Below are 57,252 nucleotides of genomic sequence, written 5' to 3' on the forward strand. Positions count from 1 at the left end.
CGAGGTCGCGGCCATCGACGCGGTGGTGGCGCGCGCGGTCGAGCGGGGCGAGGTCGCCGCCGACAACCCCGCGATCGCCTTCGTCGCCCCCTGCTTCATGGGCATGCTCCGCATCGAGCGGATCTTCGAGGAGCGGTTCGCCGAGACCTCGACCATGCACGGCTTCGTGGACGCCGTCCTCCTTCCGGCGCTGCGCGCCGGGAGGTGAGCTCCCGGCCCGTCCGGCACCCTGGAGACATGCGCGCGAGCACCCCCGACGTCCGTGTCCGCCGGATCTACGAGACCCCGTCGCCCGACGACGGCGTTCGCGTCCTCGTCGACCGGCTCTGGCCGCGCGGACTCGCCAAGACGGACGCCCGCATCGACGAGTGGCCCAAGGCCCTGACGCCCTCCACCGAGCTGCGCCGCTGGTACCACGGTCCCGAGGGGGAGTACGCGGAGTTCTGCCGGCGGTACGAGGCCGAGCTCGCCGCCCCCGAGGCCGCGGCGGCCCTCGACCGGCTCCGGGAGCTGGCGGGCCGGGAGACCGTCACGCTCCTCACGGCCGCCAAGGACCCCTCGGTCAGCCACACTTCCGTACTGGAGCGCGAACTCGCCCCGCGGGCGGGGGAGTAGCAGGGTTCACGCGCCGGCGCGGCGCAGGCGCGGTGCCTCCGCCGCCGCGTCGACCTCCGTGCGGGACGCTTCGGTGCGGTCGGCCAACTCCCGCGCCCACGCCACGAGTCCGCCGACGTCGATCCCGTAGGGACTCTCGGACGAGCTCTCGCGAGGACCCTCGTACGGACCCCCGAGGGAGTGCGTGAGCCGCTCCGCTCCCCGGCGCAACAGCCGCGCCCCGCCTTCCCGGTTCCCGCGCGCGGCGTGCGTCAGGCCGACCGCGAGCTGCGCGAGCCCCTGCCACAGATCGCGTTCCGCCTCCGGACCCGACTTCCAGGCGTCCTCGAAGACCTCGTGGGCGTGGAAGGGCATCCCGGCGTCCAGGAGCCGCTGCGCCTCGCGCAGGGACGCGTCGGGCGTGCGCACGACCCCCTCGGGCTGCCGGGGCACGCCCTCCGCCCCGTACGGCAGCGGTCGGCCGAGCCCGTCACGGGGACGCGCGCTCCGCGCCCGGCCCTCGTCGTCGCGATCCCTCGTCGTACCGTTCACCCGCCCATTGTCGCCCCCGGGACGATCAGGAACGGTAAACTTGTCGGCTCGACGTATCCCCGGTTCGCGTGGGTCGCACGGGCCAGGCGGGGCGTCGTGCCCGTAGCTCTTTTGGGGGAGTGAGTCGCCGGTGCCGTCGGAAGCCGAACAGCCGCTGCCCGTGGGGTCGTTCACGGCCCTCGCCCGCCCCGAGCGGGGTGCCCTGCTCGAACGCGGCCCGGAGCTCGCCGCGGCCTTCCACGCCGTCGACGCACTCGTCGCCGCCGCCGCGGCCGGCGGACCCGCCCGGGGCGGCGTCCTCGTCCTCCGGGGCGAGCCGGGCGTCGGCAAGACGGCGCTCCTCGCCGAGATCCACCGCATGGCCCGCGACCGGTGCACGGTCCTGACCGCCCGCGGCGGCGAGATCCTCACCTCGGTCCCCTTCCACGTCACCCGCCAGCTCCTCCAGCCCGCCCTGGACGGCTACGGCCCCGAGGACGTCCACCGCCTCTTCGGCGACCACTTCGCCCTCGTCGCCCCCGCGCTCGGGCTTGCACCGCCGCCCTCGCCGTCGGCCGCGCCCGCCGACCCGCAGGGCGTACGGGACGGACTCGTACGGCTCCTCGACCGCCTCGCGGACGGCCTGCGCGACCGGCCCCCGGTCCTGCTCGTGGACGACGCCCACTGGGTCGACGCCGAGACCCTGACCTGGCTCGACGCCTTCACCCGCACGCGCGGGGACGGCCGGCTGCCGGTCCTGGTCGTCCTGGCCCACCGCCCGCTGCCGACCGAGGCGGGCGACGGACAGGCCGACGGAGCCGAGGGCGACGGACGGGCCGGCGGAGCCGAGGGCGACGGTACGACGCTGCTCACCGGACTGGCCGACCGCGCCCTCCTGACGCTCGGGCTGCACGCCCTCACCTCCGAGGCCACCGCCGAGCTCGCCCGCGAGGCGCTCGGCGCCCACGCGGACGAGCCGTTCTGCCGGGAGCTGTGGACGGTGACCGCCGGCAACCCGTACGAAACGGTCGAACTCCTCGCCAAGGTCCGCGACCGGACGCTCGAACCCGTCGAGGGCACGGCCGACCTCCGGAGCCTCGCCGCGGGCGCCCGCGGCGGCGGCCTCGTGGCGCGCCTCGAAGAGCTCGGCAGCGGCCCGACCCGCCTCGCCTGGGCCGTCGCGGTCCTCGGCGCGGACAGCACGCCGGACCTCCTCCCGAAGCTCACGGGCATGTCCGGTCCGGAACTCGCCGACCACACGGAACGGCTCCGCCGGGCCAGGATCATCACGCCGCCGCCACGGAACGGGGCCGCGACCCCGCACCTGGAGTTCGCGCACCCGCTCATCGCGACCGCCGTCTACGGCTCGGTGCCGTCGGCCGTCCGTACCGCCCTGCACGGGCGCGCCGCCTGGGCGCTCGCCGAAGCGGGACGCGGACCGGCGGCCGCCTCCCGCCACCTCCTCGAAGTGCACCCGGACGACGACGAGGACGTCGTCCGCCGGCTACGGGCCGCCGCCGTCGAGCACCTGGCCGTCGGCGCCCCCGACGCGGCCCGCCGCTGTCTGGAACGGGCCCTCGCCGAGCCGCCCGGCCCCGACACGTACGCCAGGGTCCTGTACGAACTCGGCTGCGCGTCCCTCCTCACCGCACCCGCCTCCACCGTCCTGCACCTGCGCTCCGCGCTCGCCTTGCCCGGCCTCGACGACGCCCTGCGCACCGACGCGACCTACCGGCTCGCGCAGGCCCTCGCCCACAACAACCAACTTCCGGAAGCCGCGCGGGCCGTCGCCGTCGAGTCGGCCCGTACCCCGCCCGGCACCGGCCGCCGCCGCCTCCAGGCGGCCCACTTCATGTACGAGGGGTTCCAGGCCACCGAGGAGGACGGACCCGGCCGCTCCGGCCGCCTGGCCGACCTCACCGCCGCCTTCACCGGCGCCGACAACTCCGAACGAGCCCTCCTCACCGTCCGGGGCTTCGACGCGATGCTCCGCGGCGAACCCGCCGACGAGGTCGTACGCCTCTGCGACAGCGCCCTCGTCGACGGCAGACCGGCGCGGGGCCTCGGCTGGACGGACCCGACCTGGGGCTTCGAGATCCCGGCCCTCACCGGCATCGCGTACGTGTTCGCCGACCGGCCCGACCGGGCCGAGGCCCTCTTCACCGAGGCGGTCCGGGCCTTCGAGATCTCCGGCTGGAGCGGCGCCCACCTCGCCTTCGCGCACACCCTCCTCGGCCTGGTCCACCGACGCCGCGGCGACCTGCCGCGCGCCCAGCACCACCTGGAGGAAGGACTGCGCCTCGCCGACCGGGTCGGCGACGGCCTCCCCGTCCACTGGGACACCGCGTGCCTCCTCGTCGACACCCTCATCGCCCGGGGCCGTACCGCCGAGGCGCGGAGCGTCGCCGACCGGTACGCCTTCGGCCCGCCCTGGCCCGGCGCGATCGTGCTGCCCGACGGCCCCAGCGTCCTCGGCCGGCTGCTGCTCGCCGAAGGCCGTACCGAGGAGGCCGTACACACCCTCGAAGAGGCCGCCGAGGCGCTGACCACCCGCGCCCGCCACCACGTCGTCTGGGCCCCCTGGCCCTTCGACCTGGCCAGGGCCCTCGCCCCCGTCGACCCGGACCGCGCGGCCGGGATCGCCGCCGAGGCCACGGCCCACGCCGAACGCCTCGGCACCCCCACGGCCCTGGGCGAGGCCCTGCGCTGCGCCGCCCTCTTCGCGCCCCCATCGGAGAAGGCGAGCCTCCTCACCCGGGCCGTCACCCACCTCGCCGCCTCCCCGTCCCGCTACGAGGAGGCCCGGGCCCGCGTGGACCTCGCCCACGCCACGGGCTCCCCCGCGGCCCTGGCCCGAGCGGCCACCCTGGCCGCGACCTGCGGCGCAGACGCCCTCGCCGCGGCAGCGGTGACAGCCCGTGCGTCAGCCCACCCCCGCGAGTGAGGTAGTGTTTCTCCTGCACGCCGACGCGGGGGAAAACCCGCGGGGGACGAGCATCGGGACGTGGCGCAGCTTGGTAGCGCACTTGACTGGGGGTCAAGGGGTCGCAGGTTCAAATCCTGTCGTCCCGACTTTTCGAAGTCGCAGGTCAGGGGCCGTTTCAGAGAAATCTGAAACGGCCCCTGACTCGTTTCCGGGGGAAGAAGGGGGCCTCCCCGGTGCGCATGGCACCGGGGAGGCCCCCTTCCTCATTCGCTCGCCATCAGTCGACCGGCGTTCCGTTGGCGTACGTGAAGCGCTTCGGGTAGACGCGCACGACGTTGCCCTCCGCGTTGGTCATCCACCACTCGATGGAGTCCCAGGTGCGGTACTCCATCCGGGTGGCCGCACGGAGTTTGGTCATCTCCCATGCGGTTCCGAAGCCACCCTTCTGGATCGCCTCCCAGTCGCCGGGCGTGATTCCTTCCCCTCGCTGCAGAAGCAGGTTCAGCGCCTCGTCGGCGTCCTTGGCGCCCGCGACACCGTCCAGAGACACCGAGATCTTCACGTGGGGATTGATCACTGCTCGCTCTACTCCCACCGTCCACAGGGCACGAGCGCCCATCCCCATGCTGGCCGGCATTTCGGTGCCGTACACCTTGTTGTTGAACGTGTCCGCGCCGCCGGCGATGGCCTTGGCCAGGTCGTCCGAGTACGGGTTGACTCCGAGGACGATGTGATCGCCGTCCTTGACTATGTCCTTGAGGACCTCCTGGCACTTCTTGATGACGTCTTCGTCGGCCGACGCGGCGGAGAACGACGCGGTGGAGAACGAAGCGGTGGAGAACGACGCGAGCTTGAGGGGCGTGGTGTCCGCGAGCTCGCACGCCTCGCCGACCTTGCGGAAGATCCGGCTGATGATGCCCTGGACGGCGGCCTCGGTCAGACCGATGGTGCGGAGCGCCCGGTAGGCGTCCATGAACCCGACGCCCGTCTTGAGGGCCGCGTCCAGCGCGTACACCGCGGCCTTGCCGGCCCGGAAGAGCGGGCCCGCGACGAACCAGCTGGCCGCCCAGGCGCAGTCGCCCCAACTGCCCGACGCGCCTCCCGGCGTGATCTTCTGGGCGCAGCCGATGAAGTCGCCGAGCAGGATGTCGACCGGGTCGATGTTCGAGTTGAACTCGACCATCGTCAGCGTGTAGCTGAGCTGTTCGGTCGTGGGGTCCGTCACCTCGCGGCCGAGGTAGACGGTGTCCGCCTGCGGGCAGCTGCCGAAGTACGTCTCCGGCGGGGCCACGCACATGAACAGGTCGACGTGCGACCTGTAGGTGACGTCGGCCGTGATCGTGCAGTCCCCGAAGTGGATGATCGGGTTGCAGTTGTCCTTCTTGACGTTCTTCGGCTCGCCGATGTACTCGATGTGGTCGAGGACCGCCCACACCCCGCCGACCCCGGTCGTGACGCCCTGCGAGATCTGCTCGTTGTCGCCGGTCGTCTCGGTGCGGTCGGCGGCGGCCTGGGCCTCCTCCGCCGCGTTCCTGGCACCGGCCGCGGCCGTCTCGGCGGCCGTCGCGTCCTCCTCCGCCTTGGTGGCGGTGGCGCGGGCGCCGGCCGCGTCCTCCTCGGCCTTGGTGGCCACGGCACGGGCGTTGGCGGCGTCCTTCTCCGCCTCGGTCGCCGCCGCGTCCGCCGCCGCCGCGTCGGACTCGGCATGCATCGCCGCCGACCCCGCCGCCATCGCGGCGGTTCCCGCCACCGTGGCGTAGCCGTCGGCACGGCCCGCCGCTGCCTGGGCCTCCTGGGCCTGCTCAGCGGCCTGGGTGGCCGAGGCCTGTGCGCGCTGGTACGCCTTGGCCGCGCGGGACGCGTCCGCAGCAGCGGCCGCGGAGGCCTCCGCCGCGAGCTTCATGTCACCGGCGGCCCGGTCGGCCAGCGCCTTCGCCTCGGCGGACATGTCCTCGGCCTGGTTCGCCGTGGCCGCCGCGGCGGCGGCCTGCTGCTGCGCGATCGTCAGGGACTGCTGGCCGGTCAGCACCGCGAACGCGGCCGAGCTGTCGACCTCTTGGAACGGGCCGCCGAGCGCGATCGCCTCGTTCGCCGGCTTGTTCACCGCGGCCGCGGAGTCACGCGCCGCGAGCGAGGACTGCACCGCCGCGAGCGCCCTGCCCGCGGTGGTCGCGGCCCAGGACGCGGTCTGCGTGGCCTCGGAACGGGCGGCAGCCGCCTCCGTCTTGGCGACCTTGGCCGCCGCCGAGGCCTTCTCCGACTGCTCCTCGGCGCTCTTTGCGTCGGCCGCCGCGTCCTCCGAGGCGTCGATGGCGTCGGCCGCGGCCGCGTGTGCCGCGGCGGCGGAACCGGCCGCGACCCAATAGGACGCCCAGGCGCTGTCGGACGCCGCCCTGGCGCGGGCCGCGGAGCCCTGCGCCTTGGTGGCCGCCTCGCGGGCGTTGGTGGCGGCGGTCGTGGCCGCGTTCGCCGACGCACGCGCGTTGGTGGCCGCCGTGGTCGCCGTGTTCGCGGCGGCCCGGGCATCGGTCGCGGCGGTACGGGAGGCCGTGGCCGCGCCCGTACCCTCGTCGGCGTCGGCCTTGGCCTCCATGGCCGCCGCCTTCGCGTTCAGCGAGTCCCGCCGCTGCTCGGCCTCACGGGCGCCGTCGCGGGCGGCGACCGCGTCGCGCTCCGCCTGCTCGGCGACGGCCCGCTTGGACGAGGCCGTGGTTCCCGCCGCCTCGGCGGAGACCCTGGCGTCGGACGCGATCCGGCCCTGGGCGACGGCGTCGGCCTCGTGGCCGGCCGCCTTGTCCCGCTCGCTCTCGGCGGTGGCCCGGTAGGCCGCCGCGTTGGCGCGCTCCAGTTCGGCGACGGCGCGCTGCTGCTGGGCGTTCGCCGCGGCCTTGCGGGCGTCCTCCTCCTCCGCGAGCGCGGTCTCCTTGGCCTTCTTGGCCTTCTCGGCGTTCGCCGCTGCCGAGGCCGCGTAGGCGTCGGCGCTGTCCGCGGCGGCCTTCGCCTGGGCGGCGGCCTCCTGCGCGGCGATCCGGCGGAACTCGGTGTTCACCGCGTGCGCCTCGGTCTGCGCCAGGGCGAGGAGCGCCTCCGACGTCGACACGGTGGCGTTCGCCGCGTTCAGCGCCGTCTCCGTCGCCTTCGCGGCGGCCGTGGCAGCCGCGCCGGAAGCGCGCGCGACCTGGACCGACTGCTGGGCGTACATCAGGCCACGACCACGCGGGACCTCGGAGGCGTCCGCGATGGCCCAGGCCTGCTGCTGGCCGGTCACCGCGCGCTGCGCGGCGGCGGTGGCGGCGGCGGCCTGGTCCTTGGCGGTGGTGACCAGCGCCTGGACCTTGCCCCGGGCGTTCGCCAGGTCCGCCTTCGCCTTGTCGAAGAGGGCCTGCTCCGGCTTGAAGATGTGGTCCGGGTCCGCCTCCAGAAGGTCGTGCCAGTACTTCTGCCAGCGCAGGATCTGGTCCGCGCGCCACGCCTGGCCGATGGCCTCGATCATCGCCTCGGTGGCGGACCGGGTCGCGGCGGCCGCGTCGGCCTCCGCCTGCATGACGACGGCGCGCGGGGCGGCCTGCCCGGCGTACTCCGTCTCCCACTCGGCCGAGGCCTGCGAGACGACCTGGCTCAGGGCGCTGCGCGGGTCGACCGGGTCCGCGTGGTCACACACGGACCAGGCCTGCTTGAGGTTCTCCACCTCGACGCGGAACCCAGGCGTCCCCTCGACGGGCTTCTTGTCGAGGAAGCCACCGTGCCGCAGGTAGGACGCGACGGTGCTGGCCGTGGTGCCGCCCGCGTGCTGGGTCCTGGTCACACTGGAATCCAGCAGCATGAAGTCCGCGGCGAAGTCGCGCCAGAGGTCCTTGCCGCGGTTCTGCTCGGTGATCTCCCGGGCCCTGGCGACCGCCTCGGGGCTCGCGTTGGTGTGACCGTCCCAGCCGAGCTGTGCGGCGACCTTCGGCTGAGTGGAGAGCGTGAACTCGAGGACGTCGGCGCCGAACCGCGGGGCGTGCAGCGTGATCCCGTCGTCGAACGAGCTCATCGCGTACGGCCTGTTGGCGTCCTCCAGAAGGGCCTCACGTGCCGCGAAGGCGTCCCGGTAGGCGTAACCGGCCCGCCGGTCCTGGTCGTAGGCCTGCCCCAAGGGGAAGAACCCGATCCAGTCGACATCGCCGACGACCGCCTGCAGGTCGTCGTTCGTACCCGTCAGGGCCTCGATGGCCCTGGCCTTCATGCTCGCGCCGCCCGCGTGCAGGGCGACACCCGCGAGGCACCGGTTGAGACGCGGGGTGCCGCGCACGTCACGGATGACGGCCGTCAGCTCGTTGAGCCGGCGCAGCGCGTTGTCGGCGTCGCGGAAGATCGTCCGCATGCCGTCGGAGACCTTCTCGATCGCCTGGGCGAGCGCGGGGATGCGGCCCACGATCACGGCGGACGAGGGGATGTCGACGAGCGCCCAGAGGCAGTCGTCGACGTCCTTCGAGGCCAGGCACTCCTTGACCTTCGCCGGGTCGAGCTGCTCGAAGAGGATCTGCCCGCCGTTCGCGGTCGCCCACTCGACGACGTTCACGGAGACGGCCGCGAGGCCCTTCCGGTAGTCGTCGACACAGGTCTGACCGCAGGCGTCAAGGAGGATCTTCTCCTCGCGCTCACCGAGCGCCGGCCAGTTGGAGGCGCCGCCCTCGATGGGCGTGACGCCCTCGGCGAGCGCCTCCTTGTGCGCCGCCTCGTTCCGCGTCTGCTGCGCCTTCTCCGCCTGTGCGGCGGCTTCCTCGGCGGCCGTGCTGTCGCCGGTGGCGTCGGATGCCTTCGACTCGGCGTCCTGGGCGGCCCGTTCCGACCCGGCCGCCTTGTTCGCGGCCTCCTCGGCGGCCTCGCCCGCCCGCCCGGACTTCTCGTTCGCCTCGGCCGCGCGCCGCTCGGAGTCCGTGGCCTCACGGTCCGCTTCGGCGGCGATGCCGCTCGTCGCCTGCGCGATGAGGCCGGCGCTCACCGCGTCGGCCCCTGCCTGTTCGGCGTGGCCCGTGGCGGCTTCGGAGGCGGCGACGGCGCCCTTCCGCGCCTCGGAGGCCTCGGCCGCGGACGACTGGGCGCGCGTCACGGCCTCGGCCGCGCGCACCGAATCGGTCGCCGCCGCGGCTGCGGCCTCGGCGGCGAGCTTCGCGTCACCCGTGGCCCGGGCGGCGGTCTGCTGTGCGGACTCAGCGGCCTCGGCCGCTTCGGTGGCCTTGGCCTCGGCCGCGGTGGCCTGCTGCTCCGCGATCGTCCTCGACGACTGGCCGACCAGCATCGCGAACGCCGCCGAGGAGTCCTTCTCCTTGTACGGGGAACCGATGGCGAGGACCTCGTCGGCGGCGGCGACCGCGCTCGTGGCGGCGTCTCGGGCAGCGAGTGCCGCCTGGCCGGCCGCATGGGCACGGCCCACCACGACGCCCGCCGACTTCACCGCTTCCGTGGCGTCGCTCTCGGCGGCGGCGGCTTCCTGCCGGGCCTTCCTGGCGAGCCCGTCGGCGTTCTTCGATGCCGTGGCGGCGTTGCCCGCACGGATCGCCGCGTCCTGGGACGCGTCGAGCGCGACGGCCGCGGCGGCGTGCGCGGCGGAGGCCGCGCGGATGGAGGCGTAATGCGCCGACCACGCCTTGCTCGCGTCGGCCTCGGCCCGCGCGGCCGCGCCCTCCGCCGTGGTCGCGGCCGACCGGGCGCTGACGGCGGCGGAGGTGGCCTGGTCCGCGGCGGTCTGCGCGGCGGTCGCGGCCTGTGCGGCCTCGGTGGCGGCCGTACGGGCGGCGGTGGCGGCCGCACGGGTCTCCGCGGCGGCTGCCGTGCCCTCGGCAGCCGCGGCAGCGGTCTCCAGCGCCGCAGCACGGGCCGCCGTGGCCTGCTTCGCCTGCGCCGCGGCGACGGCCTTCTCCCGACCGACCTGGGCGGCCTTCGCCTTCTCGTTCGCGAGCTTCCGCTTCGTCGCCGCCTCGGTGGCGGCGGTCCCGGCGGCCGTGTCGGAGCTCTTGGCCGAGGTCTGCTCGGCCGCGGCCCGCTCCTCGGCCTCCTGCGCCTTGGCGCGCTCGGTCGCGGCCTTCGCTCGGGCGGCGACGGCCGCGACCTGCTCCGTCTGGGCCTTGGCCCGCTCGGTCGCGGCGGAGCCGGCGGCGGCCTTGGCCTTGTCGCGCTTGTCCTCGGCCGTCGTACGGGCGGCCTTGGCGGTCCGCGCGCTCTCGGCGGCGGCCGTGGCGTTGGCCTCGGCGCTGTCGGCGGCGGCCTTCGCCTGCGCGGCGGCCTCCTGAGCCGCCACCCGCCTGAACTCGGCGCCGACCGCGTGCGACTCGGTCTGTGCCTTGGCGAGCAGCGCGTCACTGGTGGCGACGGACGCGTTGGCCGCGGCGAGCGCGGTCTCGGTCGCCTTCGCGGCGGCCGTGGCGGCGGCCGCGGAAGCGCGGGCGACCTGCACGGACTGCTGGGCGTACATCAGACCGCGGCCACGCGGCACATGGGTCGTGTCAGCGACGGCCCAGGCCTCCTGCTGCGCGGTCACGGCCGTCTGCGCGGCGGTGGCCGCCGTGCCCGCGTGGGCCTGTGCCGACGTGACGAGGGCGGCGATGTTCGAGCGGTAGCGCGCGAGGTCGGCGTCGGCCTTGTCGTAGAAGACCTGGTCGGGCTTCACGAAGATCGTGTTCGGGTCCTGGGCGAGCTTGTCCGTCCAGTACTTGCGCCAGGTCAGGATCTGGTCGACCGCCCATGCCTGGCCGATGGCCTCGATCATGTCGTCGGTGGCCTCGCGGGTCGCCGCGGCGGCATCCGCGTCCGCCCGCATGATCTTCGCGCGCTGGCCGGCCTGGCCGGCGTACTCCAGCTCCCACTCGACCATGGCGGTCATCACGGGCTCGTTGAGCACGCGGCGGGGGTCGAACGGGTTCTGGCTGTCGCAGGCGGACCAGGCCTGCTTCTGGTCCTCGACCTCGACGCGGTATTCGGCGGAGTCCTTGAGGGGTGCCAGGGCCGGGAAACCGCCGCGCTTCAGGTAGGAGGCGATGTCGGTGGCGGTCGTCCCGTACGCGTAGCCCCTGACGTTGACCTGGTCGTCCGAGAGCATCCAGCCCGACGCCATGTCGTGGAAGGCGTCCGTGCCCTCGTTCTCCTTGGCCACCTGCTTGGCCTTGGCTATCGCCTCCGGGCTGGCGACGCTGTGCTCGTCCGAGCCCAGATTCGACATCCTGGCCTGGGTCTCGAGGGTGAAGTGCGTGACATCGGCGCCGAACGCCGGCGCGTGCCACTCCATGTCGTCGCTCTCCCACGCCGACCGGACGTAGGGGTCATTGGTGCTCTGTAGCGCGAAGCGCCGGTCCGAGACCATCTCGCTGTACGCCTGGGCGGCGCGGCCGTCCTCGCCGAAAGCCTGGCCGAGCGGCCCGTACCCGATCGTGTCCGCGCTGATGACGGTCGCGCGGAGCTCCTCCTGCGTGCCGGTCAACCCCTGGATGGCGCGTGCCTTCTGCAGGGGACCGCCGTAGTGCAGCGCCTCGGCGGCCAGACAGCGGTCGACCCGCCGTTGGTAGCCGACGCTGCTGCGGAACCAGCCGGTGTCCTCCTCCGGCACCGTGTCGGCCGCCGCCGGTACGGCCTGCACCAGGCCGGTCAGTACGGCCGAGGCGGTGAGGAGGGCTGTGGCGCTGGTGGTCCGGGCCACCAGGCTTCTGAAGCGATGTCTGCGTCTGCCGACGCCTCGAACCCATGACACTTCTCTGTCTGCCGATCTCTGCGAATGTTCGGCAGCATCGGGCATGAGGGTCACGGGCCGCATGGAGCATCCGGGCAGGGCAACGCCTGCGTGCTCGGCCCCTCCCCCACGAGACGCGGCTGCCGCTTACGCCGCGACGATGCCACGGCAGGTTCCGCGCGTGAAGATCAAAGAAACTCCGCGAACGCTGCCTTAGACCTCACTGACGAACAAAGTGATCGAATCCTTGATCATCTCTTTGCTGCCGCAGGGGCTGAGGTCTTCGACGTCCGTGTGGTGGTGTCCCGGGCCACCGGCGGCGCGGAACTCGTCCAGGGAGAGGACGACGAGGTCGAGCTCCGGGGTGCGGTGCCCGGTGAACCGGGTGAGGTCCGTCGTCGCGTCATCGGCGAGTACGACGTACAGATCGAGGTCGGAGTGCTCGGTGGTCATGCCCTCGTGAGCCCGGGAGCCCTTGAGGACGAGGCCGACGACAGCGGCGTCGGCAGTGGCGAGGTCGACGAACGCGTCATACGTCATGGGGTTTCGCGTGGTCATTGCGCTGTCTCCGGCGTGGGGTTACGGCAGGCAAGCCGGGCGCCCCGGCCGGTTGTTCAGACGAAGGCGGGAGCGGGAGCGCGAGCCGGCAGGTACGGGGCGATGTTGCGCCAGGCGCGCTCGATGTATTCCTCCTTCTCGCCGACCGGGGCGACATAGTGCAGCGCGCTTTCGGCGGCGTCGGTGTCCCGGAGGCGGGCGATGATCCAGGCGGCGAGGTAGGGCGAAGCCAGGCAGCCGCCGGCAGTGGCGATGTTGTCCTTGGCGTAGAAGGGCTGGTTCAGCACCTCGACGCCGGCGGCGACGACCCAGGGCTTGGTGGTCAGGTCGGTGCAGGCGGGGATGTCGTCGAGCAGGCCGAGCCTGGACAGTACGAGCGCGCCGGAGCACTGCGCCGCGATGAGCTGGCGCGAGGGGTCCAGGCGGCGAAGGACGTCCATGATCGCCGAGTCCTCGACGACCTCCCGGGTGGCGATGCCGCTGCCGACGATGACGGCGTCCGCGGCACAGGCCTCCTCAAGGGTGGACATCTGCTCGATGACCACGCCGTTCATCGACGTCACCTTGGGGCCGGGGGTGGCGATGGTGACGCGCCAGTCGTCGGACTTGATGCGGTTGAGCACGCCGAGCGCGATCAGGGAGTCGAGTTCGTTGTAGCCCTCGAAGGTGAGGATGGCGATGTGCACGGCGGCTGTCCTTCCGGCTGGGGGGTGGGGGCTGGGGGGGGATGGATGGGTGGGTGCGTGAGTGGGGACGGTAGGGGCCCGCGAACAGGACAGTCAAAGAATTGTCATGCATACAATCCGCGCATGGCAGCCCCGCGGTACAAGACGCTCGTCGACGCGCTCGCATCCGACATCCGGAGCGGGCGGCTCGCCGCCGGCGTGCGGCTGCCGACACACCGCGGGCTCGCCGCCCGTGAGGGCATCGCCGTGGTGACCGCGACGCGGGTGTACGCCGAGCTGGAAACGATGGGGCTGGTGAGCCGGGAACAGGGCCGCGGCACGTTCGTGCGTGACGTCGCGGTGCCCTCAGGACACGGCATCGATCAGCAGGTCGTCGCCACCGGCGCGGTCGACCTCAACTTCAACTATCCGTCACTGCCCGGGCAGGCAGACCTCCTTCGGCAGGCCCTGCGAGAACTGTCCACCTCCGGTGATCTCGACACGCTCCTGCGCTACCAGCCACATGCGGGGCGGCCCCAGGACAGGGCTTCGATCGCACGGCACCTGAGGCGTCGAGGAATCACCGCCGACGCGGAGCGGATCCTCGTCGTCAACGGTGCGCAGCACGGCCTGGCCGCCACCGTCATGGCCGTGCTCAACGCCGGCGACGTCGTCGCGGTCGACACCCTCACCTACCCGGGGTTCAAGGTGCTCGCGCATGCCTTCCACCTCGACCTGGCGCCCGTCCCCTCGACCGCCGCCGGGCCGGACCTCGATGCCCTCGAGAAGCTGTGCGCGACCCGCCCCGTGCGCGCGATCTACACCATGCCCACCCTGCACAACCCGCTGGGCTGGGTCATGCCGGCAACCGACCGGAACCGCCTGATCGAGATCGCTCGACGGCACGGGTCGCTCGTCATCGAAGACGCCTCCTACGCCTACCTGGTCGAGGACCCGCCGGCGCCGCTGGTCGCCACCGCCCCGGACATCACCGTCTACGTCTCGGGACTGTCCAAGAGCATCGCCACCGGCCTCCGGGTCGGCTTCGTCGTCGCCCCGCCGCCCGTGGTGCCGCTGCTCGAACGCGCGATCCGGGCGACGACCTGGAACACCCCGGCGCTCACCACCGCGATCGCCTGCAGATGGCTCGACGACGGCACGGTGGATCACCTGGAGGCGCAGAAGCGCGACGACGCCAAGGCCCGCCAGACGCTGGCCGGACGAGAGCTGGCAGGTCTCCCTCTCATCGCCCACCCCTCGTCCTATTTCACCTGGCTGCCGCTGCCCGAGGACGCGCGTGCCGATCGCCTGACCGCCACCCTCGCGCGTCGGCACATCTCGGTATCCACAGCGGAGCCGTTCTCCACCTCGATGCACACACCGCAGGCCATCCGCCTCGCTCTGGGCTCGACCGATCTGGACAGCCTCCGGTCGACGCTGCGGACGGTGCGGCACGTCGTCGTCGAGGACGCCGGCGCCTGACGCCGTCGGTCGCTACGCGGTCTCTTCCTTCGACCATTCCGGCGTGCGGAACGTCCCGCCGCCGTACATCGGGAGCCGCACCGACTCGCCGTACCGGGCGAGCTGGCTCCACGGGCGATTCATTCCGGAGGAGCCGTAGCGGCGTACGCGAGTGACGGCGTCGAGGTCGAGGACGTCGACGAGGATCTCCTCGCCTCCTCCTGCCTGCTGACGGATGATCCCTTCGGGGTCGACGACGACGCTTCCTCCGAGTCCGGTGGGGTCGGAGGCGTTGATGTTGACGACGTAGACCTGGTTGGTCCAGGCGTTGGCGCGGGCGCAGACGAGTTCCATCTCGCGGTCGCGGGTGGGGGTCAGGGTGGGCTGGATGATGATCTCCGCTCCGAGCCAGGCGAGCTGGCGGGCGGTCTCCGGGAAGGAGCCGTCGTAGCAGATGGCCAGGCCCACCCGGCCGACGCCGGGGATGTCGAAGACGGTGAACTCGTGCCCCGGCGCGGTCTTCTCGTACGGCTGCCAGGGGAAGACCTTGCGGTAGCGGGCGACCGTCTCGCCCTCGGGTGAGACGGCGATGGCGGTGTTGTGGATGCGCCCGTCCTCGGCCTGCTCGTAGAGGCTTCCCGGGATCAGCCACAGCCCGGTCTCCACGGCGAGGGCGCAGATCCGGTCGGTGAGCGGGCCCGGGATCGTGACGGCCGCCCGTTCCATCCAGTCGTCGGCGCTCGGCTGGAGCAGGGCGCCTTCGGCCGCGAGCAGCAGTTCGGGGACGACGACGAGCTGGACGTGGGGGAACGTCGCCCGCACGGCCCGGACCTGGTCGGCGAACCGCTGCCAGCTCGCTTCGAGGTCGTGGGGTACGGGGGTGGTCTGGATTGCGGCGATGGAGAGCGTGCGCATGGGGTGTCAGTCCTCGGTGAGGGTGGGTTCGGCGACCGTGGTGCGGCCGTCGCGGAAGAAGCGGGGGAAACGGGTGCGGGCGACGAGCAGGGCCAGGGCTCCGGCGGCGATGGAGCCGGCGCCGAGGAGGAAGACGCCGCCGACGCCGTGGAAGGAGGTGTTGCCGTAGGCCGGGTCGTACATGTCGTGGGCGCTGCGGGCGAAGGCGGCCAGCATCGTCAGGCCGCCGAGCAGGGGCAGGATCCCGCGCAGCAGGAGGTCGCGCGGGGAGTCGAGGAGACGTCTGCGGAAGTACCAGACGCAGGCCAGCGCGGTGGTGCCGTAGTAGCAGGCGATGAGCAGTCCGATGCAGAGGATGGCGTCGCCGAGGAAGCGGTCGGAAGCGAGGGTGAGCAGGACGAGCAGGCAGGCCGCCGCCGCGCCGAAGAAGAGGGTTCCGAAGGCGGGGGTGCGGTGGTGGGGGTGGATGCGGGCGAAGGCGCGGGGCAGGGCGCCATGGGCGGCCATGGACAGGGTGCCGCGGGAGGAGCCGACGAGGCAGGTGAGCAGGGCCGCGGTGGCCGAGACGCAGACGGCCAGTTCCATCACCTTGGCCGGCGCCGTGCCGAGTACGGGCGGGGCGAGGGTGGCCAGGATGTCGGCGGCGTTGTCGGGGTTGCCCAGCCCGGTGCCGGTGGCGCCCGTGCCGGCGAAGGCGATCGCCGCGAAGGCGGTGAACAGGTAGGTCCCCAGCAGTACGAGGGTGGAGATGACGGCGGCTTGGCCGGCGACGCGGTCTCCGTCACGGGTCTCTTCGTTCGCGGTGATCAGCGCGTCCCAGCCCCAGTAGATGAACAGGCACAGCAGGACGGCCTCGGCGAACGAGCCGAGATCGGGGAACGCGAAGGGGTCGAGCCACGCCGGAGACGGGGTGGCGGCGCCGTCGCGGGCGAGGGCCGCGGCGCCGAAGCCGAGCAGGGCGACCAGTTGGAGTCCGAGCAGCACGTACTGGACGGCGGCCGCGAGATGCAGTCCCCGGTAGGCGACCGAGGTGACCGCGGCCAGCAGTACGACGGCGGTGATCGTCACGGCGGCGCTGCTGGAGGCGAGGGAGTGCAGGCCGAGCAGGTGGAGCAGGTAGGTGGCGCCGACCTGGGACAGGGCCGTCATCGCGATGAGGGTGGCGATCTGGACCACCCAGCCTCCGGTGAGCCAGCCGGCCGTCGGCCCGAAAGCGCGGGTGGTCCACACGAACGTGGTGCCGCAGTCCGGCATCTCGCGATTGAGCTCGCGGAAGGCGAAGGCGGTGAGCAGGATCGGGACGAAGCCCAGCAGCAGGGCGGCCGGGGCGAGGTCGCCGACGATCAGGGTCACGAAGCCGAGGGTGACGGCGATGCTGTAGGCCGGGGCGACGGAGGACAGCCCGAGGGTGACGGCGGCGAGCAGGCCCACCGAGCCGCCCCGCAGCCCCTTGCCCGCCGGGACGGGCTCGGGCCCGAGCCCGGTTCTCGCCTCGGCGTCGGTCGGGTTGGGCATGGTGCCTCCGTAGGGCCGCAGGTTTGTTAAACGCAGATTTAAGACTTGGCTCACTGGCCCGTCAATAGCTGCGGAGCTATTGTTAAATCCGCATGTAACCGAAGAGGTGAGAGGACCGACCGACGTGGCGCCACGGAAGGGCATCGGCAAGGAGGCCCGTCGGGCCGAGCTCGGCAAGGCGGTGGAACGCGCGCTGGTGGCGCGCGGCCTGGAGGGCCTGCGCCTGCGCGACATCGCGGAGGCGGCCGGTGTCACACCCGCCGCCGTGCTCTACTACGGAGACCTGGACGCCCTCGTCCACGACACGTACCAGCGGGCGATCGAGCGCTACAGCCAAGAACGCGAGCAGACCGCGAACCGCTTCGACGACGCCCGCGACAAGCTCAAGGCCTGCATCGACCAGGGCGTCGCCGGCGGACCCGACGACGCGCTCACCCGACTGCTCTTCGAGTACTGGCCCCGTTGCCTGCGCGACGCCAGGGCCGCCGCGCTCGACAGCGCGCTGACGGAACGCCAGATCGCCGTGTACTCGGCCATCCTGGTACTCGGACAGGCGCAAGGTCATTTCGCCCTTCAGGACCCGCCCCGTCTGCTCGCCGCCAGCTTCGTCGCGATGGAGGACGGCTACCAGATGGAGATCCTCGCCGGCCGACGCACCCGGACCGAAGTGATCACCGCCCTGCACGCCTACGCGCGTGCCGTCACGGGCCACGATCCGGCCGACCGCCCGTGACAATCCGCGCGGTCGAGTGTCGTCTCCTGTCTGCCGGGCCGGGCGCCCAAAACGATGCGCAACCGCTGCGTCTTGAGCCGGAGGCTCCGTTCGCCGGAGCCTGAGGGGGAAAGAGCACCCGCCCGTACACCGGGCGGGACCAGAACCCCACCCGGCGAGGCCTGCGGCGGTGCCGCCGCCGACTTCTCGCGGGCGCCGTGGACGTGCCCGGGGAACCCGTACCCATCCGGACGGCCGACGGCACCGAACCACTCATGGGGAGGCTCCGCACGGCAGGGCCGCGGGCGCCCCGTGACGCGAAGGAGGACGGATGAACCGGCGAAGCATCGCGGTCGTCGGGGCGGGAGTGGCCGGCCTGACAGCCGCTCATGTGCTGTCGCGGACCTGCGACGTGGTGCTCTACGAGGCGGACGCCCGCCTCGGCGGGCACGCCCACACCCACGAGCTGCCGACCCGGGAAGGCGGCACCGTGCGCGTGGACACCGGCTTCATCGTCCACAACGAGCGCACCTACCCGCACCTGCTGCGGCTCTTCCACGAACTCGGCGTCGCCACCCAGGACGCCGAGATGAGCATGTCCGTCCGGTGCGACGGCTGCGGCCTCGCGTACGCGGGAGCTCGCGGCCCGCGTGGTCTGCTCGGCGGCGGCAACCTGCGCCGCGGCCGCCATCTGCGGATGCTCGCCGACGTACCGCGCTTCCACCGGGCGGCCCGCCGGCTGCTCGCGTCCGGGGACGACGACCGGACCTTCGGCTCGTTCCTCGAACGCGGCGGGTTCTCGCCGTACTTCGTCGGTCACTTCGCCGTCCCGCTCGTGTCCGCCGTCTGGTCCTGCGCGCCGGACACCGCGCTGCTGTACCCGGCGGCGTACCTCTTCCGGTTCCTCGACCACCACGGGTTGCTCTCCACCACCGGCTCGCCGCGGTGGCGGACGGTCACGGGAGGCTCCGGCGCCTACGTGGAGAAGGTGGCCAAGGGACTCGCGGCCGTCCGCACCGCCACCCCGGTCCGCGCGATCCGACGCGGCACGGACCAGGTGCGCGTGACCACCGACGACGGGGAGTCCGAGGTCCACGCGGCCGTCGTCGTCGCCGTCCACCCCGACCAGGCGCTGCGGATGCTCGCCGACGCCACCCCCGACGAGCGCCGGGTCCTCGGCGCGTTCACCTACTCCCGCAACCCCACGGTGCTGCACCGGGACAGCACCGTGCTGCCGGCCGCGCCCCATGCCCGCGCCTCGTGGAACTACTGGCTCCCCTCCTGCGACGCGCGCCCCGAGGCCGTCAAGGTCAGCTACGACATGAACCGGCTCCAGCGCCTCCCGGTGGACGAGCCGCACATCGTGACCCTCAACCCGGACGGCCGCGTCGACGAGCGCACGGTGCTCGCCCGCATGGTGTACGAGCACCCGGTCTACACCCCCCGCTCCGTCGCCGCCCAGCGCGAACTGCCGGGCCTCGCCACGTCCGTGACCGCCTTCGCCGGCGCCTATCACGGCTGGGGATTCCACGAGGACGGGTGCCGCTCCGGAGTCGAGGCGGCCCGGGCCCTGGGGGTGACCTGGTGACCGACCGTGCCGCACCCGCCACCTCCGCCATACCGGCCGCACCCGTCTCACCCGTGCCGGCCGATCTGCCCGCGCTCTACCCCTGCGAGGTCGCCCACACCCGCGTCGGGCCGGTGCGCCACACCCTGCGGCAGCGCACGTACCTGTGGCTCGTCGACCTCGACGCCCTGCCCCGGCTGCCCCGCCTCCTGCGGCCGCTGGCCCGCTTCGACGCCCGTGACCACTTCGGCGGGCGGGCCCCCACCCTCCGCGCCGGCCTCGACGCCTACCTCGCCTCCCACGGCGTGCGGAACGCCGACGGACGGGTGCTGATGCTCGCCCACGCGCGCGTGCTCGGCCACGTCTTCAACCCGCTCACCCTGTACTGGTGCCACGACCGGACCGGCGGCCCCGTCTGCGTCGTCGCCGAAGTCCACAACACCTACGGCGGCCGGCACTGCTACCTCCTGCGGCCCGACGCCGCCGGACTCGCCGACGTCGCCAAGGACTTCTACGTCTCCCCGTTCCTCGACGTCGAAGGCTCCTACCGGATGCGCCTCCCGCTCCCCGGCGAGCGCCTCGACCTCACCGTCCAACTGCGGCACGGCGACGGGAGCCGGCCGCTGACCGCCACGGTCCGCGGCCGTCGCCGCCCGGCCGACGCGCGCGGCCTGCTCAAGGCGGCGCTGCGACACCCGTGGTCCACCGCCGCCGTCAGCGCCGGCATCCGGTGGCACGGGATCCGCCTGTACCTCAAGGGACTTCCCGTCCGTCCCCGTCCCGTCCCGCCCACCCGAGAAGGCATGCTGTGACCGTCTCCGTCCCGTCGGCCGTCCCCCTCGTCGCGGCGTCCGGCCGTCCGCCCGTCGACCCGGAGCGCTGGCCCGACGTCGCCCGTCTCCCGCGCGCCTCGGGCCTGCGCACGGCCATCGCCCGGCGCGTCCTCGCCCGCGCCTTCGCCCGGCTGCCGCTGCGGACAGGTCCCGGAGGCCCGCCCGGCTCCGTTCCCCGTCCCACCACCGGCGAGGCCGGCCCGCCCACCCTGACCCTGAACGACCCGGCCGCCTTCCACCGGCGGATCGGTGCCGACGGGCTGATCGGCTTCGGTGAGTCGTACATGGCCGGCGAGTGGGACAGCGACGACCTCGTGGGCCTCCTCACCGTGCTCGCCGCCCACGTCGACGACCTCGTACCGGCGCCGCTGCACCGGCTCCGGGGCGCCTGGGTGCGCCGCCGCCCGGCCCGCGACCGCAACACCCTCGACGGCGCGCGCGACAACATCCACCGCCACTACGACCTGTCGAACGACCTGTTCGCCCGCTTCCTCGACCCGAGCATGACCTACTCCTCGGCCGTGTTCGACACCCTCCCCGCCACACCGGGGGAGTTCACCCCGGCCCAGCACCGCAAGATCGACCGCCTGCTCGACCTGGCCGGGGTCGGCCCGGGGACCCGACTCCTGGAGATCGGCACCGGCTGGGGCGAACTCGCCGTACGTGCCGCCTCGCGAGGCGCCGACGTCCTGACCGTCACGCTCTCCGAGGAGCAGCGCGCGCTCGCCCTGCGCCGGATCGCCGACGCCGGGGTGGCACACCGCGTGAGCGTCGAACTGCTCGACTACCGGCAGGTCCAGGGCCGTTACGACGCGGTGGTCAGCGTCGAGATGATCGAGGCGGTCGGCGCCGAGTACTGGCCCACCTACTTCGCCACCCTGCGCCGCCTGCTCGCGCCCGGCGGGGCCGTCGCCCTCCAGGCCATCACCATGCCGCACGAACGGATGCTCCGCACCGCCCGGACGCACACCTGGATCAGCAAGTACGTCTTCCCCGGCGGCCTCATCCCGTCACGGGACGCCCTCGCCCGCGAGAGCACGGCCGCCGGCCTCGGCATCACCCACGACACCGGCTTCGGCGCGCACTACGCCGAGACGCTCCGGCTCTGGCGGGAGGCGTTCGTCCAGGAGTCGGCGGCGGTCGGAGCACTCGGCTTCGACCGGGTCTTCCACCGCATGTGGGAGCTGTACCTGGCCTACTCGGAGGCGGGCTTCCGCGCCCACTACCTCGACGTCCGCCAGCTCCGGCTCGTCGCCACGGATTCCCCCGGGGCGACCCGATGACCGCGTCGGCACTGGCGGTCAATCTCGCCGCGTCGGCCGGTGCGGCCCTCGCGGTGATGCTGGTGACCTTCGTGATCGCCTCGGTGAAGGGCGTCCACCGGATCGTCGACGTCGCCTGGGGCCTCGCGTTCGCCGCGGTCGCCGTCGTCACCTGGGTGCTGTCCGCCGGGTACGGGGACGACGGCCGGCGGCTCGTCGTCGCCCTCGCCACCTGCCTGTGGGGGCTGCGACTCGCGTTCCACATCGCCCGCAGGGGCCGCGGCCACGGCGAGGACCCCCGCTACGCGAAGATGCTGGCCCGGGCACCCGGCAACCCGGCGTTCTACGCACTGCGCAAGGTCTATCTGCTCCAGGGCGCGCTGGTCTGGCTCGTCTCCCTGCCCGTCCAGGCGGCGTCGTACCTCCCTGAAGGCGTGGACCCCCTGCTCGTCCTCGGCGTCGTCCTCTGGGCGGCGGGCCTCGCCTTCGAAGCGGTGGGAGACCATCAACTCGCCCGCTTCAAGGCCGACCCCGCGCATCAGGGGCGGATCATGGACCGGGGGCTGTGGAGCTGGACCCGGCACCCCAACTACTTCGGCGACTTCCTGGTCTGGTGGGGGCTCTACCTGACAGCCTGCGCAAGCCGGCAGACGGCTCTCCTCAGCCTGGTGTCGCCCCTGGTGATGAGCGCACTGCTCATCTGGGGGAGCGGCAAGCGGCTGCTGGAGGCCCACATGGCGCACCGGCCCGGTTACGCCGCCTACGCCGCCCGCACGAGCGGCTTCCTGCCTCGACCGCCACGCCGGCGCACGCGGACCGAGGCCCGATGAGGGCCGCCGCCTCCGCCGCCCGCGCGCCCGGCCCGCGACCGAGCCCGACGGGAACGGCCCCCCACGGCCTCAGCCGACAGGGTTCCGGTCGCCGGAGGGCGCGGCGGTGCAGCGGCGGGTCAGGATGTCGAGGGCTTCGCGCAGCCCGGCGGGCCTCAGCATGCCCGGTGCGACCGGGCGGCCGGCCCAGCCGGGGCCCGCAAGGAGTACGAGGGGATGGGTCCGGGCGCCCCTGACGCCGAACGAGGTGTCGGCCACGTGCCGGGCCAGAGCGTGGCCGGCGGTCGAGCGGGACTGCGACCAGAGGACCACGGCCGTCGGGCCCAGCCGTCGCACCGCCGCGTCCAGAGCCTCGGCCGGTACCGCCGCACCGAACATGCGGGCCGGCAGGCCTTGTTCGGCGAGGCCGGCGGCCAGGGCCTCCAGCGCGAGGGTGTGCTGCTCGCCCGGGACGCAGGCGAGCAGCACCGGTGTCGTGTAGCCCGGATACGACCGGGCGGAGCCCGCCAACTGCCGCAGAGTCGTGGAGATGTGCCAGGACATGAGGTGCTCGACCTCGACGTACCGGTCGCCCGACGACTCCCACTTGCGTCCGACGGCGTGCAGGGTGGGCACGAGCACCTCTTCCCACGAGGTGACGAGCCCGTGTGTCGCGACCAACTCGCGCAGCAGCGTGTCCATGGTGGGGCTGTCGAGGCGTACGGCTGCCCGGGCCAGTCCCCGGAACTCCCGGTGGACCTCGCCCAGAGGCAGCCCGTTGCCGGATCCGGGGGCCCGTGCCGGCACGGAGGCGCCGGGCGGCGCGGACGACGGCGCGGGCCGCTGTCCGGCGTGGGCCCTGGCCACCCGGGCCGCCTCGGCCGGTGGCATGCCCGATGTGGTGAGCCGGCACATCTCCTCAAGGACGGCGATGTCCGTCGGCGACCAGCGCCGATGCCGACCGTTCTCCCGGACCGCCGGACCGATCCCGTAGCGCTGATCCCACGATCGCAGCGTGGTGGGGGAGACCCCCAGGCGTCGGGCCACGGTCCCCGTCGTGACCCCGACCCCGTGTGTCAGGTCGGTCATGCATCCATGGTACGACGCACGAACGACGCGAGTGCGGCGTCATCAGACCGGAGGACTCTCTGAGCACCCGTACGAGGTAACCGCTCCACAGTGCTGTCGTTGACACGGGCATGCAGTCGCACGCACGCCTTCCGGACACCGGCATATCCCCCACCGTGTCCACCCGCGCTACCCGCCCCACCCGCAACGACGCCGAGGCCGCCCTCGTCGAGCACTACCCGCAGCTCGTCCGGCTCGCCCACCTGATCCTCCCGCCCTCCCTCGGGAGGCACCGCCGCCTGCTCACCGCGCACGCCCTCGCGCAGAAGTCCTTCTCGGCGGCGGCCCCTTCACGCTCGGGCCCGGCCCCCGACCCGACGGTTCCCGCGCAGCGCGGAGAGCCGGACCCGGTCCTCGCCTGGCTGCGGCAACGCGTCGTGTCCGCCGCCCTGCGTGCGGCGGCCCACCCCCTCCGGTCCCGCGGCCGGCACCCGCTCCCCGCCGTCCTCGGGCTGAGGCTCTTCCCACGGGCCGGTGCCGACGGCGAAGTCGCGCTGGAATCCGCACTGGCCGCCGCGACCCCGGAGGTGCGGGCCGCCTTCGCCCTGCGCGTCCTCGAAGGACTGGGCGCGCAACCCACCGCCCGCCTTCTCGCCGCCGAGGGCGTCACCGCGCCGGACGACGCCGTCCGCGCCGCCGATCGCCTCCGCGCCGACCTCGGCCCCGTTGCCGAACTGCTGCTTAACGGCGTCGAGTTCGACCCGTGCACCGTGCAGGCGCGTCCGACGGACCTGCTGCGCCGCCGGCACCGTGCGCGCCTCGCCGGCCTCGCCGCCGTCGCCGTGCTGCTCGCCGCGTCCACCGTCGCCGTGCTCACCCCGCGGCCGGAGCCGGCGGCACCCGTACCGCCGTCCGTCACGGCCCTCGCCGCCGCGTCCGCCCGCGCGTCCGACCCCGGGCTCCTGCTCCGTACCTCCGGGGAGCTGTGGGCCGACACCGGGCGCGTCGACTTCACCGCGTGGCCCGCCCGCGGGGGGCGGACCGGCGACACGGCCCTGCTGTCCCGCGCGCTCGACGCCTGGGCGCGGGGCACCGGCGACCCGGCCGGGGTCCGGGTGATCGTCACGCCGGGAACGCCGACGACGCCACCCGCCGCCCCCGCCCGACTCCTCTTCGCCGGAACGGTCGACGACTCGGCCGTCGTCCTCCTCCACGACGGCGGCCGGCTCGTCCGGTACGCCGAGCCGCTCGCGGGCCGGGGCCGAGCGCTCCTCGAACTCGCCCGGGCCGACGAAGCGGATGTGACCTCCGGCGCGGCCGTGGCGGTCGGCAGGACGCCGGAGGGCGCGCGGTTCCTGCTCGCCCCCTGGATCGACGAGAGCGCGGTGCGCGACCTCCTGAGGCCCGAGGTGCCGGCCCGGCGGCTGGCCGTCTCCGGGGACGGCGTCACCGACCCCGTACCGAAGGCGTCGGGCGACTGCCGGCGCGTTCCGGCGCTCCAGGTGCGGTCGTCCACCCGGATCGTCGAGGACCACTCCTTCCTGCTGGCGGACCTCGGCGAGCCCGGCCCCGTGCACCTGACGTGGACCCCGGCGCCGGGGACCGGAGCTCCCGCGCGCCAGCCGCGCGAGGCGACGTCGGCGGCGGGGCTCGCCGCTTGGGCCCGGTCGGCGTGCGCGCTGCCGGGTCTTTCGGGGACGGGCGTACGGGCCGTGAACCGGTGGGAGTTCGCCCAGCAGACCCTGCCGGAGCGGGCCGGACGCGCCACCTGGACGTGCACCCGCGCGGAAGGCTGGGACGGGCGCGCCCGTGTGGCGGTGACTTGGGAGGGTCCGGACGCGCGTACCCGGCCGACGCCGGTACGGGTGCCGGGCCGGACACCCGCGGACACGGCGGCGTGCAGCCGCTTCGGCCAGCACATGCTGGCGGGGACGTACTGGACGGCACCGTCGGGGACGCGCTGGTTCCTCGCCGCCGGCAGCCGTGCCCTGACCGCGGTCACCGCCCGGGGACCCGTCTCCGCCACCGCACGAGGACAGGTCCTGGCCGTCCGGGCGAACGCGGCCGGACAGGTCCGGCTGACGGGCACGGTGCCCGGCTCCGCCGACCTTCACGGCTGGGGGGAGAACGAGCGGGAATCCGGCGGTTCTTGAGGCGGGCACGTTGGCCGGAAAGACGGCGGGCATGAGGGCCGCCGTCGCGCGGGCACTCGCCCGACGTGTCCGCGGGACCGCGAGTCCGGCGGCCAGCGGGGCCGTGACGGCGGACCGCGACGGCGGATCCCGGCGGGCCGCTCATGCGAAGGTGAGGACGTCCGAGGCGGGCCTGCGAGGGGTGGCCCGGCCTTCGGGGCCGTAGCCCAGGCGGATCACCATGTGGACGAAGCCGACCGCCGAGTCGGGATCGCGTGCTTCGGTACGGAGTTCCGGCCATTCGAGAGGCTGAGACATGAGCGAGGTGGCGAGTCCGTCGAGGGTGGCTTGGAGCAGGACCCTCTGCATGGCCTGGCCGGCCTTCAGCCACGCCTCCGGGGTGTCCTCGGCCGTCCCGAGCAGCGCGATCTGCGGCCTCTTCTCGAAGCGCGCCGACGACCGGCCGGGTACCTGCTGCCGGGCGCCGAAGTCCCTGACCGGGGAGGTCACGTCGTACTGCCGCGGGCCGAAGGCGTACGAGGGGATGCCCTCGGTGTCGGGCCCTTCCCCCGCCGCACCCGTGCGGGTCCAGGCGGTGATCTCCGCGCGTACCGCCTCGTCCGCCGCCTCGAACAGTTCGGAGACGTGGACGAGATGCAGGACGGCGTCCGTGTGCCACGCCCCCGGGACGATCAGCCGGCAGCCCTCGAGCACGGCCGCGGCACAGAGCCCGTCGATGACCTCGGAGGGCACGCGCTCCTCGGTGTAGGGGAACCGGCTGGTGTGCCGGCGAGCCAGAGCCGCATGGAGCGTGCCCAGATCGTCGTCCCCGCCGTCTGCGTCGTCGGGGTCGTCGAAACGTACGTCGGCGAGCCGCCAGGGGTCGCCGGGGGAGGGCAGCAGCCGGACCACCGGGCGCAGACCCCGGTGGACGGCGGAGACCCGCAGGCCGAACAGCGCGGCACCGCACCCGATGTGGAGGGACCGATGGTCGGGGTCCTGGCGCGGCATGCCGCGCGAGGGGTCGCCGTACAGCTCGATGGTGTCGGTGTCCGTTCGGTGGACGAACCTCCAGGGCTGGGCGTTGTGCATCGACGGGGCCGTGACGGCGTCCTCGATCAGCGAGGTCACGAGCGGCCTGGGCAGCGCGGTGGTGGACACGGGTCGTCCTGTCTGTGCGTGGGGTATCACGGGGAGTAGTCGTAGGCCGTCGGCGTGGACGGGGCGAGGCGCGTGTCGTCCTCACGGACGGACAGCCGGTCCGCGACGGCGACGACGCCGTCCACGCGCTCGGCCAGCCGCAGCAGCACCACGGCCCGGCTCCGCCGCCGGACCCGGCCGGTGAGGGTCACGACACCGTCCAGGACGTGCACGTCCACCGCGTCCTCCGGCAGTCCCATGGCATCCACGAGGACGTCGACCCGTATGCGGTGCCGAATCTCCGGGTCCGGGCGGAGGAAGACACAGAGCAGATCGCGGCGGGTCACGATGCCCACCAGCCGTTCCTCCTCGTCGACCACGGGAAGGCGTTCCACCCCGCGGCGCACCATCAGCCGGGCGGCGTCCGCCACCGGCTCCTCGGCGTGCACCGTGACGGCCGGTACCGTCATCAGATCCCGGGCGACGAGGGCCCGGCGGGCCAGGAGATCGCTCTCGGAGACGACTCCGACCACATGATCGTCCTCGTCCACGACGGGCAGCCCGCTGATGCCGTGCTCGGCGAGCAGCTTCGCCAGCTCCTTGAACGACGTGTCCGGGAGGGCCGTGACCACGTCGTCGGTCATCAGGCCACCGACCTTCTGGTGCTTCATCGCGTGCCTCCCGCTCCGGCCGTCGACGGTGGACCAACCCCCGTGTCACCACCGTCCACCGCCCGGCGGGCGTCCGCGAGGGGCCGAACGGTCCACCGTCGGGCCCGACCGGGCCTCGGCCGGGTGCCTCGCCGCCACCGAGGGGACCTTTGGCCCCACCTGTTTCCCCAGGAGGCCCTCCGGCCTCCCAGGGGGCAGGTGCGAGAGTGGAAGCAGCGCTCATGGACCCGACGAGGAGGAACCATGGCCGGAACGACGGGCCCGGGCCCTCAGGGCCTCGGAAGGGTCGCCGTCGGTGTCGACGGTTCACCGTCCGCGCAGGCGGCGGCGATGTGGGCCGCGGATGAGGCGGCGCTGCGAGGCTCCGGACTCTCCGTGGTCCACGCGACGGACACGGACGCGCCGGCTCGCCTCCTCGTCCCCGCGGACATCGACCGGAGCCGACGGACCGGCCAGGAGATCCTCGACCGCACCGCCGACGCCGTCACCACGCGCCATCCCGACCTGCCGCTCGTCAAGGAACTCGGCAGGGGCTCGCCTGCCGACAGCCTGCGCCACGCCGCCGCACTGAGCGGCACGATCGTGGTCGGACACCGGGGCCTCGGCGGATTCTCCTCACTCATGCTCGGATCGGTCGGCCTCCGTGTCGCGGCCACCGCGACCACACCGGTGGTCGTGGTGCGCGGGCCCGCGGAGTCCGCCGAGCCCGGAGCCGTACTGACAGGGGTCCGGGACGACGCCGACCTCGGCTGCGCCCGGGCGGCGGCCCGCGAAGCCCTGCTCCGAAAGGTGCCCCTGCGGCTCCTGCACGTGTGGAACACGGCCTCTCACCCCGGTACACGGCTGTTGCCGCGCAACGGCGCCCGAGGGAACGCTCAGGAACACGTGCGCGCGCTGACCGATGTCGCCGATCGCCTCCGGGGCGAGTTCCCCGCGCTGACGATCGACATCGAGGGCGACAGGAACACCAGCGTGCCCGGAGCGCTCGTCGAAGCGTCCGGTCAGGCCGACCTCGTCGTCGTCGGCGGCCGACGGGCCCCCGGGTACCTCGGACCGACGCTGGGCCGGACCACGCTCACCCTGCTGCAACACGCCCACTGCCCGGTGATGCTCATCCCCCGGCACGGACCCGGACACGGGACCTCGTGACCGGCACCACGGAGGACCGGCCGCCGCGTGCGCTCGACTTGATCTGCTTGAGCACGTAGCCCGCCGCCCCCGCCGTGATCGCGTCCAGGAGCGCGTCCTCGTCGTCGAACGAGGTCGGCATCAGGCACGCCGGACCGGGCATCCGCGCGCGCAGTTCCCGGCACACGCCGATCCCGTCGCCGTCGGGCAGCCGTACGTCGAGGACGGCGACGTCCGGCCGCAGAGCGGGCCCCCTGGCCAAGGCCTGGTCGGCCGTGGCCGCCTCACCGACCACCTGCATGTCGGGCTCGTCGTCGATCAGATCGCGCAGGCTCCGCCGGACGACCTCGTGATCGTCCACGAGGAAGACCCGCGTGGGTGCGTCGCTTGCCGGCAGATCGGTCATGGCGATCCCTGTGGTCGATGGGCCCGTACAAGCCCTCACAAAGATTGTCTGTCCTCGGTCGCCCCGGCGCGAACGAGCCACGGACGAGACACGGACGAGCCACGGACGAGCCACAGACCAAGGGGCCGTTCCGGAGAGATCCGGAACGGCCCCGTCGAGCTGCTTACTTGGACTGCGTGGAGAGGCTCACTCCGCTGAAGTCCTGCGCGGCGGCGAGGCTGAAGTAGACCCAGCCGGACGGCGGGTTGTCGATCGTCAGGGTCTCGTTGTTGCCGGCGTTCGTGGACTTCGACTGGTAGCTGCCGGTGGTGGCCCAGCTGCCGCCGCCGTAGTACAGGTCGGCGTTGCCGGTGCCGCCGCTGCTGGTGATGGTCAGCTGCTTGGTGCCGGCCGGCAGGTACACGAAGTGGTAGCTGTAGTTGCCGGTGGCGGCAGCGAGGTTGTCCCGGCGGCAGTTCTTGTCGAACTGACGGGGGTCGCTGATGGTGCAGAGCGGGGTGGTCGGGGCGACGACCGAGGCCTCCGGCAGGGGGCCGCAGTCGGCGGTCGCGCAGGTGGTGGCCAGCCAGGTGGCGAAGCCGGCGTCGTAGCTGGTGCCGATGGTCTGCTTCAGGAAGGTGCGGGCACCGTTCCAGTCACCCGTGCGGTACTTGTTGAGGACCGTCTCCATGTCGGCGGGGTGCGCCTGGAGCATGTAGCGGACCGCGAGCCAGCCCCAGCGGTAGACGCGGTTCGAGTTGACCTCGGGGTCCTCGTCCTGGCCGTACACGGTGTCGAACAGGTCGCTCAGCTTGTACGTGTTCTTGCCGGCCTCGGCGATCGCGTCGGCGTTGCGCTCGTTGCGGTAGCCGTACGAGATGTTCTCGGCGATGCCCTCGACCCACCAGATGGTCGGCGTGACGATGCCGGCCTCGAAGTCGCCGTACATGTTGTAGCGGCCGTCGAGGTAGTGGGTGTACTCGTGGTTGAGGTTCCAGATCTGGAAGTCCGGGCGCAGCCAGTGGGCCTCGTGGGCGATGAAGCGGGCCTGGTTGCCGGGGACGGCCGGGTTGCCCTCCTCGTACATGCCGCCGTTGTCGACGTCGATGTTGTAGATCGCCCAGGCGTACAGCGAGTAGTTGGTGTAGTCGTCGAAGACGACGACCTCGAGGTTGGTGTTCACGTCACCGGGGATCGCGCCCTTGTCGCCGATGACCCGGTGGAAGTAGGCGTCCTGGTTGATCAGGCTGGTGCAGGTGCTCGCCAGCTGGTCCGGGGACACGTCCTGGGCGCGGATCTTCAGGCCCGCGTTGCAGGTGTGCTGGATCGGCAGGATCACCGGGAGCACGCGGTCGCCGAGGTCGCAGATGGCGTAGGCCGCGCAGTTGCCGCGGTCGTACTGGCGCGTGTACCAGCCCAGGTTCATGGTGATCGGCGCGGTGGGGCCGACGTTCGGGTAGCGGTTGATCAGGTCCTTCAGCAGCGGCCGGACCCGGTCCTTGAGCTCGGGGATGTCGAGGGCGTAGCCGAGGTAGCGGCCGACGTTGCTGACGACGTCCAGGCGGTTGAGCTGCGCGCCGTTGCGCGTGATGAAGCCGGCCCAGGTGTCGAGGATGGCGGGGTCGGCCTTGAGGGCGGCCCGCCAGCCGCGGTCGTCGTTCTTGGCCTTGAAGCCGTTCTCGACGACCCACTCGACGTGCTGCATCGAGAGGTTCATCTGGCTCGGCCAGGTGCCGTCGTAGCTGCCGAGCAGCCACTTGACGACGCCGGCGTAGCGGCCGGCGGCGTGGGTGCTGTCGATCAGCGTGACGACCTCGTTGAGGATCTCGCCGTTGGCGTCGGTGACGTCCTTGCTGCGCGGGGCGGCGAAGAACGCGTCCAGCGCGCCGCGGGCCGCGGTGTCCAGCGCCGTGCCGTAGTCGCCGACGACGTCCGCGTGGTTGTCCTGCACGTAGTAGCCGGCGCGCAGGAACAGCACCAGCTGGCCGATGTCGGCGTTGTTGTTGCCCGCGTACGTGGCGGAGGCGTCGCGCAGCGCGTTGGCGACGGTCACCATCTGGGGCTCGCGGAAGGCCTTGCGCGCGTCCTCGCCGGTGAGGTTGAACAGCGGGTAGGTACAGGTGATCTGGGGGAGCGCCTTGAGCTGCTGGACCAGCGCGCTGCCCGTGGCGTTGATGACGCCGGAGAGGTCGCCGCACTCGTCCGCGGCGAGGGCCGAGGACAGCCTGCCGGTCTTGTCGGTCTTGCCCGTCTTGGCGGACTTGACGGCCGGGGCGGGTGCCGGCGAGGTCTCCTCGGCGCTGTCCTGCGAGGAGATCCGGAAGCGGGAGCCGTTGCTCATCGCGTCGGGCGACTTGGGGACCGGGATCGACCGCGGTGCCGAGTCCGCGTATCCCTGGGCCTGCGACGGGGCCGGGGCCGTGGCGCCGACGGAGGCGGCCTGGCTCTGTGCCGTGAACAGGCCGAGGGTGAGGAAGACGGCCGCGCCGAGTGCAGGAAGTCTGCGCGCGTTGGCCTTCGATATCCGGAAGGGATGCATCTGTGGGGGCCTCCGGGGCCGTTGTGGCCGCGTGCTGGGACACGAGGCGACTGATGTGTGACGTGTAAAATTTCACATGTCGCATCGCACTGGAAGTCTTTCGGACACATTGGCCGGCTTCCGCAACTGAAACGTTGTCAACTCGGCGAGCCGGAAGCCGCGTCCCCCTCCCCTCCCTCGGCCGTTCTCGACGCCCACGCGTTGGACACGGTCTGGACGCTCGCCCGGTTGTCTGATCGGCTCGGCACGAACACTTCCGGACCGTGCGGGATCCGGAGCCGAGGAAAGCGGGACACAGCGGTGAACGTGAACGAACACATCGAGGCCGTCTACGCGGAGGTCTGCCGACGCAACCCCGGAGAGGTCGAGTTCCACCAGGCGGCGACCGAGGTGCTGGAGTCCCTCGGTCCCGCCCTGGAACGGCATCCCGAGTACGCCGAGACGGGAATCCTGGAAAGGCTGGTCGAGCCCGAGCGGCAGCTGCTCTTCCGGGTCCCCTGGGTCGACGACCAGGGTGCGGTGCGGGTCAACCGGGGCTTCCGGGTGGAGTTCAACAGCGCCCTCGGCCCGTACAAGGGAGGCCTGCGGTTCCACCCCAGCGTCAACCTCGGCATCGTGAAGTTCCTCGGCTTCGAGCAGATCTTCAAGAACGCGCTGACCGGGATGGCGATCGGCGGCGGCAAGGGCGGGGCCGACTTCGATCCCAAGGGCCGCTCCGACGGCGAGATCATGCGTTTCTGTCAGTCCTTCATGACCGAGCTCTACCGTCACCTGGGCGAGCACACCGACGTGCCCGCCGGCGACATCGGTGTGGGCGGTCGTGAGATCGGCTACCTCTTCGGCCAGTACAAGCGGATCACCAACCGCTACGAGTCCGGCGTGCTCACCGGCAAGCCGGTCGGCTGGGGCGGCTCCCACGTCCGTACCGAGGCGACGGGCTACGGCGCGGTGTACTTCGCCGAGGAGATGCTCGCCACCCGCGGCGCCGCCTTCGACGGGCGCCGGGTGGTGGTCTCCGGATCCGGGAACGTGGCCGTGTACGCCGCGGAGAAGGTGCACGCCCTGGGCGGCCGCGTGGTGGCCTGCAGCGACTCCTCCGGATACCTCGTCGACGAGGACGGCATCGACCTGGACCTCCTGAAGGACATCAAGGAAGTGCGCCGGGCCCGGATCTCGGCCTACGCGGAGGCGAAGCCGACCGCGCGCTTCTCGGCCCGCGGCACGGTGTACGACGTCCCCTGCGACATCGCCCTGCCCTGCGCGACCCAGAACGAACTGGGTACCGACGATGCCGTCGCCCTGGTCAAGCACGGAGTCCTCGCGGTCGCCGAGGGCGCGAACATGCCCTGCACCCCCGAGGCGGTGAAGGTGTTCCGCGAGGCGGGGGTCCTCTTCGGCCCCGGCAAGGCCGCCAACGCCGGCGGGGTGGCCACCTCGGCGCTGGAGATGCAGCAGAACGCGGCCCGCGACAGCTGGTCCTTCGAGCAGACCGAGGCCCGGCTCGCCGCGGTCATGCGCGGCGTCCACGCCGAGTGCCGCGCCACCGCCGAGTCGTACGGCGGCCGCCCGGACGACTACGTGCTCGGCGCCAACGTGGCGGGCTTCCTGCGGGTGGCGGAGGCCATGGCGGCGCAGGGCGTCATCTGACCGGCCCCGCCCTGGGCTTCATCCGCACGGCCCCGCCGGGATGCCCCCCGGTCCGGTAGTGGGCAGGCTGGTGCCTCCGGACCGGCTCGTCGCCGACACGGCAGGGAGAGGACCCCATGGGCGGAACACGTGTGACGGGCGGCTCCGCCGGGGGTGGGGCGGCGCGACTCCTCGCACGTCTGGCGGTGCTCGCGGCGATCGGTTCGCTGGTCGCGCTCGTGCTCGCGGTGGGGGAGGGCGGTCTCGAGGTCATCGGAGCCGGACTCCTCGGCGTCGTCCTCTGCGCCGTCGGCGTGTGGTGGTTCGTGGCGCACCGCGGCGCGGTACGGCTGCTCGGCGCGGTCCTCGCGGTCGCGGCACCCGTCGGCGTCCTGGTGCTGTTCGCGTACGACGGACTGTGGCTGACGGCCCTGGTCCTGGCCCTGTGCTGGGGTGTGGCGCTGGCCTGCGCCCGCGCGGCGCTGCGCAGGTCACGGCCGGAGCGGTCGGTGCGGACGGTCGCCGCGGCCCGGCCGAGGCGACCGGTCCTGATCATGAACCCGAAGTCCGGGGGCGGGAAGGTCGGCCGCTTCGGTCTCGTCGAGCGGGCGGAGGAGCTCGGCGCGCGGGTGATCCTGCTCGACCCGTCCGCCCCCGCCGACGTCGCCGGGCTGGCCCGCGGGGCCGTGGCCGAGGGCGCGGACCTGCTCGGAGTCGCGGGCGGCGACGGCACCCAGGCGCTCGTCGCGGCGGTCGCCGCCGAGCACGACCTGCCGTTCCTCGTGGTCTCCGCCGGCACCCGCAACCACTTCGCCATGGACCTGGGCCTCGACCGCACCGACCCCTCGCGCTGTCTCGACGCGCTGACCGACGGCGAGGAGCTCCGGGTCGACCTCGGCGACGTCGCCGGCCGGGCCTTCGTCAACACCGTCTCCTTCGGGGTGTACGCCGACGTCGTGCAACGGCCCGAGTACCGCGACGCCAAGGCGGGCACGGCGCTGACCCTCATGCCGGACCTGCTGCTCGGCGAAGGGGTGCAGCGGCTCGACGTGCGGGCCGACGACACCTCCCTCTCCTCCCAGCAGGCCCTCCTCGTCAGCAACAACCCGTACGTCTCACCCGACGAGTTCAGCGGCGGCGGCCGCCGGCCCCGGCTCGACAGCGGCGAGCTGGGCGTGATCGGGATCCGGGTGGAGGACGCCGCGCAGGCCGCCGACCTGGCGGTGCGGGGCTCGCAGTCCACCGGACTCACCGTCACGACCGCACCCCGCGTCGAGGTGACCGCCGACGCGGCCGAGATCCCCGTGGCGGTCGACGGCGAGGCGCTGCGGCTGCCCACCCCGGTCGTCTGCACGCTGCGCGCGGGCGCGCTGCGGGTCCTGGTGCCGCGCGACCGCCCGGGCGTCGCCCTCCCCACGCCGCCGGTGCGGTGGCGACGGATCCTCGACCTCGCGTTCGGCCGCACCGGGTGAACTCCCACCGGCCCGCGCGGCCTCCCGGGCGGAGTCCCGCGCGGCTTCCCGGATGGAGTGCGTGAGAGCGCCGTCAGGAACCCGAGGGCGCCCGCCACGGCCACGGCCGAGGAGAGCTCGGCGCCGCAGCGGGCCTCCGCCGGAGCGCCGCCCCGACACCCACCGCCGCTGCCGCCGCCCCGTACGCGACGGTCGCCGATCCGTAGCCCACCAAGGGGCCCGCGAGGTAGGCGACCGCCCCCGCGAGGGCGACACCCAGCCACTCCCACCGGCCGTCCAGGGCGACCAGGGCGACGACCAGCAGGGCGTACCAGGAGTAGCCGGGGGTGAGGAGCAGGAAGGCCGATCCGGTGGTCACCAGGGCCCCGCTCCAGGGCCGTTCGGGATCGCCGTACCACCACACGGCCACGGCGACCGCCGCCAGTGCGAGCACCAGGGCCGGCGGGGCCCACGCGTCCGGGAGGACGAGCCTGAGCAGGGCGTACCGACCGCCCGTGGAGGCGTCGTCGTACCCCTCCTCCCGGGCGTATCCGCCCAGGTAGCCGAGGACGGAGGCGTCGGACAGCAGGACGTACGGCAGGTACAGCAGCAGGACGGTCACCACCGTCGGCACCAGCACCGTCAGGGCCGTCCGCGGCCTCCGCAGGCCGGACAGCGCGCCCGGCAACAGGACCACGGGCAGCAGTTTCGCCGCGACGGCGAGACCGAGGAGGACGCCGCCGGCGGCGCGGCGGCGGGCGACGACGGCGAGGGCGGCGACCGAGAACAGGACGGCGAGGACGTCGACATGGGCGTTGTCGACGGCCTCCACGGGGACGGCCGGGCACCAGGCCCAGAGGGCCGCCCGCCGGGGATCGCCCCGGCGGCGCAGGACGACGACCAGCAGGCCGGTCACCGCGAGGGACAGGACGGCGGCGCCGCTCTGGAACGCCTTGTGCCGGGCGTCGGCCGGGGACAGGACGTGCACCAGGAAGAACCAGCCCTCGGCGGCCGGCGGGTAGATCGTGTGCACGGTGGGCCGGTTGATCCGCGTGCATCCGCCGTCCGGCAGCGGGGAGACGTCGAGGTCGTGCGCGCAGACGGCCGGCCCGGGGAAGAGCCAGGAGTCGCGCAGCTCCGCCAGTGCCGGGTCGGCGGGTGCGTGGTCGTACGGCGAGATCCCGGCCGCCTGCACCCTGCCGTCCCACGCGTACCGGTAGGAGTCCGTGCTCGTACGCGGTGCGGCGACCAGGCCCGTGGCGGTGACGGCGACCGCTCCCGCGAGGACCAGGGGGACGACCGCCCGGGCCGGGACGCGGCGCAGGGCGACCGCGGCCGCGGCGAACAGGGCCCAGCAGCCCGCGTACCCGGCCAGGAAACGGGCCCCGGGCGTGTCCCCGCGGAGCAGGAGGACCAGCGCGGCGGTCAGGGCCGTGAGGAGGAGCGCGGTGACGACGAGCGGGCGGGCACGGGCGATCATGGGCGCAGCCTGGCACCGGAGTCCCAGGACCGGGTGCCGACCCGTCGGGGCGTTCGTGTTTCGTAAGGTGTCGGACAGCCCGCGCGACCGCTCGCGGCGGTGTCATGGACGGCATGACCTCCCGTATGCCCAAGCTCCCGCGTTCCGTGCTGCCCGCCCTCCGGCTGCCGGCCCTCCGGCTGCCCGCCGTCCGGCCGCCCGCCTTCACCGGCCGTCTGCACGACGCGAGAACGGCGACCTCGGTCGGCCGCTGGCTCGGTGCCGCCTTCGCCGTCTGCTTCGTGACCGGCATCGTCAGCCACTACCTGCAACACCCGCCGGACCGGCTCGCCGACCACCTGCCCACCCGGCCCGTGTGGGGCTACCGGCTCACGCAGGGGCTGCACGTCGCCACCGGTCTCGCGGCGATCGTGCTGCTCCTGGTCAAACTGTGGGCGGTGTACCCACGGCTCTTCGTCTGGCCGCCGGTGCGGTCCGTGCGGCACGCGCTGGAGCGGCTGTCCGTCGCGGTCCTGGTGGCCTCCGCCCTGTTCCAGGTGTTCACCGGGCTGCTCAACATCGCCGAGTGGTATCCGTGGCCGTTCTCCTTCGTACCGGTGCACTTCGCCGTGGCGTGGATCGCCACGGGCTCGATCCTGCTGCACATTGCGGTCAAGGCGCCCGAGATCAGGGCGCACTGGGGAAGGCGCTCGGAAGGGACGCTCGCCCTGCCCGCCGAGGACGCCGTCGACCGCCGCTCCCTCCTCCTCGGCACGGGCGCCGCGGTCGGCCTCGTCACGCTGACGACGGTGGGCCAGTCCTTCACCCCGCTCAAGCGCGTCGACCTGCTCGCCCCCCGGCACCCGGACCACGGCCCGCAAGGGCTGCCGGTGAACAGGACCGCCGCCGCAGCCGGCGTCTCGGAGCGGGGACTGCGGGCCTGGCGGCTCCAGGTCACCGGACCCCGCCCGTACGCGCTCACCCTGGAGCAACTGCGCGGGCTGCCGCAGCGACGGGTCCGGCTGCCGATCGCCTGCGTCGAGGGCTGGAGCGTCGACGCCCACTGGGAAGGGGTACGCGTGCGGGATCTCGTGGAGGCGGCGGGCGGACGGCCGGGCCGGGACGCCGTACGGGTCACCTCCCTGGAGGTGAGCGGCGCCTACCGGGTCATGGAGATGGGCGCGGGGTACGTGGAGGATCCGCTCACCCTCGTCGCCCTCGCCCTCAACGGGCAGGCCCTCTCGCTCGACCACGGCTTCCCGGCCCGGATCATCGCACCCGACCGGCCCGGGGTGCTCCAGACCAAGTGGGTCCACCGCCTGGAGGTGCTGTGAGGACGACGGACGTGGTGCGGTACGCGGCCGGTGCCGTCGGCGTCGCCCTCATCGGCGTCGGCGCGTGGCTCGTGGCGGCCGAGCCCGACCCGGCGGGCGTCCTGGTGTGGCTCGCCGGGGCGCTGGTCCTGCACGACGGGATCCTCGCGCCGCTGGTCCTCGCCGCGGGGCTGCTGCTCGTCGGGCGCCCCGACCGGGGCGTGCTGCGCGGGGCGCTGATCGTGGCGGGGAGCCTGGTGCTGATCACCCTGCCGCTGCTGATGCGGCCCGGCGACCCGCCCAACCCCTCCGCCCTTCCGCTGCCGTACGCGCGGAACCTCGCGATCGTCCTCGCCGCGGTGGCCGCGGCGACGGCGGCGGGGATGCTCCTGAGGCGGTGGCGGGCCCGTCCTCAGCCGAGCGCGGAGGACGACTGACGGGTGAGGGCCGCGAAGTGACGGCCGAGCAGGTCCCACCGCTCGGACACCGTCCAGCCCGCGGCGGCCGCGTGGGCACCCAGCGCGCGCATCCCGACCCGGGCCCACGGGAACGGCTCGCCCCGCCCGCCCCGGCCGTCGTCGACCCGTACCTCGCAGCGCTCGTCGACGTCCGCGGGCGCGCATTCGGCGATGACCTGGCCGGCGAGGGACACGCTCCGGCGCAGTCGGCGCAGCAGCGCGGCGGGATCACCGCCGATCCCGATGTTGCCGTCGATCAGGAGGGCCGTGTCCCAACGCCCCTCGCCGGGCAGGGGGTCGAAGACGGAGCGGCACAGGGCCGTACCGCCGAGCCGGAGGGTACGGGCGACCGCGTCCGGACTCACGTCGATGCCCAGAGCGCGGCGCCCTTCGGCGGCGAGGGCGGCGACGAGCCGCCCCGGACCGCAGCCGATGTCGAGGACGGTGCCGGGGCAGCGGTCCAGGACGGACAGGTCGGCCCGGTCGGGCGCCTCGCACCAGCGCTCGACCTCCAGCGGCAGCAGCCAACCGTCGTCACGGCGCAGGAACAGCGGGCCCCGCCCGGTGCGCAGGGCGTCGGCGTACGGGTCGGCGCGCCAGGCCGTCGTCGCGGTCACGCGCCGGCTCCCGCCGTCGTCGCGGTCAGCTTGTTCGCTTCCGCCGTCGTCGTGGTCACCTTGTTCGCTCCGGCCGTCGTTGCGGTCAGCGCGGAGTGCCGGGCGGCGAAGCGGGTGCCGGGCGACTCGGCGGCCACGAGGCGCGCGTCCTCGGCGGTGTCCACGTCCCGGAGGACGGGCAGGCCGCCGATGCGCAGCCCGGCCGCGCGCAGCCGCCGGTACTGGACGGCGCCGGTGTCGGGCGCCGACATGGGGACGCCGAGCAGGAGGGCGGGTGACGGGGAGGCGAGGCCGAGGGCCCAGAAGCCGCCGTCCACGGCCGGGCCGAACCAGGCGTCGTGCGCCTCCCAGCACAGCGCGGGAGCGAGGACGTCCGGTGTCACCTGAGGGGTGTCCATGCCGATGAGCAGGGCCGGCCCCGTACAGGCGGCGAACGCGGCGGCGAGCCGTACGTCGAGTCCCCCCGCCACCTGGGGGAGGACCTCGAAGCCCGACGGGAGCCAGGGCCCGGGCTCCCCGTCGAGTACCAGCACGTGCCGCTCCGCCGGGACGCGCGCGGCGGCGGCCAGGGTGTCGGCGAGGGCCGCCTCGGCGAGGGAAGCGGCCTCCTCGGGGGTGAACGGCGGCGTGAGGCGGGTCTTGACCCGCCCGGGGAGCGGCTGTTTGGCGATGACGAGGAGCGTGGTCACGGGCGGCCACCGCCGCTCGTCGCCGGCTCGTCGAGCACCCGGCGCATGTCGTGCACGGCCTGCCACGTGCCCTTCCAGGTGCCGGTGACCTTGGACCGGCCCGTCCGGGGGAGGTACGGCACGTCGACCTCGCGCACCCGCCAGCCCGCGTCCGCCGCCCGGACGACCATCTGGAGCGGGTAGCCGCTGCGCCGGTCCGACAGCTCAAGGGACAGCAGCGCCTCGCGGCGGGCCACTCGCATCGGTCCGAGATCGCGCAGCCGCAGCCCCGTCCGTCTGCGCAGCAGCCGGGACAGCGCCAGGTTCCCGGCCCGGGCCCGTACCGGCCAGACACCTCGACCGGTCGGGCGGCGGCGGCCCAGGACGAGATCCGCGGAGCCCTCGGACACCGTGCGCAGGAGTCCGGGGAGCAGGCCGGGGTCCAGGGACGCGTCGCAGTCGCAGAAGCAGACGAACTCGGCGTCGGCGGCCGCCAGTCCGGCATGGCAGGCGGCGCCGAAGCCGCGCCGGGGCTCGTGCACGACGGTGGCACCGAGGCCGGCCGCGATGGCGGCCGAGCCGTCGGAGGAGCCGTTGTCGACGACGATCGCCCGCCATCCGGAGGGGATGCGCGCCAGGACCCAGGGCAGGGCCTCGGCCTCGTCGAGACAGGGAAGGACGACATCTACGTTCAGGGAGGTCACGGCTCTCACCGTAGGAATCACGGGGCGGTTCGGGGCGGTGAAAGTCCTTACGAAACGCGGACGCCGTACGACGTCCGCCCGGCCGGCCGTGCCTGCCGCGCGGTGCGGATGCGAGGCTGTACGGCATGAGCGAGCGCAGCGCCGCCGGGAACGGGGGCCGGATCCTGGTGGTGGACGACGACCCGACGGTCGCCGAGGTCGTCACCGGATACCTGGAAAGGGCGGGCTTCGCCGTCGAGCACGCGGCCGACGGCTTCGACGCCGTGCGGCGCAGCGGCGAGCGACGGCCCGACCTCGTCGTGCTCGATCTGATGCTGCCGGGCCTCGACGGTCTGGAGGTGTGCAGGCGGCTGCGGGCCGCCGGGCCCGTACCGGTGATCATGCTGACGGCACGCGGTGACGAGGAGGACCGGATCACGGGGCTCGAAGTGGGCGCGGACGACTACGTCACGAAGCCGTTCAGCCCGCGCGAGCTCGTCCTGCGCGTCGAGTCCGTCCTCCGTCGAGGCCGCGCGGCGGCGACGACCGCGCCAAGGGGCGCGCTGCGCGCCGGCGACCTGGCCGTCGACCCCGGGACCCGCAGGGCCGTCAGGGCGGGCGGCGAACTCGCCCTCACCCTGCGCGAGTTCGACCTCCTGGCGTACTTCATGGAGCACCCGGGCGCGGCGCACAGCCGGGAGGCGCTGATGCGACAGGTGTGGGGCTGGGACTTCGGAGACCTCTCCACCGTCACGGTCCACGTCCGCCGCCTCCGCGCCAAGATCGAGGACGACCCGGCCCGGCCGACCCTGATCCAGACGGTGTGGGGCGTCGGCTACCGCTTCGAACCGGAATCCGCGAACGGCGCCACGCCATGAAGGACGCGACGGTAAAGGGCGCAACGCCATGAAGGACACCACGGGATGAAGGACGTCACGCCATGAAGGACGTCCTGCTCATCGCCGCGTTCGCCCTCGCGGGAGCCGTCTGCGCCGGGCTGGCCGGGGCGCTCGTGCTCCGCCTCGTGCGCCACCGCTCGGTCGCGGTCTCGCTGACGGTCGTCGCCGCCGTGACCGTCACGGCCATGCTCGCCGGAACGCTTGCCGTCGCCCGTGCCATGTTCCTCTCCCCGCACGACCTGTGGGTGGTGACCGTCGTCGTCGCGATGGCCGCCCTGGTGTCCCTGGGCACCGCCCTCGTCCTGGGCCGGTGGGTCGTCGCCCGCAGCCGTGCGCTCGCCCGCGCCACGCGCGCGTTCGGCGACGGGGGCAGCTTCTCGGCGCCCGACGGGGCGGCCACCGCCGAACTCGCCGCGCTCACCCGGGAACTGGCCGCCACCAGCGCCAAGCTCGATGCCTCCCGCCGCCGTGAGCGTTCCCTGGAGGCGTCCCGCCGGGAGCTCGTCGCCTGGATCTCCCACGACCTGCGCACCCCGCTCGCCGGGCTGCGGGCCATGGCGGAGGCCTTGGAGGACGGCATCGCCGCGGACCCCGCCCGCTACCACCGCCAGATCCGTACCGAGGTCGAACGCCTCACCACCATGGTCGCCGACCTCTTCGAGCTCTCCCGCATCCACGCCGGCGCGCTGATCCTCAGCCCCAGCCGCATGTCCGTGTACGACCTGGTCGGCGACGCGCTGAGCGGCGCCGATCCGCTCGCCCGCGCTCACGGGGTCCGGCTGGTGGGGGAGGAGGTCGACGCCGTTCCCGTCGACGTGGACGGCAAGGAGATGACCCGCGTGCTCGCCAACCTCCTGGTCAACGCCATTCGTCACACCCCCGCCGACGGCACCGTGGCGGTGGCCGCCGAACGCCGGGACGGTGTCGTCGTCGTGTCCGTCACCGACGGCTGCGGCGGCATCTCCGACGAGGACCTGCCCCGCGTCTTCGACACCGGCTGGCGCGGCACCGAGGCCCGTACCCCGCCCGCCGGCGCCGGCCTGGGCCTCGCCATCGTCCGGGGCATCGTCGAGGCCCACGCGGGCCGCGCCGCCGTGCGCAACGTGCCGGGTGGCTGCCGCTTCGAGGTCACGCTGCCCGCCGCGGCGGGCTGAGAACAACTCCCGTACGGGACGCCGAGCCGAGCGGCAACGGCCACCGGACGGTGCCGTCGAGCCGAGCGGCGACGGCTACCGGACCACGGCCGCCGAGGCCCGTTGTCCGGCGCGGGCGAACTCCGTCATCCCCTCGCCGAAGCCGACCTCGGGACGCCAGCCGAGCTCCCGCCGCAGCCGCGACGAGTCGGCCGTGATGTGCCGTACGTCGCCGAGCCGGAACTCCCCGGTCACCACCGGCTCCGGGCCGCCGTGCGCCAGGGCCAGCGCCGTCGCCATCTCTCCCACGGTGTGGGGGTCCCCGCTGCCGGTGTTGTACGGGGTGAGGGCGCCGACGGGCAGCTCCGCGGTGGCCTCCAGCGTGAGTACGTTGGCCGCCGCCACGTCCTGTACGTGGACGAAGTCCCGGCGCTGGCCGCCGTCCTCGAAGACGCGGGGCGCCTCGCCGCGGGCGAGCGCGGAGCGGAAGAAGGAGGCGACGCCCGCGTAGGGCGTGTCCCGGGGCATCCCCGGGCCGTACACGTTGTGATAGCGCAGGGACACGGCCGTTCCCCCGACGGTCCGGGCCCAGGCGGCGGCCAGGTGCTCCTGGGCGAGCTTCGTCGTGGCGTACACGTTCCGGGGGTCGGCCGGTGCGTCCTCGCCGACCAGCCCGGGGCGCAGGGCGCACCCGCAGTCGGGGCAGTACGGCTCGAAGCGCGCCGCCGCCAGGTCCTCGGGGCGGCGGGCCGCGGGCCTGACCGGGCCGTGGCGGGGGCACTCGTACCGGCCCTCGCCGTACACGACCATCGATCCCGCGAGGACGAGCCGCCGCACCCCGGTCTCCGCCATGGCGGCGAGGAGGACGGCCGTGCCCAGGTCGTTGCAGCTCACGTACGCGGGGGCGTCGGCGAAGTCCTTGCCGAGACCGACCATGGCGGCCTGGTGGCAGACCGCGTCCACACCGCGCAGCGCCTCCCGGACCCCGGCGGCGTCCCGGACGTCCGTACGGAGGAACTCCGCGTTCGGCGGCTCGGGCAGGGACGGGTGGGCGCTGGGCAGCAGCGCGTCCAGGACGACCGGCTCGTGGCCCGCCCTTGCCAGCGCCGTGACGATGTGCGAGCCGATGAAACCGGCTCCTCCGGTGACGAGTACACGCATGCCGAGCACGCTACGGACCGCTGCCCCGCCGCGGGGCGGCACGCGCCGGGACGTAAGACTTCCGTCATGGGGCCGGATCTGCGCGTATCCGGCCACCCGTTCCTTTGGCCGGACCGTCCGACGGTCCGGCTAAAGGAGCGGGCGGCCGTCGTAGACCGAGAGGGACGAGTGCGCGGCGGGTCCTCCGTCGGATCCCGCCGGGGGAGTCGTGCGGCTGCCCAGCATGACGGTGAGTATCAGGGCAAGCAGGGCGATGACGGCCAGTACCGCTGCCGCCACGACCCGTGGACTGCGTTTCGAGGTCCGGCCGCCGCCCGCGGAGGCCTCGGGCACCTCGGGTCCGCGGGGGGTGTGGGGTACGGGGGGCACGTGCGGGAACTGCTTGTTCAGCGCGTCGATCCGGGTGGCGAGGGCGGGGTCGTCGTGAGTGAGGCGGCGCTCGATCGCGTCGAGAATCCGCTGGTCATCGGTGGAATAGCTCATGGTGACCGCCCTGGTGCCGACCGGAGCAAGCGGACGAACCCGTACGGGGGACGTCCCTCCTCCTCCCAGTCTGCGCGCCTTGCCCGGTGATCACAGAAGGGCCGGCCCGGGTGCGGGCCGGCCCCTCGTCGGTGTCCGGGGAGCGGGTGCGGGGGCTCGGAAGCCCCGGCGCGGGGCTAGAAGCCCTTCACCACCCAGTCCTGGACCTCAGGAGTGGGGCTGCCCTGGGTCCACAGGGTCAGCCAGACGCCGTTGCCGAAGGAGTTGCCCTTCGGCGTGATGGCCTTGCCGTAGGCGTTGACGGCACTGCCGTCGGCCGACGGGGAGAACCGCTGGACGTCGCTGGAGGGGTTGCACGTCCACAGGGTCAGCAGCGCGCCGTTGGTGTTCGCGCCGTTCGCCTCGGGGGTGATGCACTTGCCGCTCGCCTTGTGGACGATCAGGCCGTTCTCGTACTTCCAGCGCTGGGCGTCCGCTCCCGTGCAGGTCCACACCGTGATCGGGGTGCCGTTGGCGGTGCCGTTGCCCTGGGGCGTCGCGCAGACGGAGCCCGCCTGGTGGTAGTTGGTGAGCCAGCTCCAGCCGTCGACGGGCTTGCCGGCGTCGGGCTCGATGTTGAAGACGACCCTGCGCGGTCCGCTGGAGTCCACCAGTGCCTCGTTGGCGCCCCAGAGCCGCTTGGCGAGGGGGTCCCAGGAGAGGCCCTGGGTCAGCTGCGGCGCCTGGGTGAGGACGTGCGGCGCCTCGCCGGGCTTGGCCACGTGGATGCAGGAGTAGAGCTCGGTGCCGCCCGGCCAGTAGGTCGGGCAGGTGCCGCTCATGTAGTAGTTGGTGCCGTCCGTGGCCGTGCCCTGGATGCCCCACACGGGAGAGGTGTAGCCCGTGGTCTCCGAGGCCACCGTGGTGGGAAGGCCGGTGCCGAGGGCCGACAGGGGCCAGCGGACGATGCGGGCACCCGCGCCGCTCCGGTTCTCCACCGAGACCAGGGCCGGCGTCGTGCCGGAACGGTCGACGCTCAGGCTGCTCAGGCACAGCTCCTGGTTGACGCCCGGACCGCAGGCACGGGGGCTGTTGTTGACCCAGGCCGTGGAGGGGTTGTCGACCGCGGCGGTGCTGATGGTGCTGTAGCGGGCGACGAGCGGCATGGCCCAGAGGTGGAACCGGGCGGAGGTCTTGCCCGTGTTCAGGCGGGTGAAGGAGCTCGTGGTGTCGTTCATGCGCCACATGCGGGTCAGGTCGAAGACCTGGAGCTCCGCACCGTTGGCGACGAACAGCCGGTTGCCGTACCAGGCGACGCCGTCCGAGTGCGAGGTGTACTCAAGGGGCTTGAAGTTGCCGCTGACCGGCTCCACCAGCGCGATGTGCCCGTACTTGACCTGGCCGCCGGTCGACTCCGTGATCGTGACCCGCGCGTAGTCCTCGACGGTCTCCGGGGTCCGGTCCTTGACCCACGTGCCGTGGTACCAGGCGGTGGCGGTGAGGGAGCGGCCCGCATACAGTCCGTCGGCGGTGGCGGCATGCGAACCCGCGAAGCCCTGCGGCATCCAGCCACCGCCGCCGTCCGCGTAGTTGGACCGGTCGTCCTCGTCGTCCCAGCAGAACCCGTCGGGCTTGAGGGCGCCGTTCAGTCCGGTGGCGTGACACAGCCCCGGTCGTCCCGTACGGGTGCCCAGGACGTCGGTGACGGACGCCTTGGCGACTCCGGCGGCCTCGGCGGAGTCGATGAGTCCTGTCTTGTCGCCGTCCACGCGGGTCAGCTTGAAGTTCGCGGTGAACGGGTCCAGGCCCGAGGCGGCCTGGGCGGGCTGCGCGGGGAGCAGGACGGAGGCGGCCACGGCCGCGCCGAGCGCGAGCTGGGCGAGGCGGTTTCTTCGTCCGAACGTAAGTTTCATTCGGGCAGGCTAAGCACCGCGGGCTTGTCATGATCATCTTCTTCACGGGGTCTTCACGCAGGTCACAGGGTCTTTCCAGGGTTCGCGGCGGATACCCGGCGGTACCTCCAAGGGCGCGGCGCGGCCGTTGGCGGATCGGCCGTGCGGGGCTCCGCGGGCGCGCCTCCTCTCCGCATTCGCCATGCATGGAGTGCGTGCATCGGCCTGCCGCGGCCTGCACGGCCGCACATCGCTCCGCATCGGCGCGTATCGGTGGGATGACCGATGTGCCGGGCGCGCGGGCGCGGCCATAGTCCTCGGGAGATCGTTTGCGGGCGCCCGGGTGCGCCCGGTTCTTCGAAGGGACCTTCTGTGGATACGTATGCGGACCTGGTGTTTCTCGGTGGACGGGTGGTCACGGTCGACGCGGACTTCTCCGTCGCCTCGGCCTTGGCGGTGACCGGCGGGATCATCAGCGCCGTCGGCGGACAGGACGACGTGGCGCCGTTCGTCGGACCCGCCACCCGCGTCGTCGACCTGCGGGGGGCGACGCTGCTTCCCGGGATCAACGACTCCCATCTGCACGGATGCGCCTTCGGCATGGCGACGCCGCCGCTCTCCCTCGACGTCGCCCACCCCGCCGTGTCCTCCCTCGCGGACGTGGCCGGCGTGGTGCGGGAGGCCGTCGGGCGGGTACCGGCCGGGCAGTGGATCACCGGGCACGGCTGGGACACGGGCTACCTCGACGAGTGCGTCGCCGACCCGTCGCGGCAGCCCTCGCTGCACGACCTCGACCGGGTGAGCCCGGACCACCCCGTCGTCCTGTACTCCTTCTCCGGCCACGCCACCTGGGTCAACTCCAAGGCGCTGGAGCTCATCGGCATCGACCGGCACACCGTCGCGCCTCCCGGCGGGGCCATCGTCGTGGACGAGGCGGGGGAACCGACCGGGCTGCTCCACGAGGGCGCCCAGGCCCTCGTCCAGAACGCGCTGCCCCCGCTCGGCCGGCAGGAGCGGACCGACGCGATCAGGTCGACCCTCGCCACGCTCGCCCGGCTCGGCGTGACCAGCTACACCGAGCCCGGGCTCGGCCCCGGCGGCGACGGCATCATGCGCGGAGCGCTCGGCGGGGAGACCCTCGACGTCTACCGGCGGCTCCTCGCCGACGGCGAACTGACCGCCCGCGTCGGCGTCCTCCTCCTGCCCACCGGCATGGCGAGCACCGCCGAGGAGTTCGCCCACACCCTCACCGCCCTCGGCGCCCCCGCGGACACCGGCGACACCGATCCGCGCCGCCTCGCGATCCACGGCGTCAAGATCTTCGGCGACGGCATCGTCCCCAACAAGACGGCCTGGATGCACGAGCCGTACGTCGGCGGCGGCTGCGGCTCCCTCTGCGTCGGCGGCGAGACCGACGCCGACCGGATCGCCGAGATCGACGCCATGATCCGGCACGCCCACGCCGCCGGGTACCAGCTGGGCGTCCACGTCACCGGCGACCGGGCCGGCGACACCGTCGCGGAGGCCTTCGCCGCGGCCGTGACCGAACACCCGCGGGCCGACGCCCGCCACTACGTCATCCACGGCGACTTCCTCACCGCGCACAGCATGAAGCTCCTCGCCGCCCACGACTTCGGCGTCAACATGAACCCCACCATCAAGTGGACCGTCGCCGACATGGAGGAGGAGTTCGTCGGCACCGGACGCGCCGCGTACGCCTGGCCCTACCGCGACGCCCTCGACGCCGGCGTACGCGTCGCCAGCGGGTCCGACGCCCCCGTCACGCACCCGGACTGGCGCCAGGGCGTCGCCACCATGATGCTGCGCGAGTCGAAGGCCACCGGCCGGGTCAGCGGTCCCGAGCAGCGGATCGGCCTGGCCGAGGCGATCCGTACGTACACGATCGACGCGGCCTGGCAGGACTTCGCCGACGACTGGAAGGGCTCCCTGGAGCCGGGCAAGGCCGCCGACCTGTGCGTGCTCGACGGGGACCTGCTCACCGCCGACCCCCACGACATCCCGGACATGCCCGTCGTCCTCACCGTCATGGACGGGCGCGTCGTGCACGACACGCTGCGCGATTGACGTATTCCGGGCACGTGATCATCCTGGGGGGATGGCAGCGGAGCGGAGCACGGCGGACATCCTGGACGCGGCCGTCCACGTCCGTGAGGCCGCCAGGAGCGCCACGAGCGGGGCGGCCGGCGTCGACACGGTCCTGGCGGCGCTCTCCGAGGTGATGGCGTACGACCACGCCTCGCTGGCCCGCTGGGATCCCCGGCGCCGGTGCCACACCACCCTCGCCGGGAGCTACCCCGACGACGTCACGGCCTACATCGAGACCCGCCTCCACCACGACCCGGTGTTCCCCGTGCTCCGCGGCCCGGACCGGGGCGGGCTCTGGCTCGGGGACGTCCCCCGGCACCTCCTCGCGGCGTCGCCGGGCTTCCAGGACGTACTGAGTCCCCTCGGGATCGACGGCGGTGTGGCCCAGTGCCTCTTCGCCGCCGACGGCCGGTACGTCGGCATGCTGAACGTCAGCACCCGGGGGCGACGGCGCACCCCCGACCCGGCACGCGCCGTGGTCACCCTGCTCACCGAGGCCCTCGCCGCGACCGTCGACGCGGCCGTCGACGATCGCGGGGGCGCGCGGCGGCCGGGCGGGCTCTCGCCGCGGGAGCTCCAGGTGCTCGCCGAGCTGACCGTCGGCCGCACCAACCGGGAGATCGCCGAACGGCTGTACATCACCCCGCGCACCGTGGGTACCCACATCGAGCACATCCTCGCCAAGCTCGACCTCCCCAACCGCGCGGCCGCCGCCGCCCGGGCCGCCGCCTGGGGAATCGAACCCCCGCGCTGACGCGAGCCCGCGGAGCGGGGGACGAGCTGACCTCCCGGCTGATCGTCCGGTCGTGTGCGGCCCGAAGGGGTGGTCGGGGGTTCGGCGCCCTCCTCGACGAACGCCCCGGCATCGCCCGGAAGTTGCCGGCCCTGACCGCCGACCGTGCGCAGGCCAGGCCCTACCCCGCACCACCGGGCCCCGAGTCCTGGAAGGCGGCGGGCAGTGGGCGGCTCGTGGCCAGGGCCGCGCACACGAACGCCGAGGCGCGCCTGAGGAACGTGCGGCTCGTCATGCCCCAGCACAGAACCGGCGCTCGGCTCCCTGGAGTGGGCAGGCCCCCTCGCGGAGCCCCGGCGGGACGTGGCCGCTCCGGTCTCAGCCCAGCTGGATGTCGTCGCCCGAGTGCGCAACGCGCAGGAGTGCCGTCGTGATCACGGTGGCCTCCTCGTCCGTGAGGTACCGGCCGAAGTGCTCCCGGATGCCGCGCATGTAGGCGGGCGCGGTCGCGCGCAGGGCCGACCTGCCCTCGTCGGTGATGACCGCCCACGTCACGCGCTTGTCCGTGGCGTCGGGCTGCTTGCTCACCAGGCCTGAGCGGGCCATCTCGTCGACGAGGCGGCTCACCCGGGTCCTGCTGAGCACCACGCGCTCGGCGACCTCCTGCATGCGCAGGCCCTGCTCGCCGGCCCCGCGGAGCTCCAGGAGTACGTCGTACCAGGTGAGCGGGACACGGCCGTCGCGCTGCACATCGCTCTCGATGGCGCGTACGGCGGCGTTGTGGGCCAGCAGCAGGGCCCGCCATGCCTCGACCCGGTACTCACCTTCTCTCATGACCATGACGAGAAGTATAGCTTGTGTGCGCACGCACGGACTATTAGAGTGTGTGCAGACGCACGGACTATTTCATGATTGAGGGAGGCCACCCATGGCTCAGCGGATCTCGCGTGACGAGCTGAAGAAGAAGATCGACGAGAACCTGGTGACGGTGCTCGAGGCGCTGCCGGCGCAGTACTACAACGACAAGCACCTGCCCGGAGCGCTCAACCTGCCGCACGACCAGGTGGACGCGCTCGCGCCGACCCTGCTTCCGAACAAGGACGCGGAGATCGCCGTCTACTGCGCCAACAGCCCCTGCCCGAACTCGGGCATCGCGGCCGACCGCCTGGTCGAGCTGGGCTACACCAACGTGTTCGAGTACTACGAGGGCAAGGACGACTGGGTCGAGGCGGGCCTGCCGACCGAGTCCGTCGCCTGACCGAAGGAGCGTACGGATCATGACCACCGCACCCACTCGTACCGTCGACGGCGTGGAGCTGCCCGCCGCCGGCTCGTGGAAGGTCGACCCGGGTCACACCGAGGTCGGCTTCGTCGGGCGACACTTCATGCTGACCAAGGTCCGCGGGCGTTTCACCGGAGTCGACGCCACTCTCGTCATCGGCGAGCGTCCCGAGGACAGCAAGGTCACCGCGGTCATCGACGTGGCCAGCGTCGAGAGCGGTGACGCCACGCGCGACGAGCACCTGCGTTCCGCGGACCTCTTCGACGTGGAGAAGTACCCCAAGGCCACCTTCGTCTCCACCTCGGTGACGTGGGACGGCAAGGCCGGCACGCTCGTCGGCGACCTGACCATCAAGGACGTCACCCGCCCGGTGACGCTCGCGGTGGACTACCTCGGCTACGCGCGCGACCCGTGGGGCAACGACCGTACGGTCTTCTCCGCCCACGGCAAGGTCAACCGCGAGGACTGGGGCCTGACCTGGAACATGGTCCTGGAGACCGGCGGCATCCTCGTCTCCAAGGAGATCGAGCTGTCCCTCGACTTCGAGGCGATCCGGGAGAGCTGACCGCTCGGTGAGGGGCCTCGGTGCGGTGGTACCCCCGCACCGGGGCGCCTTCGTCGTGCCCTGACGTGTCGGGGCGGGAGGCCGCGTCAGCGGTCGATGACGCGTCTCACCAGGGTGAGCAGCGAGTTCCGGATGCGTTCGGGGCTGAACTGCCCCTGTCGCAGGGCGTGCTGGAGATCGGAGTCCAGGGGCGCGAGCAGCAGGTGGGCCGTGCAGTCGGCGTCGAGATCCGGGCAGGCCTCGCGGAGCATCAGCGCCAGGTGGACGCGCCAGAAGCCGTACGACCCTATCCGGTAGCGGGCGCCCGGCGCGGCCGTCTCGGAGAGCCTCAGCAGCTCCAGGTTGTCGTCCAGGAGGTCCAGGTACGCGTCGAAGAACGCCACGACGCGATCGGCGGCCGGGGCGTCGGGCCCCAGCGGCGGCGGTCCGAAGAGGATGCGCTCCTGAAGCCGGCTGTCCTGGGTGTCGAGCAGCGCGGCGGCGAGCCCCGCCTTGCTGCCGAACCTGCGGAACAGCGTGCCCTTGCCCACGCCCGCCTCGGCCGCGATGCGGTCCATGGACACGCTCTCGACCCCGTGGAGGTCGAACAGCGTCCGGGCCGCGGCCAGGATGCGCAGCCGGTTGCGCGCGGCGTCCGACCGCTCCGGTGCCGCCTCGGGGACGGCAAGGGGACAGCTGTCCGGCGACGCGTGCTGCACCTGGGGGCCTCTCGGTTCACGCTCCGTGGGGGTCCCGGTGGGGGCCGGGTGGCGTCTGCGCAGTTTACGGCCAGGAGCCCCCGGGCGGCCGCTGAGTGGTCGCGACCCGCCCGGCTCCGGATCGCTTGTCCCGCCGCCGCCGCATGTGGCAGAGTCGCCCCCAATCGGACCGCAGTCCGTTTACGGGGGAGATACATGTCTGGAACCGGTTTCCGATATTGCATCGCAGCCGTCGATGAGCGCCTCGGCCCCTGCCCGTAGCGGCAGTTCCCCCACCGTCCGTCTGTGACGGTCCTCCGTGTGCCCTGGGGCCGCGGCTCGCGGCAGCAGCCCCCCGGCGCACGAGCAGAACCGTGGCGCCCCGCGCCACGCCGGCACGTTCCCGCACGCGCTCACCCGTATGCCGTACGCATGGAGGAACCATGACCGCGCACGCCGGCACGACCATGAGCAGCCAGGAACTCCTCGACCTCACGCAGCACGAGATCCAGGCCCTGCTCACCGAGTTCAACCTCGCCGACGCCCACACCCACCAGCGCCAGTCCGCCGCCCAGCACAAGATCGTGGCCCGGCTGCCCGAGCTGTGGTACGAGGCGGAAGAGGGGCTCCAGGCCACCTACGAGCAGCGGTTCATGGAGGCGTTCTTCCGCCTCCACCGCCAGCCCACCGCGCTCGCCAAGAAGAAGACCCTGCTGTCGTACGCCGCCTCCATCTCCACCATGGTCGTGGCGATGTACCTCAAGCAGCAGCGCATGGCCGTGACCCTCGTCGAGCCCTGCTTCGACAACCTCCACGACGTCCTGTCGAACATGGGCGTCCCGCTGTACCCCGTCGAGGAGTCGGCACTGCACGACCCCGACCGGATCTACGCCGAGCTCAAGCGCCGGGTCCGCACCGACGCGCTCTTCCTCGTCGACCCCAACAACCCCACGGGGTTCAGCCTGATGCAGCACGGGCGCAAGGGCTTCGAGGAGGTCGTCCGGTTCTGCAAGGACCACAACAAGCTGCTCGTCATCGACTTCTGCTTCGCCTCCTTCACCCTCTACGACCCCGAGCTCGCGCGGTTCGACGTCTACGAACTGCTCGAAGAGTCCGGGGTGCGGTATCTGGCCATCGAGGACACCGGCAAGACCTGGCCGGTGCAGGACGCGAAGGCGGCCATGCTCACGGCCAGCGACGACATCAAGGAGGAGGTGTACAACCTCCACACCAGCGTGCTCCTGAACGTCTCGCCGTTCGTGCTCAACATGCTGACCCAGTACGTGGAGAACTCCGAGGCGGACAGCCTGGCCTCGATCCGCGACGTCCTCGACGTCAACCGGGCGGCCGTCAGGGAGGCCCTCCGGGGCACGATCCTCGAATACCAGGAGCCGGTCGCGAAGACCAGCGTGGCCTGGGCCAGGATCCAGCACCCCGACCTGACCGCGACGGAACTCCAGCGGGAGCTGCGGGAGGTGGGCGTGTACGTCCTGCCCGGGCGGTTCTTCTACTGGAGTCAGCCGGGCCGCGGCGAGCCCTTCGTCCGCATGGCCCTCGCGCGCGAGCCGCAGATGTTCGCCGGCGCCATGAAGCGGCTGCGGGAGGTGCTGGACCGTCATGCCCACTGACCGCACCGGCGCCGAAGGCGCGGAGGACCCGGCCTGTGAGGCCGCCCGGGACGACTTCATCGACGCGGCGCTCTTCCTCGGCATGCACAGCGCCGACGACGGCCTGCGCATCGCCGCCAAGGCCTTCTTCGTACGCCACCTCGAAGGGCGCGTCGTGATGAGCCTGGAACAGGTCGGCCGCTGCGACGACGTGATCTGGGGCTACTCGCGCGAACTCCAGGACCTCTACTACCCGTTCATGGACCACCTCCACACGGTCATGGACATCAGCCGGGAGGGATACGACCGGGCGGACGTCCACCTGGCCCTCTCCGACTCCGACACCCCGCAGCGACTCCCCTTCATCGACCGGATGCTGCTCGGCCAGGTGATCAACCGCAAGGGACTGCTGCACACCGTCGCCCCCAGGGAGTCCGCCTTCGAGGGGCTGCCCGTCCGCGCCGTGGCCGCCTGGCCCGCCGGAGCGCCGGAGCCGTCCTTCCCCGAGCCGCTGGAGCGGCTCTACCAGGAATCGCTCGCCCTGCGCCTGCCCCTCGGGCACGGCGCCGCACCCGAGGGAGTCTGAGATGAACCAGGGAGTGATCACGGCCCTGGTGACGCCCCTCTCCGAGACCGGCGAGGTCTCCGAGAGCGGGGTCGCCCGACTGCTCGACACCCTCCGCCCCCACGTCGACGGCCTGCTGCCCAACCTCAGCACCGGCGAGGGCCGGTGGCTCACGGACCACCAGTGGGAGGCGATGCTCGGGGCCACGGTGCGGCACGCAGGCGGACTGCCCGTCCTCGCGGGCGTCCTGCGGCCCACCACGGAACAGGTCGTCGAACGGGCCCGCGTGGCCGCCGACCTCGGCGCCCACGGGCTCGTCGCGACCAGCCCGTACGGCACCGGCGTCACCCAGGGCGAGATCTACCGCCACTTCGCGGACCTCGCCGAGCACAGCGGCCTACCCGTGATCGTCTACCACGGCACCGAAGTCTCCGGGAACGCCGCCGACTTCGACACGCTGCTGCGGATCTGCGAGATCCCCTCGGTCGTCGGCGTCAAGGACTCCTCGGGCAGCGCCGCCTTCACCCGGCGCCTCGTCGAGGCCCGGCCAGGCGCCCGCGTCCTCGCCGGCCTCGAACACCTCCTGCTCGACTCCGGCCCCGTCGACGGATACGTGGTGGCACTCGCCAACGTCGAACCGGCCCTGTGCGCCGACCTGTTCGCCGGCCGGCTGGCGCATGCGGAAGAGACCCTCGCCGACGCCTGCACGCGCTACGGCCTGGAGAAGGACGACTGGTACCGCTGGGTCAAGGCCGCGCTGTACCGCAGCGGGGTACTGGAGACCGACAGGACCGTGAACACCGGGGAGGCCACGTCGTGAGCACGGCAACGGACAACGCCCAGACCTCCCCCCGCACCGCCGGCGCGGAGTCGGCGCACCGCGAGCTGTTCCGGCACAACCGCGGGCTCCTCGACTCCCGCCTGCTCGCCCGCGTCGAGGAGATCGAGCGGGACTGGATCCTCCCGCTCGTGGACTCCCTCGACTCCACCGGCGAACCGGTCCCCGACCGGGCCGCCTGGCAGCGACTCCTCGACGGCCTGCTCGCGGAGGAGCGGACGGGCAGCCCGTCCGCCGAGTACCTCGCCGAGCACGCCACCCGGGAGGAATTCACCTTCGTCGTAAGGGAGTTCGCGCTCGACGGGCTCACCGAGGCGCAGAACTTCTTCCCGGCCGTCCCCCGGCTCCCGATCAAGGCCCAGATGGCCGTGATGCGGGTCCTCATCGACGAGTTCGGCTGCGGCAACCTCCAGCAGGCACACTCCCAGCTCTACCGGCTGCTCCTGGCCGAGCTGGGCCTGCCGCAGGAACCCGAGGGCTTCCTCGACACCACCGGCGACGAGACCTTCCAGTTCCTCAACGTCTTCTACTGGCTCACGCAGCGCGCCCCGCACGTCGAGTACTTCCTGGGCGCCCTCGCGTACCTGGAGGCGTCCATCCCGGACGCGTTCACCCACCAGGCCCGGGCCTGCGAGCGGCTCGGCATCCGGCAGGGCCGCTACTACACCGAGCACCTGCACATCGACACCTTCCACATGCAGGAGATGCAGCTGGCCATCAAGGAGTGCGAGGCGGCGTACGGCCTCGACCCGGCCCGCCTGTGGACCGGGGCCCGGCTGCTCTCCCGGCTGATCGGCGGCGCCTTCGACGCCGCCGTGGCGCGGTCCCGGGAGCTCACCGACCGGGCGGCGGCATGACGGGCCGCGATCCGGCCGCCGAGCCGCCGTCCCTCAGGGAACTCCCCGGCGACCGGCTGCGCGTCCGCGCCGCCGGCCAGGAGTTCGTGATCGACGCCTCCTGTCCGCACCGCAAGGGCCGGCTCGTCCACGGTCACGTGAACGAAGGCACCCTGCGCATCAGTTGTCCGCTCCACCACAGCAGCTTCGACCTCACGACCGGCTGTCCGGTCCGCGGTCCCGGCGACGACCCGCTGACCGTGTACCGGTCGGGGATCTGGCCCGGCTACTACGGAGCCGAGCAGGTCTGGCTCCCTGCCTCCGAGCAACTCCTCGAATGGGGCGAGGAGTTCCACGAGCTGATGCTCGGGGACGATCTCCGGATGGCCGCGTTCAGAACCGCGATCACCGAGGCCGTACGCCCCGGGGACGTCGTCCTCGACCTCGGCACCGGCACCGGCATCCTGGCCCGGTGGGCCCTGGAGGCCGGGGCGGCCCGGGTGTACGGGATCGACCTCAACGAGAAGGTGCTCGCCACGGCGACCGAGCGGCTCGCCGAGGCGGGCTACGCCGACCGCTTCGTCCCGCTGTCCGGGCTCTCCTTCGACCTGGAGCTGCCGGAGCGGGTGGACATCGTCATCTCCGAGATCATGGGGAACCTCGCCGACAACGAGAACTTCTCCGCGATCCTCGACGACGCCCGGGAGCGATTCCTGAGGCCCGGGGGCGTGATGCTGCCGAGCCTGGTGGACAGCTTCCTGGTCCCGGTGACCGCCGAGTCCGCCCACGCGCAGCTGACCGCAGAGGGGCCGCGGGACGCGGGCGGGCCGGAGGCCTTCGCGGCCCTGCTCGCCGCCCGGGGCGCGGCGGACCCCTTCTCCCTGTACTACGACACCGTCCTGCCGATCACCGGCCACCTCGCCTCGCCCCGGCTGATCCGGCGCTACGCGCCGATGGGGACCCCGGAGACGGGCACCGAGACCTCGTACCGGGTGCCGCTGGCGTACACGGTCCAGCGGGGCGGGGTGTTCACCGGCTTCAAGGGCTACTTCGTCGCCGAGCTCTCGGACTCCGTCGCCCTCGACATCTCCGGGGACGACATCGAGGGGCGCACCACGTCCGACAGCTGGAAGCACTGCTACCTGCCGGTCGAGCGGCCGGTACGGGTGCGGCGCGGCGACCGGATCGCGCTGACGTTCAGCCGCCGGGGCGGCCGGGACGGCAACCCCTTCGGGCAGACCTACAGCTGGGAGGGGCAGGTCCTCTCCGGCTCCCGGGTGGTGGACCGGTTCGCCCACAGAACCGGCCCCGCCGCCGACTGATCAGCGCAAGACTGGTCAGCGCACGACCGATCACCGCGAAGAAGCATTCGAGTTTCGAGTACGGGGGAGTACCGCAGAACATGAACAGCAGCACAGCATTACCGACCGAGCGCCACGGGGACGGCAGGCCGGTCCGGACGTACGACGTCGTCGCCCTCCATGTGCCCATCGCGTACAACGAGTTCGGTGACCACGACCGCAACGGCGCCCTGTACGTCCTGGCCTCGGACGCACCGGAGCTGAGGGAGGTCGCGGCCACCTGGCCGGAGCCCTTCCCCAGCTATCTGGAGCACCCCGAGCTGGTGCCGGGGCCGAACCCGCTCGCCCGCCCGCTGGTCCTGCGGGTCCGGCGCGGCGAGCGGCTGCGGGTCCGGCTGACCAACGAGCTCGCGCGGCCCGCCGGCATCACCCTCCAGGGAGTCCGGTACGACGTCCGCACCATGGACGGACTCGCCGCGGGCGCCAACCCGGACAGCAGCGTGCCGCCGGGCGGCACCCGCGTGTACGAGTGGGTGTGCGAGCACGAGGGGGTGTTCCACTTCGGGGACATGTCCGACGCCCGGGGCGAGGGGACGCAGAGCCACGGCATGGTCGGCGCGGTGGTCGTCGAGGCCCCCGAGGCCACCTGGACCGACCCGGAGACGGGCGGACCGCTGGCGACGGGCCTGTACGCGGACATCCATCTGGCGGACCGCAGCTTCCGCGAGTTCGTGATCTTCATGATGGAGTACCCGAGCAACGACAACCCGGCGGTCCCGCCGCCGATGCCCGGACACGGGCACGGCGGGGGACACGACGGGGGTCATGACGGCGGCCACGCGGCCGCCGCCGCGGCCGGGATCTACCGGCCCTCCGCCGCCGGCTCCCCGGCGGCCGGACCCGGCACCTCCGACACCGTCGACGACCTGACACCGCTCAACATGGCGATGCTCCCGGTCAACCACCGCATCGAGCCGATGGAATGGCGGATGCACCGCTACCAGCAGCTCCTCGACGAGGGCCGCATCGACCCGGTGCGGGACGCCGTGCTCGGGGAGGAGGTGCACCACAGCTCCTGGCTGTTCGGCGACCCCTCCACGCCCGTCCTGCGCGGCTACTCCGGCGACCCCACGGTCATCCGGCTCGTCCACGGCGGCATGCGCGACACCCATGTCTTCCACACCCACCTGCACCAGTGGCGGGTGCGGCCGGACGACGAGAACGCCCCGATCGTCGACTCCGTCAGCATCGGCCCGCAGGAGGCCATGACCCTCGAACTGCTCGGCGGGCTCGGCTCGGCGCAGGGCGCGGTCGGCGACTCCATCTGGCACTGCCACATGTACGTCCACTTCCACATGGGCATGTGGGGGATGTTCCGGATCTTCGACACCCTCCAGGACGGCACCGGAGGCTACCCCGACGGCCGGCCGATCCAGCGGCTCGTCCCCCTGCCCCACCGCGAGGCGCCACCGGTCCCGACGCCCGAGCGCCCCGGATTCCCCGGGTTCCTCGCCGAGTCGGCCACCTACCCGCAGAAGAACCCCCGGCCGCCGCGGACCCCGCTCCAGCCGCCGGGCATGGGACGCGAGCCCACCCCGCTCGAAGCGGCCGCGTTCGTGGCGGACCCGCAGCCCGGCGAGGCCTTCACCAAGGTCGGGCCGCCCGACGCGCCGGTCCGCCGCTACGACCTGGTCGTCACCAACGGCACCCTGCACTACTACGGCGACCCGACCGACGAGCACGCCACGACCTGGCACGACCACAACGCCCACTTCTACGTCCTGGCCGAGGAGATCGAGGAAGCGGG

The 57,252-nt window shown here is 73.0% G+C and carries 45 protein-coding genes, 1 tRNA gene and 2 pseudogenes (2 of these 48 cut by a window edge); 28 read left to right on the forward strand and 20 right to left on the reverse strand.

What is annotated here, in order from left to right; genetic code table 11:
• Positions 1–208, forward strand: partial view of a TetR/AcrR family transcriptional regulator gene (locus ACFC0G_RS28880; protein ID WP_376408420.1) — the final stretch only. Its footprint begins 395 nt before the window's first position; the window shows 208 of its 603 coding nt (coding positions 396–603); the start codon falls outside the window, past its left edge; it ends in the stop codon at positions 206–208.
• Positions 209–237: 29 nt separating this feature from the next.
• Positions 238–615, forward strand: coding sequence for a DUF488 domain-containing protein (locus ACFC0G_RS28885; RefSeq protein WP_376408422.1), 378 nt, complete (start codon positions 238–240; stop codon positions 613–615).
• A gap of 6 nt (positions 616–621) precedes the next feature.
• On the opposite strand, the gene ACFC0G_RS28890 is transcribed toward ACFC0G_RS28885, so the two are convergent.
• On the reverse strand, positions 622–1,146 hold the full coding sequence (locus tag ACFC0G_RS28890; protein ID WP_376408425.1) for a DUF309 domain-containing protein: 525 nt from the start codon (positions 1,144–1,146) through the stop codon (positions 622–624).
• Positions 1,147–1,276: 130 nt separating this feature from the next.
• On the opposite strand from ACFC0G_RS28890, the gene ACFC0G_RS28895 reads away from it, so the two are divergent.
• Both ACFC0G_RS28895 and ACFC0G_RS28900 read left to right on the forward strand, forming a co-directional pair.
• Positions 1,277–4,069 carry an AAA family ATPase gene (locus tag ACFC0G_RS28895; protein WP_376408426.1) on the forward strand — a complete coding sequence of 931 codons (2,793 nt, stop codon included), beginning with the start codon at positions 1,277–1,279 and terminating at the stop codon, positions 4,067–4,069.
• Between the two features lie 54 nt (positions 4,070–4,123).
• A tRNA-Pro gene (locus tag ACFC0G_RS28900) sits at positions 4,124–4,197 on the forward strand.
• A gap of 131 nt (positions 4,198–4,328) precedes the next feature.
• On the opposite strand, the gene ACFC0G_RS28905 is transcribed toward ACFC0G_RS28900, so the two are convergent.
• The 3 genes and pseudogenes from ACFC0G_RS28905 to ACFC0G_RS28915 all read right to left on the reverse strand — a co-directional run bounded on the left by ACFC0G_RS28905 (position 4,329) and on the right by ACFC0G_RS28915 (position 12,997).
• Complete coding sequence (locus tag ACFC0G_RS28905; RefSeq protein ID WP_376408428.1) at positions 4,329–11,723, reverse strand: polymorphic toxin type 27 domain-containing protein; 7,395 nt, start codon at positions 11,721–11,723, stop codon at positions 4,329–4,331.
• Between the two features lie 333 nt (positions 11,724–12,056).
• A pseudogene (locus ACFC0G_RS28910) lies at positions 12,057–12,311 on the reverse strand (hypothetical protein); the annotation flags it as partial.
• A 56-nt stretch (positions 12,312–12,367) separates the two neighbouring features.
• Complete coding sequence (locus ACFC0G_RS28915; RefSeq protein ID WP_376408431.1) at positions 12,368–12,997, reverse strand: DJ-1/PfpI family protein; 630 nt, start codon at positions 12,995–12,997, stop codon at positions 12,368–12,370.
• A 123-nt stretch (positions 12,998–13,120) separates the two neighbouring features.
• Between ACFC0G_RS28915 and ACFC0G_RS28920 the strand changes: the two genes are divergently transcribed.
• Positions 13,121–14,458, forward strand: coding sequence for a PLP-dependent aminotransferase family protein (locus ACFC0G_RS28920; protein WP_376408434.1), 1,338 nt, complete (start codon positions 13,121–13,123; stop codon positions 14,456–14,458).
• Positions 14,459–14,470: 12 nt separating this feature from the next.
• Here the strand turns inward: ACFC0G_RS28920 and ACFC0G_RS28925 are convergent, their stop codons facing one another.
• A complete protein-coding gene (locus ACFC0G_RS28925) occupies positions 14,471–15,352 on the reverse strand; it encodes a carbon-nitrogen hydrolase family protein (RefSeq protein WP_376408437.1) in 882 nt (293 codons plus the stop codon).
• A gap of 6 nt (positions 15,353–15,358) precedes the next feature.
• Positions 15,359–16,867 (reverse strand): APC family permease, encoded by a 1,509-nt coding sequence (locus tag ACFC0G_RS28930; protein ID WP_376408440.1) that lies wholly within the window; start codon positions 16,865–16,867, stop codon positions 15,359–15,361.
• Between the two features lie 124 nt (positions 16,868–16,991).
• Between ACFC0G_RS28930 and ACFC0G_RS28935 the strand changes: the two genes are divergently transcribed.
• The 5 genes from ACFC0G_RS28935 (at position 16,992) to ACFC0G_RS28955 (ending at position 22,071) form a co-directional block, all read left to right on the forward strand.
• Positions 16,992–17,600, forward strand: a complete 609-nt coding sequence (locus tag ACFC0G_RS28935; protein WP_376408442.1) for a TetR/AcrR family transcriptional regulator — start codon at positions 16,992–16,994, stop codon at positions 17,598–17,600.
• A 310-nt stretch (positions 17,601–17,910) separates the two neighbouring features.
• Positions 17,911–19,167, forward strand: coding sequence for an NAD(P)/FAD-dependent oxidoreductase (locus ACFC0G_RS28940; protein ID WP_376408445.1), 1,257 nt, complete (start codon positions 17,911–17,913; stop codon positions 19,165–19,167).
• 29 nt (positions 19,168–19,196) lie between these two features.
• Positions 19,197–19,958: a DUF1365 domain-containing protein gene (locus ACFC0G_RS28945; protein ID WP_376408562.1), complete on the forward strand. Its 762-nt coding sequence runs from the start codon at positions 19,197–19,199 to the stop codon at positions 19,956–19,958.
• Positions 19,955–21,262: a class I SAM-dependent methyltransferase gene (locus tag ACFC0G_RS28950; protein WP_376408448.1), complete on the forward strand. Its 1,308-nt coding sequence runs from the start codon at positions 19,955–19,957 to the stop codon at positions 21,260–21,262. Before ACFC0G_RS28945 ends, ACFC0G_RS28950 begins: the two co-directional genes overlap by 4 nt.
• Positions 21,259–22,071 carry a DUF1295 domain-containing protein gene (locus ACFC0G_RS28955; protein ID WP_376408451.1) on the forward strand — a complete coding sequence of 271 codons (813 nt, stop codon included), beginning with the start codon at positions 21,259–21,261 and terminating at the stop codon, positions 22,069–22,071. The genes ACFC0G_RS28950 and ACFC0G_RS28955 overlap by 4 nt, the downstream gene beginning before the upstream one ends.
• A gap of 69 nt (positions 22,072–22,140) precedes the next feature.
• On the opposite strand, the gene ACFC0G_RS28960 is transcribed toward ACFC0G_RS28955, so the two are convergent.
• Positions 22,141–23,139 carry a MerR family transcriptional regulator gene (locus tag ACFC0G_RS28960; RefSeq protein ID WP_376408454.1) on the reverse strand — a complete coding sequence of 333 codons (999 nt, stop codon included), beginning with the start codon at positions 23,137–23,139 and terminating at the stop codon, positions 22,141–22,143.
• A 155-nt stretch (positions 23,140–23,294) separates the two neighbouring features.
• Here ACFC0G_RS28960 and ACFC0G_RS28965 point away from each other — a divergent pair, with 155 nt between their 5' ends.
• Entirely contained in the window at positions 23,295–25,271 is a 1,977-nt protein-coding gene (locus tag ACFC0G_RS28965) for a hypothetical protein (protein WP_376408457.1), read from the forward strand.
• A gap of 141 nt (positions 25,272–25,412) precedes the next feature.
• Here ACFC0G_RS28965 and ACFC0G_RS28970 read toward each other — a convergent pair whose 3' ends face one another.
• Positions 25,413–26,411 carry an Acg family FMN-binding oxidoreductase gene (locus tag ACFC0G_RS28970; protein ID WP_376408460.1) on the reverse strand — a complete coding sequence of 333 codons (999 nt, stop codon included), beginning with the start codon at positions 26,409–26,411 and terminating at the stop codon, positions 25,413–25,415.
• A 26-nt stretch (positions 26,412–26,437) separates the two neighbouring features.
• Entirely contained in the window at positions 26,438–27,061 is a 624-nt protein-coding gene (locus ACFC0G_RS28975) for a CBS domain-containing protein (protein ID WP_376408463.1), read from the reverse strand.
• A gap of 243 nt (positions 27,062–27,304) precedes the next feature.
• Between ACFC0G_RS28975 and ACFC0G_RS28980 the strand changes: the two genes are divergently transcribed.
• Entirely contained in the window at positions 27,305–28,210 is a 906-nt protein-coding gene (locus ACFC0G_RS28980) for a universal stress protein (RefSeq protein ID WP_376408466.1), read from the forward strand.
• On the opposite strand, the pseudogene ACFC0G_RS28985 reads toward ACFC0G_RS28980, so the two are convergent.
• Both ACFC0G_RS28985 and ACFC0G_RS28990 read right to left on the reverse strand, forming a co-directional pair.
• Positions 28,194–28,595, reverse strand: a pseudogene (locus ACFC0G_RS28985) (response regulator transcription factor); the annotation flags it as partial. The gene ACFC0G_RS28980 and the pseudogene ACFC0G_RS28985 sit on opposite strands and share 17 nt — an antisense overlap.
• A gap of 163 nt (positions 28,596–28,758) precedes the next feature.
• Entirely contained in the window at positions 28,759–31,113 is a 2,355-nt protein-coding gene (locus ACFC0G_RS28990) for a collagenase (RefSeq protein ID WP_376408469.1), read from the reverse strand.
• Between the two features lie 300 nt (positions 31,114–31,413).
• Between ACFC0G_RS28990 and gdhA the strand changes: the two genes are divergently transcribed.
• Positions 31,414–32,760 carry an NADP-specific glutamate dehydrogenase gene (gdhA, locus tag ACFC0G_RS28995; protein WP_376408472.1) on the forward strand — a complete coding sequence of 449 codons (1,347 nt, stop codon included), beginning with the start codon at positions 31,414–31,416 and terminating at the stop codon, positions 32,758–32,760.
• 116 nt (positions 32,761–32,876) lie between these two features.
• Positions 32,877–34,211, forward strand: coding sequence for a diacylglycerol/lipid kinase family protein (locus tag ACFC0G_RS29000; RefSeq protein WP_376408475.1), 1,335 nt, complete (start codon positions 32,877–32,879; stop codon positions 34,209–34,211).
• A gap of 73 nt (positions 34,212–34,284) precedes the next feature.
• Here the strand turns inward: ACFC0G_RS29000 and ACFC0G_RS29005 are convergent, their stop codons facing one another.
• Positions 34,285–35,670, reverse strand: a complete 1,386-nt coding sequence (locus ACFC0G_RS29005) for a glycosyltransferase 87 family protein (protein ID WP_376408477.1) — start codon at positions 35,668–35,670, stop codon at positions 34,285–34,287.
• A 113-nt stretch (positions 35,671–35,783) separates the two neighbouring features.
• On the opposite strand from ACFC0G_RS29005, the gene ACFC0G_RS29010 reads away from it, so the two are divergent.
• Entirely contained in the window at positions 35,784–36,983 is a 1,200-nt protein-coding gene (locus ACFC0G_RS29010) for a molybdopterin-dependent oxidoreductase (protein WP_376408480.1), read from the forward strand.
• On the forward strand, positions 36,980–37,399 hold the full coding sequence (locus ACFC0G_RS29015; RefSeq protein ID WP_376408483.1) for a hypothetical protein: 420 nt from the start codon (positions 36,980–36,982) through the stop codon (positions 37,397–37,399). The genes ACFC0G_RS29010 and ACFC0G_RS29015 overlap by 4 nt, the downstream gene beginning before the upstream one ends.
• On the opposite strand, the gene ACFC0G_RS29020 is transcribed toward ACFC0G_RS29015, so the two are convergent.
• From ACFC0G_RS29020 to ACFC0G_RS29030, 3 genes are read right to left on the reverse strand one after another with little or no spacing between them, the layout of a single operon-like run.
• Complete coding sequence (locus tag ACFC0G_RS29020; RefSeq protein ID WP_376408486.1) at positions 37,375–38,037, reverse strand: class I SAM-dependent methyltransferase; 663 nt, start codon at positions 38,035–38,037, stop codon at positions 37,375–37,377. The genes ACFC0G_RS29015 and ACFC0G_RS29020 overlap by 25 nt on opposite strands.
• Positions 38,034–38,726 carry a DUF2064 domain-containing protein gene (locus ACFC0G_RS29025; RefSeq protein WP_376408488.1) on the reverse strand — a complete coding sequence of 231 codons (693 nt, stop codon included), beginning with the start codon at positions 38,724–38,726 and terminating at the stop codon, positions 38,034–38,036. Before ACFC0G_RS29025 ends, ACFC0G_RS29020 begins: the two co-directional genes overlap by 4 nt.
• Complete coding sequence (locus ACFC0G_RS29030) at positions 38,723–39,418, reverse strand: glycosyltransferase family 2 protein (protein ID WP_376408491.1); 696 nt, start codon at positions 39,416–39,418, stop codon at positions 38,723–38,725. Before ACFC0G_RS29030 ends, ACFC0G_RS29025 begins: the two co-directional genes overlap by 4 nt.
• 116 nt (positions 39,419–39,534) lie before the next feature.
• Between ACFC0G_RS29030 and ACFC0G_RS29035 the strand changes: the two genes are divergently transcribed.
• Positions 39,535–40,266: a response regulator transcription factor gene (locus tag ACFC0G_RS29035; protein WP_376408494.1), complete on the forward strand. Its 732-nt coding sequence runs from the start codon at positions 39,535–39,537 to the stop codon at positions 40,264–40,266.
• Between the two features lie 62 nt (positions 40,267–40,328).
• The gene (locus tag ACFC0G_RS29040; RefSeq protein ID WP_376408496.1) at positions 40,329–41,441 is read left to right on the forward strand and encodes a sensor histidine kinase; all 1,113 of its coding nucleotides are present in this window, start codon (positions 40,329–40,331) and stop codon (positions 41,439–41,441) included.
• Between the two features lie 75 nt (positions 41,442–41,516).
• Here ACFC0G_RS29040 and ACFC0G_RS29045 read toward each other — a convergent pair whose 3' ends face one another.
• From ACFC0G_RS29045 to ACFC0G_RS29055, 3 genes are all read right to left on the reverse strand, one after another.
• Positions 41,517–42,581: an NAD-dependent epimerase/dehydratase family protein gene (locus ACFC0G_RS29045; protein WP_376408499.1), complete on the reverse strand. Its 1,065-nt coding sequence runs from the start codon at positions 42,579–42,581 to the stop codon at positions 41,517–41,519.
• A 129-nt stretch (positions 42,582–42,710) separates the two neighbouring features.
• Positions 42,711–43,064: a DUF3040 domain-containing protein gene (locus ACFC0G_RS29050; protein ID WP_376408502.1), complete on the reverse strand. Its 354-nt coding sequence runs from the start codon at positions 43,062–43,064 to the stop codon at positions 42,711–42,713.
• 176 nt (positions 43,065–43,240) lie between these two features.
• Positions 43,241–44,956 carry an RICIN domain-containing protein gene (locus ACFC0G_RS29055; RefSeq protein WP_376408504.1) on the reverse strand — a complete coding sequence of 572 codons (1,716 nt, stop codon included), beginning with the start codon at positions 44,954–44,956 and terminating at the stop codon, positions 43,241–43,243.
• Between the two features lie 351 nt (positions 44,957–45,307).
• Here ACFC0G_RS29055 and ACFC0G_RS29060 point away from each other — a divergent pair, with 351 nt between their 5' ends.
• Entirely contained in the window at positions 45,308–47,020 is a 1,713-nt protein-coding gene (locus ACFC0G_RS29060) for an amidohydrolase (protein ID WP_376408506.1), read from the forward strand.
• Between the two features lie 31 nt (positions 47,021–47,051).
• The gene (locus tag ACFC0G_RS29065; protein WP_376408508.1) at positions 47,052–47,795 is read left to right on the forward strand and encodes a LuxR C-terminal-related transcriptional regulator; all 744 of its coding nucleotides are present in this window, start codon (positions 47,052–47,054) and stop codon (positions 47,793–47,795) included.
• Positions 47,796–48,152: 357 nt separating this feature from the next.
• On the opposite strand, the gene ACFC0G_RS29070 is transcribed toward ACFC0G_RS29065, so the two are convergent.
• On the reverse strand, positions 48,153–48,614 hold the full coding sequence (locus tag ACFC0G_RS29070; protein WP_376408511.1) for a MarR family winged helix-turn-helix transcriptional regulator: 462 nt from the start codon (positions 48,612–48,614) through the stop codon (positions 48,153–48,155).
• 88 nt (positions 48,615–48,702) lie between these two features.
• Here ACFC0G_RS29070 and ACFC0G_RS29075 point away from each other — a divergent pair, with 88 nt between their 5' ends.
• On the forward strand, positions 48,703–49,032 hold the full coding sequence (locus tag ACFC0G_RS29075; protein WP_024754989.1) for a rhodanese-like domain-containing protein: 330 nt from the start codon (positions 48,703–48,705) through the stop codon (positions 49,030–49,032).
• A 19-nt stretch (positions 49,033–49,051) separates the two neighbouring features.
• Positions 49,052–49,621, forward strand: a complete 570-nt coding sequence (locus ACFC0G_RS29080; protein WP_376408514.1) for a YceI family protein — start codon at positions 49,052–49,054, stop codon at positions 49,619–49,621.
• 86 nt (positions 49,622–49,707) lie between these two features.
• Here ACFC0G_RS29080 and ACFC0G_RS29085 read toward each other — a convergent pair whose 3' ends face one another.
• Positions 49,708–50,319, reverse strand: a complete 612-nt coding sequence (locus ACFC0G_RS29085) for a TetR/AcrR family transcriptional regulator (protein ID WP_376408517.1) — start codon at positions 50,317–50,319, stop codon at positions 49,708–49,710.
• Between the two features lie 422 nt (positions 50,320–50,741).
• On the opposite strand from ACFC0G_RS29085, the gene ACFC0G_RS29090 reads away from it, so the two are divergent.
• From ACFC0G_RS29090 to ACFC0G_RS29115, 6 genes are all read left to right on the forward strand, one after another.
• Positions 50,742–51,926, forward strand: a complete 1,185-nt coding sequence (locus tag ACFC0G_RS29090) for an aminotransferase class I/II-fold pyridoxal phosphate-dependent enzyme (protein WP_376408520.1) — start codon at positions 50,742–50,744, stop codon at positions 51,924–51,926.
• A complete protein-coding gene (locus ACFC0G_RS29095; RefSeq protein WP_376408523.1) occupies positions 51,916–52,491 on the forward strand; it encodes a DUF6190 family protein in 576 nt (191 codons plus the stop codon). Before ACFC0G_RS29090 ends, ACFC0G_RS29095 begins: the two co-directional genes overlap by 11 nt.
• A 1-nt stretch (position 52,492) precedes the next feature.
• Positions 52,493–53,290: a dihydrodipicolinate synthase family protein gene (locus tag ACFC0G_RS29100; protein WP_376408526.1), complete on the forward strand. Its 798-nt coding sequence runs from the start codon at positions 52,493–52,495 to the stop codon at positions 53,288–53,290.
• Entirely contained in the window at positions 53,287–54,165 is an 879-nt protein-coding gene (locus ACFC0G_RS29105) for an iron-containing redox enzyme family protein (protein ID WP_376408528.1), read from the forward strand. Before ACFC0G_RS29100 ends, ACFC0G_RS29105 begins: the two co-directional genes overlap by 4 nt.
• Positions 54,162–55,466, forward strand: coding sequence for a methyltransferase domain-containing protein (locus ACFC0G_RS29110; RefSeq protein ID WP_376408531.1), 1,305 nt, complete (start codon positions 54,162–54,164; stop codon positions 55,464–55,466). Before ACFC0G_RS29105 ends, ACFC0G_RS29110 begins: the two co-directional genes overlap by 4 nt.
• Positions 55,467–55,546: 80 nt before the next feature.
• On the forward strand, positions 55,547–57,252 hold the 5' portion of the coding sequence (locus tag ACFC0G_RS29115; protein WP_376408533.1) for a multicopper oxidase domain-containing protein. 2,080 nt of this gene lie beyond the right edge of the window; 1,706 of the gene's 3,786 nt are visible here — the first part of the coding sequence; the start codon lies at positions 55,547–55,549; its stop codon lies off the right edge, out of view.

The sequence above is a fragment of the Streptomyces sp. NPDC056169 genome (assembly GCF_042268445.1).
In the GTDB taxonomy this organism is placed as follows: Bacteria; Actinomycetota; Actinomycetes; order Streptomycetales; family Streptomycetaceae; genus Streptomyces.

What these genes read in the sequence shown, in the direction of transcription:
- ACFC0G_RS29035 (WP_376408494.1), top strand. Translation starts at nt 39,535, where the DNA reads ATGAGCGAGCGCAGCGCCGCCGGGAACGGGGGCCGGATCCTGGTGGTG.
- ACFC0G_RS28930 (WP_376408440.1), bottom strand. Translation starts at nt 16,867, where the DNA reads ATGCCCAACCCGACCGACGCCGAGGCGAGAACCGGGCTCGGGCCCGAG.
- ACFC0G_RS28960 (WP_376408454.1), bottom strand. Translation starts at nt 23,139, where the DNA reads ATGACCGACCTGACACACGGGGTCGGGGTCACGACGGGGACCGTGGCC.
- ACFC0G_RS29110 (WP_376408531.1), top strand. Translation starts at nt 54,162, where the DNA reads ATGACGGGCCGCGATCCGGCCGCCGAGCCGCCGTCCCTCAGGGAACTC.
- ACFC0G_RS29100 (WP_376408526.1), top strand. Translation starts at nt 52,493, where the DNA reads ATGAACCAGGGAGTGATCACGGCCCTGGTGACGCCCCTCTCCGAGACC.
- ACFC0G_RS28975 (WP_376408463.1), bottom strand. Translation starts at nt 27,061, where the DNA reads ATGAAGCACCAGAAGGTCGGTGGCCTGATGACCGACGACGTGGTCACG.
- ACFC0G_RS28990 (WP_376408469.1), bottom strand. Translation starts at nt 31,113, where the DNA reads ATGCATCCCTTCCGGATATCGAAGGCCAACGCGCGCAGACTTCCTGCA.
- ACFC0G_RS29055 (WP_376408504.1), bottom strand. Translation starts at nt 44,956, where the DNA reads ATGAAACTTACGTTCGGACGAAGAAACCGCCTCGCCCAGCTCGCGCTC.
- ACFC0G_RS29010 (WP_376408480.1), top strand. Translation starts at nt 35,784, where the DNA reads ATGACCTCCCGTATGCCCAAGCTCCCGCGTTCCGTGCTGCCCGCCCTC.
- ACFC0G_RS29080 (WP_376408514.1), top strand. Translation starts at nt 49,052, where the DNA reads ATGACCACCGCACCCACTCGTACCGTCGACGGCGTGGAGCTGCCCGCC.
- ACFC0G_RS29095 (WP_376408523.1), top strand. Translation starts at nt 51,916, where the DNA reads ATGCCCACTGACCGCACCGGCGCCGAAGGCGCGGAGGACCCGGCCTGT.
- ACFC0G_RS29050 (WP_376408502.1), bottom strand. Translation starts at nt 43,064, where the DNA reads ATGAGCTATTCCACCGATGACCAGCGGATTCTCGACGCGATCGAGCGC.
- ACFC0G_RS29075 (WP_024754989.1), top strand. Translation starts at nt 48,703, where the DNA reads ATGGCTCAGCGGATCTCGCGTGACGAGCTGAAGAAGAAGATCGACGAG.
- ACFC0G_RS28925 (WP_376408437.1), bottom strand. Translation starts at nt 15,352, where the DNA reads ATGCGCACGCTCTCCATCGCCGCAATCCAGACCACCCCCGTACCCCAC.
- ACFC0G_RS29090 (WP_376408520.1), top strand. Translation starts at nt 50,742, where the DNA reads ATGACCGCGCACGCCGGCACGACCATGAGCAGCCAGGAACTCCTCGAC.
- ACFC0G_RS29005 (WP_376408477.1), bottom strand. Translation starts at nt 35,670, where the DNA reads ATGATCGCCCGTGCCCGCCCGCTCGTCGTCACCGCGCTCCTCCTCACG.
- ACFC0G_RS29070 (WP_376408511.1), bottom strand. Translation starts at nt 48,614, where the DNA reads ATGGTCATGAGAGAAGGTGAGTACCGGGTCGAGGCATGGCGGGCCCTG.
- ACFC0G_RS28885 (WP_376408422.1), top strand. Translation starts at nt 238, where the DNA reads ATGCGCGCGAGCACCCCCGACGTCCGTGTCCGCCGGATCTACGAGACC.
- ACFC0G_RS28955 (WP_376408451.1), top strand. Translation starts at nt 21,259, where the DNA reads ATGACCGCGTCGGCACTGGCGGTCAATCTCGCCGCGTCGGCCGGTGCG.
- ACFC0G_RS29045 (WP_376408499.1), bottom strand. Translation starts at nt 42,581, where the DNA reads ATGCGTGTACTCGTCACCGGAGGAGCCGGTTTCATCGGCTCGCACATC.
- ACFC0G_RS28940 (WP_376408445.1), top strand. Translation starts at nt 17,911, where the DNA reads ATGAACCGGCGAAGCATCGCGGTCGTCGGGGCGGGAGTGGCCGGCCTG.
- ACFC0G_RS29000 (WP_376408475.1), top strand. Translation starts at nt 32,877, where the DNA reads ATGGGCGGAACACGTGTGACGGGCGGCTCCGCCGGGGGTGGGGCGGCG.
- ACFC0G_RS29065 (WP_376408508.1), top strand. Translation starts at nt 47,052, where the DNA reads ATGGCAGCGGAGCGGAGCACGGCGGACATCCTGGACGCGGCCGTCCAC.
- ACFC0G_RS28980 (WP_376408466.1), top strand. Translation starts at nt 27,305, where the DNA reads ATGGCCGGAACGACGGGCCCGGGCCCTCAGGGCCTCGGAAGGGTCGCC.
- ACFC0G_RS29040 (WP_376408496.1), top strand. Translation starts at nt 40,329, where the DNA reads ATGAAGGACGTCCTGCTCATCGCCGCGTTCGCCCTCGCGGGAGCCGTC.
- ACFC0G_RS28920 (WP_376408434.1), top strand. Translation starts at nt 13,121, where the DNA reads ATGGCAGCCCCGCGGTACAAGACGCTCGTCGACGCGCTCGCATCCGAC.